The following is a 54830-nucleotide window of genomic DNA, read 5'->3' on the forward strand; positions in this document are numbered from 1 at the left end:
CTGGGAGGACGTCCACGACGAGGTGTGCGACGTCATCATCACCGGCATGGTCGCCCTGGCCCGCATGCGCCCCGACGCGGCGTCGTACTTCACCGGTCAACTGGCCCTCAAATCGGCCAAGTTCCTGCCCGCCCCGGAACGGGATGCGGTCGCGGAGGGGAACTGACGGAGCCGCGGGGCTACGGGGCCGAGGGCCCCGCTGCGCCGGCTTCCGCCCGCAGCGTGCGGGCCCGCTCGGCCGGGTCGTAGTCCGGCCCGACGCCCTCGATCAGCAGCAGGTCGCCCTCGATGTGCTCGGTCCGCAGGCGCAGGATGGCCCGGTAGGCCGGAGAGCCGTACCAGGCACGGGCCTCGGCCAGACCGGGGAACTCGATCAGCACCATGCTCCCGGGCCACTCGCCCTCCACGACCTCGGCCGGCGGACCGTGGATGACGAAGCGGCCGGCGAAGGGGTCGAGGGTCGCCTGGATGCTCTCCAGGTACTCGATGACCTCCAAGTGGTTCCGTCGGCTGCGGAGATGGGCGAATCCGTAGGCGGGCATCACGGGGCTCCTTCGTTCCGGGGGCGGGTGACGACCGCGAAGGTAGCCGGGGGAGCCGGGCCGGTGCGATGACCCCGGAGGTAATTGCCGCACCCTCGGGTACCGTGCCGCGAACCCTAGAGGGAGCGGGCGGCGCCGCCGTCGATGCGGACGGACTCGCCGTTGATGTACGCGGCGTCCGGCGAGACGAGGAAGCGGGCGAGACGGCCGATCTCCGCGGTGGTGGCGTAGCGCCCGGCGGGGATCTTCGCCAGGAAGGCGGGGTCCTCGGGCCAGCTGTCGACGTAGCCCGGCATCAGGTTGTTCATGCGGATGCCGCGGGCCGCGTGCTGGTCGGCGTACAGCTTGGTGAACGAGGTCAGGGCCGCGCGCAGGGCGGAGTTGACGGGTATCAGGCCCATCGGCTCGAAGGCCGTGTAGGAGGAGAGGTTCACGAAGGCCCCACCGCCGGCCGCTTCCATGTGCGGGGTCACCAGCCGCACCATCCGGACCACGCTGAGCAGCAGCATGTCCAGGCCGTCGTGCCAGTCCTGGTCGCTGACCTTGAGCAGGTCGTCGTTGCGGGCGTGCCCCGCGCCGTTGACCACCGCGTCGATGCGCCCGTACCGCGCCAAGGTGTCGTCGACGAGGCGGGCCAGGTCGTCCGGGGCGGTGAGGGAACCCACGGTGGCCGTCCCGCCGAGCTCCGCGGCGAGCCCCCCGATGCCGGGGTCGATGTCGAGCAGCGACACGCGGTGTCCCGCGGCGGCGAGCTCGGTGGCGATGCCGCGGCCGATACCGGATCCGGCGGCGGTGACGATGGCGACGGGCCCCTCGGCGGGGAGGGCCGGGGCGCTGGTGGGGGTGTTCACGGTGACGCCTGTGCTTTCGTTCGCCAGTCAGTACGACATTTACCGTACAGTCGTACCGGCATCCGAGCAAACCACCTGCAGCCTGCACGGGCGATGACGGAAAGCCCGGGACGGGCGAGGGGGGCGGGGACACGGCGGGGTGTCCCCGCAGGACGAGCGCGCAACCGCGCCCGGGGTGCGTGACCCCGCTCCGTGCGCGAGCCGAGGAGGCACCCCGGCGGGTCCCCGCGGACCGCCCCCGGCCCTCGCCCACCCCAGGCCTCCGCACACCGCCCCGCCAGGCCTCCGCACACCGCGGACCCCTCGGGCGACCAGCCCGCCCGGCCTACGCGCCCGTGTAGAAGGCGATCGTGGCCGCCGTCGTGGCCGCCGCCACTTCCGGGGCCGCGCCCGACGCCGCGTACGCCGCCCCCCACGCCTCGCCCGACCGGGTGATGAACTGCCTGGCCTCGGGCGTGACCTGCCACGCCTCGGCCTCCTCCCTGCTCATCCCGCCCCCCGCCAGATGCATGCCGAGTCCCAGCAGCCCCAAGTCCCAGCCGATCCCGACCGCACCCGGCCCGAACTTCGCCCGGAACTCCTCCGGGACCACGGCCGCGTGCTCCAGCTCCAGCACCGTCCGCCCCGGCCCCTCCGGCGTCACCCGCACCTCGACCTCGCCGAACCCGGGATCCGGGCCGAACAGCCAGGACACCCGCAGTCGCTCCGGCGCGACGCATTCGAGGATCTCGCCCCCGGCGTTGCCCTCCAGCTGGTAGTGGCCGCCGACCTTGAAGTCGCCGGTCACCGGCATGAACCAGCGCCCGATCCGCTCGGGCGAGGTGACCGCGTCCCACACGTCGGCGGCCTCCGCTTCGAACGTGCGCCGCAGCACCACCGTGCCGGCCTCGCCCGCCGGGACCCGGCGCAGGCCCACCTCCCGGTGCACCCGGTTGATCTCGTCCACGATCTCACTCATCGCCGCTCGCTTCCTCTCTCCGTCTGCGCTCCCGCTTTCCCCGCGCGAGCTCCGTCCCGAGCGCGTCCAGCCGCTGCTCCCAGAACCCCCGGAACCTCTCCAGCCATGCGTCCACCTCGCGCAGCGGGCCTGACTCGACGGCGTACAGCCGCCGGGTGCCCTCCGCCCGTACGGACGTGAACCCGCTCTCCCGCAGCACCCGCAGATGCTGCGACACGGCCGGCTGGGAGATCCCGAATTCCTCCCGGATCACGGCACTGACCTCGCCCGATGCCTGCTCGCCCGGGGCGAGCAGCTCCAATATCCGGCGTCTGACCGGGTCCCCGAGGACATCGAAGGCGTGCACGCGGCCGAGTATGCCACCACCCACTTATATAAGCCAAGGCTTATATAAGTGGGTGGCGCGTGTCCCGCGCGGAGTGCTGCACAATCGGCGCATGAACGACGTGGACGCCCACCTGTGGCTGGAAGACGTGTCGGGCGAGGAGTCCCTCGCCTGGGTGCGGGAGCGCAATGCGGAGACCGTGGACGAACTGGGCGCGGCGCCCGAATTCGAGGCCATCGAGCACGAGGTGCGCGAGGTGCTGGACGACGACGGCCGGATCCCGTACGTCACCCGCCGCGGCCGGCACCTCTACAACTTCTGGCAGGACGCCGAGCGGGTGCGCGGGGTGTGGCGGCGCACCACCCTGGAGGAGTTCCGCACGGACCGGCCGGCCTGGGAGACGGTCCTCGACCTCGACGCGCTGTCCGAGGCGGAGGGCGAGGAGTGGGCGTGGGCGGGCAGTGACGTCCTCGCCGCCCACGACCACCGGCACGCCCTGGTGATGCTCTCGCGCGGCGGTGCGGACGCCTGCGTCGTGCGCGAGTTCGACCTCTCGGCGCTGCGGTTCGTCGAGGACGGGTACGGCGTTCCCGAGGCGAAGACCCGGATCGGCTGGATCGACCGCGACCACGTGTGGATCGGCACCGACTCCGGCCCCGGTTCCCTGTCCGCGTCCGGATACCCGCTCCAGGTGCGGCGCTGGCGTCGCGGCACACCGCTGGAGCAGGCCGAGCTCGTCTACCAGGGCGAACCGGCGGACCTGTCCGCCGACGGCTGGCGCGACCACACCCCGGGCTTCGCCAGGGACTTCGTCTCCCGCCAGCTGGACTTCTGGAACAGCCGCCTCTTCCTCCTGCCCGCAGCCGGCGACGCCGATGCGGCAGAAGCCGAGGCAGAGGCAGAGCCCGCGTCCGCGGCCCCCGGAGCGCAGGCCCCCGGAGCGCAGCCCGCCGGAGCGTCGTCCGCCCGGCCGCGGATGGTGCCGATCGACGTCCCGGACGACGCCGTCAAGTACGTGCACCGCCAGTGGCTGATCGTCACCACCAAATCGAACTGGCTCGGTCACGCCCCCGGCACCCTCCTCGCCTTCGACTTCGCGGCGTACCAGGCCGGCGCGCGCGAGCCGGAGGTCCTCTTCGCACCCGACGGGCGCACCGCGCTCGCCGGCCACCAGTGGACCCGCCACCACCTGATCCTCGCCACCCGCGCCGACGTCTCCTCCCGACTGGAGATCCTCACCCCCGGCCCCGAGGGGGCGGGGTGGAGCCGGGCGCCGCTGGCCGACGTGCCGCCGCTGTCCACGGCCTCCGTGGTGGGTACCGACCCGGACGACAGCGACGAGTACTTCCTGAACGTCTCCGGGTTCCTCCAGCCCGCCACCCTGTACCGGGGCGTGGCCGGTGGCCCGCCCGGCGACGGCGAGGCCCTCAAGCGGGCGCCCGCCCTCTTCGACACGGCCGGCCTCACCGTCCGGCAGCACTTCGCCACCTCCGCCGACGGCACGCGCGTCCCGTACTTCGTGATCGGCCCCGAGGACCGTCCCGGTCCCGGCCCCGCGCTGCTCTACGGCTACGGGGGCTTCGAGGTCTCCCAGGTCCCGCAGTACAGCCCGGTCGTCGGGCGGGCCTGGCTCGCGCGCGGCGGGACGTACGCGGTGGCCGGCATCCGCGGCGGGCGCGAGTACGGACCGTCCTGGCACCAGGCCGCCCTCGGAGCCAACCGGGTGCGCGCCTTCGAGGACTTCGCCGCCGTCGCCCGGGACCTCGTCGACCGCGGCATCACCACCGTGGCCCGGCTCGGCATCGAGGGCGGCAGCAACGGCGGCCTGCTGATGGGCGCCATGCTCACCCGCTACCCGGAGCTCTTCGGGGCTGTCGTCGCGCACGTCCCGCTCCTGGACATGCTGCGCTTCCACCGACTGCTCGCCGGAGCCAGCTGGATCGCCGAGTACGGGGACCCCGACGCCCCCGCCGACCGCACGCACCTCGCGGACATCTCCCCGTACCACCGGGCCCGGGGCGACGTCCCGTACCCGCCGCTGCTGCTGCTGACCTCGACGCGCGACGACCGGGTGCACCCCGGGCACGCCCGCAAGATGGCCGCCCGGCTCAGGGAGCTCGGCCAGCACGTGCTGTTCCACGAGCACCTGGGCGGCGGCCATGCCGGTGCCACCGACCACCGGCAGACCGCCTTCAACAAGGCGCTCGTGCACTCCTTCCTGTGGGGGAGGCTCGCCGAAGGGGCCGCCGAGCGCGGCTGACGGACGGGCGCGGCCGACGGGCGGTCGGGGCGGGTGGGTGGACGCGGGCGGGCCTTGCGCCCGCCCCGACCGGGGACCGGGGACCGGCGCCGGGGAGCGGGCTCAGCCGGCCGCGTGCGCCGAGTCCAGCGAGGCCAGCTCCGCAGGGGAGAGGCGCAGCGCGCCCGCGGCCACGTTGGCGACCAGGTGGTCCGGGTCGCCCGTGCCGGGGATCGCCAGGACGTGCGGCCCGCGCGCCAGGGTCCACGCCAGCCTGATCTGGGCGGGGGAGGCCCCGCGGGCCCGGGCGACGGCCCGTACCTCCGCGCTCTCGCCGCCGGTCAGCCCGGCCTGGCCCCCCGCGCCGGCGATGGCGTAGAACGGGACGAAGGCGATGCCCTGGTCCCCGCAGGCGCGCAGGAGGGTGTCCTGTTCGGGGTCGGCTCCGATGCCGTACCGGTTCTGCACGCAGACCACGGGCGCGATGGCCTGCGCCTCGGCCAGGTGTCCGGGCCGTACGTTGGAGAGGCCCAGGTGGCGGATGAGGCCGGCCGTGCGCAGGTCCGCCAGTGCGCCGAACCGCTCCGCGATCGAATCCTCGCCGACGACGCGCAGGTTCACCACGTCGAGGTGGTCGCGTCCCAACTGGCGGAGGTTCTCCTCGACCTGGCCGCGCAACCGGTCGGGAGAGGCGTGCGGGATCCAGTCTCCGGCCGGGCCCCGGCCGGGGCCGACCTTGGTGGTGATGACCAGGTCGTCCGGGTAGGGGGCCAGCGCGCTGTTGATCAACTCGTTGGCGGAGCGCAGCGGGGAGAAGTAGAAGGCGGCGGTGTCGATGTGGTTCACGCCGAGTTCCAGCGCCCGGCGCAGGACGCCGATCGCCTGCTCCCGGTCGCGCGGCACGGCGTCGGTCGCGAACGCCTCACCGGTCTGGGGCAGGCGCATCGCGCCGAACCCGAGCCGGTTGACCGTCAGATCGCCGAGCGTCCAGGTGCCGGAGGCGGCTGCTGTGATGGTGTGCGGGGTCATGTGCGAATGATCGCCGCCCGGTGCGCGGACGGCCAGGGACCAGCTCCGTGCGCCGTCGCGGCGTCCCGCTCACGCGTCGCGCGCACGGCCGGGTGCGGTGGCCGGGACCAGGAACAGCTCGTCCTCGTAGCACCATGCCCACTCCTCGCCCGCCTCGGCCGAGCGGGCCAGGGGATGGCCGGTGCGCACGGCGTGGGACCAGGCGTGCTGACCGCGCGAGCTGTCGCAGCAGCCCACGCTGCCGCAGGTCAGGCAGATCCGCAGGTGGACCCAGGACTGGCCGGCGGCGAGGCACCGGTCGCAGCCGGCGGCGGGTGCGGGCCCGCCGTCCGACGGCCCGCGTGCCGGGCTCGCCGCCGTCGCGCGGGCCTCGGCCGGCGGCTCACCGGCCGTGGCCTCCGCCTGGTCGGCATGGCCGCACGACCGGCCCTCGGGGCGTCCGGCGTCGTACGCGACCGTCCAGCGCGGCATCGGTTCTCCTCCGGGGTTGGGTCGCTCTCGCGGCGGGTGCCCGTACAGTGTGCGCCCCGCAAGCCCGTGCCGCGCGGGCCGAGGGCGGGGGCGGTGCGCAGGACGGGTGCATCCGGGGCGGGTCCCGCTCCGGAAGAGAGGGTGTGCCCCGCCCCGGGGCGGTCCGTTTTCCGTGAAGGGAGCCCAGCGTGGTGTCCGTCGAGCGTTCGTTCACCGTCGACCGGCCGCTGCCGGTGCTGGTCGACTACCTGAAGGACTTCGCCCGGGCGGAGGACTGGGACCCCGGCACGACGTCGTGCGTCCGGCTCGACGACGGGCCCGTACGGGTCGGCTCCTCGTGGCGCAACGTGTCGGTGTTCCGCGGCCGGGAGACGAGCCTGGTCTACCGGCTCGTCCGCTGGGACGCGGACCACCTGACCTTCGTGGGCGAGAACTCCAGCGTCACGACGACCGACGACCTGTCCCTGCGGTCCACCGGAACCGGGGTTACGGAGGTCGTCTACCGGGCCAGGCTCGATTTCAAAGGTCTGATCAAGCTGGCGGAACCCTTCCTGAGGAAGGACGTCGAGCGGCTGGCCGACGGGGTCGAAGCGGTGATGCCCGGGGTGCTCGCGCGGGCCTGACTCCCCGGGACGTGGGCCGTCGGCGCCATCGGTCGGGCGCCCGCGGTGCGTGAACCCCCGGCCGCGGGCGGCCGCCCGCATGCCGCACGGATGGCGCGAGCGCGGCCCTGATGCGGACCGGGAGCCCGCCCAACGGGCTTGCCCGCCCAGCCGATTGTCACGATGTGGCCGAAACCCATCCCGCGCGGGCTGGTATTCATATGATGTGCCTCCTTTCGGACCGTCCCGGGTGGGGGTACCCATGAACAGCGCCATCGGCAACGTCACGACCGGCAAGAGAACGCGCGGCCCCGTACGGCGGGCCCTGGTGGCCCTGTTGGTCGCGGGGGTGGCCGTCGCCTGCGGGCCCGCGGGAGGCGGCGGCCCCGCCGTCTCGGCGCCGCCCGCCCCCACCGCGTCGGCGGCCCCCTCGGCCACGACCGCCCCGCCCGAGCAGTCCCCGACGCCCACCCCCACGGCATCGCCCACGGCCGTCCCGACCCTCGCACCCACCCCCACCGCGGCGCGCAGTGCCGCACCGGTCGCCGCCGACCCGAAGCCGGCCGCCACGGCCGAGGCGCCCCGGCCGACGCCGAAGCCCGCGACCGAGCCGGCGCCGCGCCCCAGCACGAAGGCGCCCGCGGAACCGGCCGACACCGCGTGCGAGATCGTCTCCAACGCCGGCAACTGCTACAACGCGGGGCAGTTCTGCCGCCAAGCGGACCTCGGCCGCTCCACCCGCGCCGGCAACGGCCGCACGATCCACTGCCGCCCGGACGGCTCCCGTCCCCGCTGGCAGTACTGACGCGGGGCCGCCCCCTTCGCGACGTGCCGGGTCCGCGGCGCCGCGCCGCGCGACCCGGCCGTCAGCGGTGACCCAGCACATTGACCACCCGGCCGTTGGGATCGCGGACGAAGAACCGCCGCACGCCCCACTCCTCGTCCTGCAACGGGTACACGATCTCCGCCCCGCTCTCCCGCATGACCGCGTGGGCCGCATCCACGTCGTCCACCTCGACGCTCATGTCGGGGGTGACGGGCGCGGTCTCGTCGCGGGTCATGACACTGATCTGTGCGGCCGGGACGGACGAGGAGGCGAGCGTCATGATCCACCCGTGGTTCATGACCTCCTCGAAGCCCAGCAGCCCGTAGAAGTCCCGGCTCTCCTGCGTCGCCTGCGACTGGATGTTGGGCACCACACGACGAACGGCCATCGACGCCTCCATGTGAGAACAAGCGTGTCCCTGTGACCCTCCAGGAGTACTACGCCGCGTCCACCGCCGCACGGACCACGGCAAGGCGGCCGGTGGCGGGGGGCCGGTGGCCGGTGGCCGGTGGCGTCCGTCCTGCTAGAATTGGGTGTTTCTGTACAAAACGGATGATCGGGCCCGGTAGTCGAGCTGCAACGGTCGTGATGCGTGCATGAATGCCTCCCGTGCGGTCGACCGCACCCTCCGCACGAGCCGCCGCCGCGCGCGGCTCGCGGCGCCCTGTGCCCTCCTCCTCGCCCTCGGCTGCCTCCCCCTCGCCCCCACCGCCGTGGCCGCCGCCGCCCCCTCGCCCACCCCGTCGGCCTCCGCGCCCCTCTCCCCGACCCTGAAGCGGATCGATCCGGCCGTCTTCCGGGCCGCCGTGGAGCGGGCGGCCAAGGCGCTGGGGGTGCCCGGCGCCGTCGTCCTGCTCCAGACCCCGCAGGGCACGTACCGGGCGCTGGTCGGCACGAGCGACCTGGGGAGGGCCGAACCGCCCGACCCCGGTGACCACTTCCGTATCGCCTCCAACACCAAGACGATGACCTCGGCCCTGATCATGCTCCTCGTCCAGGACGGATCGGTCCGCCTGACCGACCCGGTGTCCCGGTACGTCGCCGGGGTGCCGAACGGTGGGAAGATCACCATCGCCGACCTGCTGACGATGCGCAGCGGCCTCTACAACTACACCGACGCACCCGAACTCGCCGCGACGCTGGACGCAGACCCGGGCAGGGCCTGGACCCCGCAGGACGTGCTGGACATCGCCTACCGGCGGCCGCCCGACGCGGCCCCCGGCACGTCCTACGCGTACGACAACACCAACTACGTCCTGCTCGGGCTGGTCGCCGAGAAGGCCGGCGGCCGGCCCCTGGCCGAGCAGTTCCGGGACCGGCTGTTCGCCCCGCTCGGCATCGACGACACGTTCCTGCCCGACATCCACGACCGGTCGCTGCCGGCGCCCTTCGCCCACGGCTACATGTACGGCGGATCGTCCTACGCCCTGGTCGACAAGCCCTACCCGCCCGCGATCGTCGAAGGGGCGCGGACGGGCACGCTCCGGCCCGTCGACTACACCCGGCAGAACCCCTCCTACGCCACCGCCGCCGGCGGAGTCGTCTCCACCGCCCGGTCCATGACCACCTGGATCGAGGCGCTGGTCACGGGCAAGGTGCTGAACGCGGCGACCCAGCAGCAGTGGCTCCACAGCCCGCGCCCGGAGGACCCGGCCGCGCCCGACGGGCAGAAGTACGGGTACGGCATCGCCTACCAGCGCTTCGCGCCGAACGCCGCCATGTACTACCACGGCGGCGAACTCCCGGGCTTCAACTCCTTCATCGGCCACGACCCGGACAGCGACGTCACCCTCGTCGTCTGGACGAACCTGACCGTGTCGCCCGACGGCCGGGCCACCGCCATCGCCCTGCTGCCCACCGTCCTCAACCAGGTCTACACCGGTCTCGCCCTGCCCACCGGGCACTCCGGCTAGGATGATCACCGGGTCCGGACACCGCTTCCCCCGTCGGTGTCCGGGCCCTTCCACGTCTCCACGTCCTCGCACCACATCGTGCTGCACGGCGCGGAGGGGCCCCGGGATCGCCCCGGGGCCCCTCCGCCGTACGGGCCCGCCCCGCCCCACCCCCGTGGAGGCAGAACGGGCCCGGTTCACGGGCGCCCGCTCACTCGGCGGACGCGGGCGGTCGCACGGGCTCGGGGAGCCGTTGTGCGAGGTGTTCGGCCACGGCGACGACCGTGCGGTCGTCCAGGTACGGGCCGATGATCTGGACGGCCAGCGGCAGGCCCCCGGCGGTCCTGCCGGCCGGCATGACGACGGCGGGGAGCCGGACGTGACCGGCCAGGTTCAGCCACGCCGTCTGGTCGAAGTACGGGCGCCGCTCGCCGTCCACCGTGATGTACCGCTCGGGCACCGGGACCGCGGTCTGGTCCGCGACGGCCGCCGTCGGGGTGGCCGGCGTGACGAGGACGTCATGGGTGGCGAAGTAGGCGGCCCAGCGGCCGCGCAGCTCCTCGCGCTCCTCGTTCGCGCGCAGCCAGTCCCGGTGCCGCATGGTCCGCGCGTGCAGGAAGAGGCCGCCCGGGGCATCCGCCGGGACCTTCTCGGCCGCCGCGACGTCCTCGGCGAATCCCGCGTCCGTGGCCGTGGCGCTGGCCGTGGCGTACATGAGGCGCTGGAACAGCCGGTCGCTGCCGGCCAGGTCCACGGGCCGGGCGGTCTCGTCCACGCCCGCTCCGGCGGACCGCAGCAGCCGGACGACCTCGTCCAGCACCCGCCGGGTGTCCCCGTCGACGTGGCAGTAGGGGTCGTCGCGCCAGACGCCGACCCGGAAGTCGGCCAGCCGCTTGCGGCGCGGTGCGGGCAGCTCGACGCGCCAGGCGGCGGCGTCCGCCGGGGCCGGCGCGGCCAGGACGTCGAGGAGCAGGCCGAGGTCGTCGGCGGTACGGGCGAGGGGGCCCAGCGTGAGCATGTCGGAGCTGGTGAGCCAGCCGGGCGGCCGGGGGATGTGTCCGCGGGTCGGGACGATCCCGCCGCTGGGCCGCAGGGCGTACACCCCGCAGTAGGCGGCGGGGAGGCGCAGCGAGCCCGCGAGGTCGGAGCCGACGTCGAGACTGGTGAGCCCCGCGGCGACGGCGGCGGCCGGGCCGCCCGAGGAACCGCCCGCGGTCCGGGTGGCGTCGTACGGGTTCTTCGTCGTGCCGAAGAGCGGGTTCGAGGTCTGGAGGTCCTGGCACATGACCGGGACGTTCGTCTTGCCGACGATGACGGCTCCGGCGGCGCGCAGCCGCGCCACCGCGTCCGCGTCCCGTTCGGGCACGTGCGCCGTGAGGTCGGGGGAGCCGCAGGTGGTGCGCAGCCCCTTCGTCTCCAGGGCGTCCTTCACGGTGAGGGGCAGGCCGTGGAGCGCGCCCAGCGGCTTGCCGGTGGCGGCGAGGTGGCGGTCCGCGGCGTCGGCGGCCGCGCGGGCGCCGGCCGCGTCGAGGGTGACGACGGCGTTGAGGGCGGGGTTGGCCTTGGCGATGTGCAGCAGGTACTGCTCCAGCAGCTCGCGGCTGGTGATCGTACGGCGGCGCAGGGCGGCGAGCTGCTCGCGGGCCGGCGCCAGGTGCAGGTCGGCGCGCGCGCCCCGGCCGCCGGCCCGCGAGTGGGCCGCCGCGGGTGTGGCGGCCATGGCGGCGGCCGCGGCGACGGCGGTACAGGCGACGAGCAGGGTGCGGCGGAGGATCACGAGCGGGCTCCTGAGGTGGCGCCGAGGGAGTCGGAGGCGTCGCGGCTCTCGGGCGTGGGCACGGGCGGGGTGAAGTAGGAGGCGACGCGCTGGAGGTGGACCAGCTCGTCGTCGGTGGTGGCGAGGGACAGGTCGGCGTCGGCGTACTCGGCGGGCGCGTCGACGGGCTCGTCCGCGGTGTGGCGGGCGAGGGCGGCCCGGAGCTGGTCGGCGGTGACGGCCGCGGCCAGTTCGGCGCCGGTGAGCCCTTCGGCCCGGCGGGCCGCCTCGGCGCGCTCTCGGGCGACGGGGTCGAGGTAGCGGCGCATGAGCTTCTGGCCCTGGCGGATCTCGACGCGGCGGCGCAACAGCGGGAAGTGGGCGCTGCGGCCCCGCAGGACGTCGGGGAGCTGGCGGGCCGGTCGGCGCAGCGTGATGCCGGGGTCGGCCCGGTCGAGCGCGAACCACAGCGGACCGAGGCGCCGCAGGGCCAGGTGCGCGGCGGCCCAGTCGCGGCCGCTCGCCGCCCGCCGGGCGACGGTCGGGATGAGGTAGCCGATCTGGGTGAGGGTGGCGCCGATGTCGCCGCAGGCCCAGGCGAAGCCGTTGAGGTGGTCGACGCCGAAGCCGACCTCGGCTCCGACGACGGCGCCGATCCGGATGCCGCTGTAGCCGAGGGTGATGACGGCGCCGACGGTGACCAGGCGCAGGCTGAAGGCGATGGACCGGTTGCTGGCGGTGCGGGCGTACTTCCAGCAGGACCGGGCCAGGTAGACCTCGGCGACGGTGTACGTGCCGAAGTACAGCAGTACGTACGCCTGGAAGACCGGGTCGTGGGCGTAGTACAGCGAGAAGTCGGTCGGTCTGGTCGTGGCCGGGGTCAGCAGGGCGAAGAGCAGTGCCATCGCGGCGATGACCACGGCGGCCGCGACCAGCAGGTGCCGGCTGCGCCGGCGCGCCTCGGCCGGCGGCTTCGACCAGTGCGCGAGGACGGTGGCCTGCAGGGCGAAGACCACGATCACGCAGCCCTGGGCGATCGGCACGACGATGTTGGGCACGCCGAGCACGCCGTCCACGCGCACCCACACCCAGGTCAGGGAGACGGCGTAGCTGAGCGCGGAGAAGCCGTATGTGAAGGCGAGGGCGACCAGCGCGGGATCGCGGCGGCTGCGCCCGAGGTCGCGGACCAGGACGAGGAAGCCGGTGCCGGCGATGGCCAGGCACAGGGGGTGAAGGATGTCTTTCACGGGTCCCTATCCGGTCAGCGCAGCAGGGTGCGGGTGATGGGGTCGGCCTCCGCGGACACCTGGGCGCGCGACGCGCCCAGGTGTTCCTGGAGGAGCGAGCCGACGAGTTCGGCCTCGAACTCCTCGGGCTCGTTGTACCGGGTCCGGCCGAGGACGAGTTGCACCGTCGCGGGATCGATGTCGGTGATGAGGCCGCCCAGGTCGCCGGTGGTCTGCGGGGTGCTGCCGCGGTGCCGCTTGAGCATGTGGCCGAACTCGTGGCCGACGATGATCTCGGCGTGCGCGCGGCTGATGGCGGTGTCGTAGAAGACGTAGTCCGTGTCGCCGGTGGCGAGCCACAGCCCGCAGGGGGCGGACGCGTCGAGCGAGTCGGGATCGGACGGGTCCGAGGCGAACGGCATGAGCCGGATGGTGCGGTCGAAACGTTCCTCCATGAACGGCACCAGGTCCAGGACGCTGTCGACCCCGGGCAGGTCGAGCCCTTCCACGAACTCGCGGTTCCGGCGCTCGACCTCGTCGGCCTCGCGGTCGCTGCCGCGGCTACGACGGCTGAGCCACATGGAGCTTCCTCTCGTCGGCGGGACGCCGGACTCCGGTCACGGCCCGTCCCTCTCGGGCTCGTCGGACAGGCCTTCCTCTCTGCGGACGGCTTCGAGCGCGGCCAGCACCTTGCGCTGGCCGGCCGCGGACACCCCCATCGCCCGCAGGGCGATCTGCTCGACCCCGTTCTCCTTCAGCTTGCGCAGGATCTCGAACTGGGTCGCGATCTTGCGCGTGACCTCGTCCTCGATGAAGTACGCGGCCTCGACGCCGAAGAACCGGGCGAGCAGCGGCACCATGGTGATGGTCGGGGTCCGCTTGCCGGCGCGGAGGTAGCTGATGTGGGAGCGCGTGTAGCTGTCCCCTCCGTACGAGGAGATGGTGCGGGCCACGTGAGCGTTGGAGTACTCCTCCGCGCCCGGCGGACGCACCCGGTCGAAGAGGAAGTTGAGGCGGTCACTGAAGGGAGCACCGGGTCCGGGGACCGGAACCGGGGACGGCGCCGGCCGGGGTGCGTCCGGTCCGTCGGTCCGGTCTGCTGAATCCGTCACGCGCGCTGCTCCCTCTCTTCGGCCGTAACTATAGTTGACGCCCGTGCTGCGTAACTATAGTTGACGAAATCCGGGTGGGAAGGCCGCGGCAACCCGTCCTGTATACGCGGAGGATGGCCGCCGCAGCCAGGTGCGTGCGGGCAGCGGAGCGGGACGGCGCGGGCAGCGTCCGCCCGCGCCGGGGGAGGGGAGCGCGCCGCGCTACAGCCAGCCGTTGCGTCGGAAGGCGCGGTACAGGGCGCCCGAGGCGGCCAGCATCAGGCCGACGGCGAAGGGGTAGCCGTAGCTCCAGCCCAGCTCGGGCATGTGCTCGAAGTTCATGCCGTAGACGCCCGCGACCATGGTGGGGATGGCGAAGATCGCGGCCCAGGCCGAGATGCGGCGCATGTCGTCGTTCTGCCAGGTGCCCACCCGGGCCTGCTGGGCGTCGAGCACCGCGTTCAGCAGCTCGTCCAGGGTCCGCACCTCGATGTCCGTGCGGTGCAGGTGGTCCGTCACGTCGCGGAAGTACGGCAGGAGCCCGGGCGAGTCCGTCACGGGACCGCCCAGCAGCCCCTGGGCCACCGGGGCGAGCGGCTGCACCGCGTCGCGGAACTCGCGCACCTCCCGCTTGAGCGAGTAGATGCGTTCGGTGACGTCCACCCGGTCCGACGAGAAGACGAGGTCCTCCAGCCGGGTGAGCGCGGCCCTGACCATCGCGGCGGCGTCGCTGTACGCGTCGACGACCACGTCGAGCACGGCGTGCAGGACCGACCAGGGGCCGAAGCGCAGCATGTCCGGGTCGGCGTCGAGCCGGCGCGCGGCCTCCGCGCAGGGGTCGACCGTCCCGTGCCGGACGGTGAGCACGTACCGGGGCCCGACGAAGAGCATCATCTCGCCGGTCTCGACGGCCGCTTCCTCCTCCACGTACCAGAGCGTCTTCAGCGCGACCGCCAACACGTCCCCGAACCGTTCGGACTTCGGGCGCTGCCGCGCCTGGACAGCGTCCTCCACCGCGAGCGGGTGCAGGCCCAGTTCGTCGGCCAGCTGCACCAGCTCGTCCTCCGAGGGGTCGACCAGGCGCACCCAGCCGAACTCGCCCTCGCCCAGGCCCCGGAGCCGCTTGAGCACCGACTGGCAGGCCGCGTCCTCCAGGTCGCACTCCACCGTCTCCGGCCGTCCGGGCCCGTCTCCGTACACCACGCATTCCATCCCCCGCACTTGCTTCAACCCGCGCGATTCATGCACCCCGCCGGCGCCCGGACCGGGCGCGGCAGCCGCCCGGACCGGGGGGAATGAAGCGCCGGCGGCAGGGCAGGCGGAGTCCGGGCGGCACACGAACACCGCCCGGCACGACGTACGGAACAGGAGGGCGGGACGGAATCCCGCGCCGCCCTCTGCCCACCGGAGGAGTTGTTTTCGCGTGACTGAGCATGTGTGGAGCTACAAGTCGACCGCCGGCCACCTGGCCGGTACCGATCTGACCGGCTACAAGGTCGAGGCGACCGACGGCGGCATCGGCAAGGTGGACAAGCACTCCGACGAGGTCGGTGACGCCTACCTGGTCGTGGACACCGGGGTCTGGATCTTCGGCAAGGAGGTCCTGCTCCCGGCGAGCACCGTGACCCTGGTCGACCCGGCCGAGCGGAAGGTCTACGTCGACCGCACCAAGGACGAGATCAAGGACGCGCCCGAGTTCCACCAGAACAAGCACCTCGGTGACGCCGGCTACCGCGAGGAGCTGGGCACCTACTACGGCACCGGCGCCCCCTTCGGCGGCCGCCCGGCCTGACCCGTCCGCGCGAAGGGGCCCGCACTCGCCGAGTGCGGGCCCCTTCGCGCGTCCGTGACCGCGCGTGCCGTCAGGCCGGGCCGCCGGCGACCCTGAGCAGCATCAGGGCGGTGTCGTCCACGGCGTGGCCCCCGGAGTGCTCCCGGACCGCCCGCCGCAGGTGGTCCACCGTGCGCGCCGCGTCCCAGCCGCGGGTGGCCGCCAGGGTCCGGGCCAGTCGCGCGTCGCCGAAGAGCGGGCCCCGCTCACGGTCGCGGGCCTCCGTGATGCCGTCCGTGTACAGCAGCAGGGCGTCCCCGGGGAACAGGCGGAAGGTCGTGTCCTTCAGCGCGTCCTGGGCCGGCGGCAGGTCGGGGTGCAGGAGCGTCCCCGGTGCGTCCAGCTCCTCCACGGAGCCGTCGGCGCGCCGGATCAGGGCGGGCGGGTGGCCGGCGCTCGCGTAGCGGCCGACGACCCCGACGCCGTCGGCGGCCGGGCGGAAGGAGGCCAGGGCCGCGGTCAGGTACCGGTCGCTGACCCTCTGGGCGGCCAGGGCTTGGTGCAGGCGGTGCAGGACGACGCTGGGGTGGGTGTGCTGGCCGGCCTCGGCGCGCACGGTGTAGCGGGCCAGGGCGGTCACCTTGGCCGCGTCGACGCCCTTGCCGCACACGTCGCCCATCACCGCCGCCCAGTTCTTGCCGCGGGTGTGGAACAGGTCGTAGAAGTCCCCCACCACGTTCGAGCCCGCCTCGCCGGTCGCGTCGGCGGCCAGGTGCGCGGCCGCCGCGTCCATCCCGGGGGCCTCGGCGAGCCGGGGCGGGAGCAGGCTGTCCTGCAACGTACGGGCCAGCGCGGCGGAGGCGTCGCCGGCCGCGCGGGCCTGGCGCAGGGCCTGGCGCAGGGCGATCTCCGAGGACACCGAACGGGCCAGCGTCTGCAGTGCCCGGGTCTGCCCGGGCGTGAAGGGGCGGGCGTCCTGGTCGACCACGCAGAACCCGCCCAGCACGTGGCCCTCGGGCGAGACCACCGGATAGCCGGCCCACGCCCCGATGCCCAGGGCGCCGACGGCGGCCAGGTCCCGGATCCGGGGGTCGTTCACGGCGTCCTCGGCGATCAGCGGCAGCCCGGTGCCGATCAGGATGTGGCACGGACTGTCCCGTATGTCGTTCTCCCGCACCGCCCCCGCGTCGAGGCCGATCGCCGCCTTCCAGAACGAGCGCCGGCCGTCCGCGACCGTGAAGAACGCCTTCTGCGCACCGGTGATCGCGAGCGCCAGCTCCGCGAGGTCGTCGAAGGTGCCCTCCGCCGGGGTGTCGAGCAGCCCGCTCGCGGCGACCGCCGCCAGCCGCTCCGGATCGAACACCGCTTCCGGCAGGCCCCCGGCCGGCGCCGTGGCCGTCTCCGTCATCATCACGCTGTCTCCTGACCGTCCCGCCGGCCTGGCCGGCCGTCGGCATCCGGCGGGTCCGGAGCATTGCGCGACCCGCCCACCATAGGGCCCCTGCCGTGCCCCGCCGCCCGGTGGCCCCCGTCGGACGCGCGGGCGCGTGGCCCGGGGGCCTGCGCCGTCCGGATGCGCCGGGATGCGTCCGCGACGAGGTCGCGGCAGCCTGGCTGCATGCCCGACCGCACGCACGTCACCGTCCACCCGCCGCTGTCCAAGGGCGGCCGGCCCGTCACCGCGCACGCGCACGGCGTCGACGAGCGCCTCGGCGTGGCCACCGGGGTCGGCGACGTGGTCGAGTTCCTCCGCCGCATCGGCCTGGAGGACGGCGCCGAGCTCATCGACCGCGAGGACTCCCGCATCACCTGGATCGGCGGCGGACCCGCAGACTGGGCGTGACGGCGCCGGTGCGGTCCGTGTCCGGGAGGGCGCGCCCGACGGGCTGACCGGCCGGTCGGTCGTACCGTCCCGGCCCCGGCGCAAACCGCCGGAGTCTTCGCTGGTCGAAGCGGTTTCCGCTGGCGCCTTCCGGGGCTCTGCGCACCGCCCGCACGGCTGTGCGGCCCGTTCCGGGGGACGATGGGAACGGCCGCTCGTCGCGGCCCGCACCGGGCCGGGCCGGCCGGCCCCGGAGCGGCGGCCGGAAGGGAGATCCCGTGATGGCTGACACCGACGCCTTCGAGGCCGGCGGAAGCGGGGCCGTCGCGGACGCCGACACCACCCGGCCCGCCCCCGACGCTCCCGGAGCCGCCGCCCGTACCGACGAGGACGCGGGGGCGGCGGGCATCCGGGTCTCGCCGCCGAGCGGGCTGCTCGACGTACTGAACGTGGCCGCGATCGTCCTGGACGCGCAGGGACGGATCGCGTTGTGGAGCCCCCAGGCCGAACAGCTCTTCGGCTGGACGGCGGGCGAGGCCCTCGGCCGCCCCGCCGCCCGGCTGCTCGCCGCCCCCGAGCACCTGGACCTGGTCCTGGAGCTCTTCGCCCGGGTCATGGGCGGCGCGGGGGACTGGGCGGGCGCCTTCCCGGTGCTGCACAAGGACGGCACCAACCACCTGGTGGAGTTCCGCAACATGCGGCTCCTGGACGAGCACGGCGACCTCTACGCCCTCGGGATCGCCACCGACCGCGCCCGGCTCCGGCACCTGGAGCGCGACCTCGCCCTCTGCGCCCGGCTGGTCGCCCAGTCGCCCATCGGCCTCGCCGTCCTGGACACCGACCTGCGCTACGTCCTGGTCAACCCCATGCTGGAGCGGATCAACGGCCTCCCCGCCGCCCAGCACATCGGCCGCCACGTCGGCGACGCCCTCTCCTTCCTCGACGACGCCGGAGCCGTCGAGTCGGCCATGCGCCAGGTCCTGGCCACCGGCACGCCCCTGGTCGAGCAGTTCACGGCGGGCAGCACCCACGGGGACCGGCACCACGAGCACGCCTGGTCCGTGTCGTACTACCGGCTGGAGGACACGGGCGGGCGGGTCCTCGGCCTCGCCACCTCGATCGTCGACGTCACCCAGAGCCACCTGGCGGCCAAGGAGATCGCCCGCAGCCGCCGCCGGCTCGCCCAGATAGCCGACGCCACCGTCCGCATCGGCACCACCCTCGACCTCGACCAGACCGCCCGCGAACTCGCCGACGTCGTGGTGCCCGAGCTCGCCGACATCGCCGCGGTCGACATCCTCGACTCCGTCCTCGACGGCCGCCCCAGCCCGACCTCCTCCGCCCACGAGCCCGCCGTGTTCCGCGCCCTGGCCGTCGCGGCCGCCTACCCCAGCGAGGCGGTGCGCGCCGCCGACCCTCCCGGCGACATCGCGCGGTACGCCGCGGACCGGCTCGTCACCCGGTCCGTCACCACCGGCCACCCCGTCCTCGTCGCCCACGTCCACGCCCGCGACATCTCCCGCATCGCCCGCGACGACGACGCCGCCGCGCTGCTGGCCCGCGCCGGACTGCGCTCCTACCTGGCCGTACCGCTCATCGCCCGCGGCGAGGTCCTCGGCGCCCTCGACCTCAAGCGCACCCGCAACCCGCTGCCCTTCGACGACGACGACATCGTGCTGGCCGGCGAGCTCGCCGCCCGGGCCGCCGTGTGCATCGACAACGCCCGCTGGTACCGCAACGCCCACCACACCGCGCTGGCCCTCCAGCGCCACCTGCTCCCGCACCACCCGCCGCAGACCGCGGGCCTGGAGGTCGCCTACCGCTACCAGCCCGCCGCGGCCACCAGCGAGATCGGCGGCGACTGGTTCGACGCCATCCCGCAGCCCGGCGGCACCACCGCGCTCGTCGTCGGCGACGTGATGGGCAGCGGCATCAACGCCGCCGCCAGCATGGGCCAACTGCGCACCGTCACCCGCACCCTCGCCGAGCTGGGGCTGGACCCCACCCAGGTGCTGCGGCAGCTCGACCGGACCACCGCCGCGCTGGAGGAGACCATCGCCACCTGCGTGTACGCCGTCTACGACCCGTACCGCGCCGAGTGCCGCATCTCCGTCGCCGGCCACCTCCCCCCGGTGTTCATCCGCCCCGGCGAGCGGCCCCGGCTGCTCGAACTGCCCACCGGCGCACCCCTGGGCGTGGGCGGCATCCCCTTCGAGGCGACCACCGTGAGCATGCGCGCCCAGGACCAGCTCGTGCTCTACACCGACGGACTCGTCGAAACGCGCGACCAGCCGATCGACCAGCGGCTCGGGCTGATGCTGGACCTGCTCACCGACACGGACCTCCCGCTGGAGGAGACCTGCGACCTGCTGCTGAAGTCGCTGCGCCGCCCGGGCGACCACGACGACGTCGCGCTGGTCATCGCCCGCGCGAAGCGCCGCCCGACCCCCGCGCCCTGACGGGACGGCCGCAACGAGCCCCCGCCCGTGTGCGATTCTCGGCGCATGCCATACGAGACCGGGCCCGACCGGGCCGAGGGAATCGAACTCAACCGCGCGCTGTGGGACGTGCGCGCCCGGGTCCACGGGTCGACGCCCACCGACCGCTTCTACGACGTCGCGTCCTTCCTCGCGGGCCGGCAGACGCTGCACGCGCTCGAACGCGAGCTGGCCGGCGACGTCGGCGGGAGGGACCTCCTGCACCTCCAGTGCCACTTCGGCATGGACACGTTGAACTGGGCCCGTCTCGGCGCCCGCGTCACCGGCGTCGACTTCTCCGCCGTGGCCGTGGAACGGGCGCGCCTGCTGGCGGCCAGGGCCGGCCTCGACGCCGCCTTCGTCGAGGCCGACGCCCAGCGGCTGCCCGACCGGCTGGCGGGAGGTTTCGACCTCGTCGTCGCGACCTACGGCGTACTGTGCTGGATCGCCGACGTGGACGCCTGGATGCACGGCGCGGCGAGGGCCCTGAGGCCCGGGGGCAGCCTGGTCCTGGTGGACCTGCACCCGGCGTACCAGACCGTCGCCACCCTCGACCCCTTCGTGGCCGACTGGCCGTACGGGGGCGGCGCGCCGCACCGCGAGACCACGACGGGCACGTACGCCGAGCCCGGACTGCCGCTGCCCGCCCTCGACACCCTCCAGTACCCGCACTCGCTCGGCGAGATCGTCACCGCGGCCGCCGGCGCCGGACTGGTGCTGCGGCACCTGGGGGAGCACACCGCCGTCGAAGTGGACCCCCGTGGCCTGCTGCCGCAGGGTCCGGACGGCCTCCACCGGCTGCCCTTCGGGGACTCCCACCTGCCCGTCCTGTACTCCCTGCGCGCGGTCGCACCCGGGCGCGAGCGCTCGGACTGACTCCGAATGGTCACGGCGCGGATGCGGTACGTGACACATGGGGGATATTTTGGTATGTATGCCGATCATTTCGGCACGTCCGCTCCCCACCCGCTCCGCCCCGTTGAGGAAGGTCCCCATGAATCGTTTCCCGGTGATCGGCGTGCTCTGCGCCGCCGCGGTGTTCGGTCTCAGCGCGTGCTCCGACGACAGCACGCCGGCCGAGGACGCGACCAAGGCGGCCGCCGACGCCTGCACCGACCTGTCGTCCCTCAAGGGCGACACCGCCAAGCTGAAGGCCCTCAGCCCGGCCAACGCGACCAAGGACCAGGTGAAGGACGCCTACGACGCCGTCCAGCAGGACTGGCAGAACCTCAAGGGCAACCTGCAGAAGCTGAAGTCCTCGGAGCAGGACGCGGTGAAGTCCGCCGCGGACGACCTGAAGAAGGCCTACGAGAGCCTGCCGGGCGACACGACCGGCAAGGACGCCCTCACCTCGGTGCAGCCCCAGGTCCAGAAGCTGGACGAGTCGGTCGCCGCAGCATCCACCAGCCTGAAGTGCTGACCGGCTGACCCGCCGGCCCTCACGAAGGACCGCCCCCGGCCGCCTCCGCCACGGACGCGTCCCGGGGCGGTCGTGCGCCGTGCCCGGGAGGCAGCAGTTCGGTGACGACGAAGGACACCACGGCCGCCAGGATCACCACGGGCATCATGGCGGAGCTGCCCAGCAGCAGGACCACCAGCAGCACGCTGCTCACCGGGAGGCGCAGCGCGGCCGCCGTGGCGGCCGCCATGCCCGCGGCCATCGCCGGCACGACGCCCAGGCCCGGCAGCGGCGCGAGCAGGACCCCCGCGGCGGCGCCGAGGAACAGCGCCGGGAACACCGCGCCACCGCGCAGCGAGCCCAGGGACAGGGTGTACGCGGCGCCCTTCAGCAGCAGGACCGCCAGCAGGGCCCCGACGCCCCACGCGTGCGGATCCGCGGCCAGCCCCGCGAGGGCGGCCTGCCCCGACAGGGCTACCTCGGCGGGAGAGCGCCCGGTGGCCAGCGCGTAGCCGGCCGCGCAGGCGGCGGCGCCCAGCGCGCACAGCACCGTACGGACGGCGGGCCGCCCGGCGACGTACGCCGAGGTCGCCCGGGCCCCGGCCATCACCGGATGCAGGACCAGGGCGAGGACGGCGGCGATCAGCACCGACCACAGCACGTCCGGCACGTCCAGCCGGGGCGGCGGGACGGCCAGGTGCAGCCCGAGGTCCCCGGTCGTCAGCCCCGTCCACCGGCCGAGGCCGGTGAAGACCAGGGCCCCGATCCCGCTGGACAGGAGCGCGGGCAGCATCACCGCGAACAGCTGCGGCCCGCCCACGCCGGCCACCTCGATCAGCAGGACCGCGGCGACGAGCGGGTTGCCGAAGATCGCGGCGATGGCGGCGGCGGCTCCGGCGGCGCCGACCAGCGCGGTGCCCCGCGGGGTCGCGGGTGCCTGGGCGAGGTCCCGGAAGAGCAGGGCCAGCCCGCCGCCGAGGGCGATGAGCGGTGCCTCCGGACCCAGCACGGCACCGAACGGCAGACTGGCCGCGGCGGCCAGCAGCACGCCGGGCAGCGCGGCCGAGGCGGTGCCTCCCGTGTGCAGGCCGGAGGACGGGTCGTGGCCGCCCCGGCCCGGAAGGCGCGCGACGATCAGCCCGACGGCCGTACCGCCGACGAGCAGCAGGGGCACCGGCCACCACCAGGGTGGGGCGTCCCGTCCCAGCGCGTGCGGGAGGTCGGCCCAGAGCCCGTGCTCCAGCTCGTGCAGGACGACGAGGAACCAGAAGGCGGCGAGGGACACCGGGATGCCGATGAGGCCGCAGAAGACGAGCGCCTTGAGGTATCCGGGGCTGCGGAGGATGTGCCGCAGTACGTCCGCTTCCTGTGGCTGGGTCGAACCGGCGTCCGGATCGGCCGGATCGGCCGGTCGCCCGGCCGGGCCGCCCGGCGGCGGTGGCGGCCCGGTGGGCGGTTCGGATCCGGGACGGGGCTCCGGCTCCGGCATGGCTCACTTCCTTTCCGATCCCACCCCCGATGGTCCCCCCGCGTGCGGCCGGCCGCCGGTCACGGATCGCCGTCACCGGGCGGGTGGGCTTCGGGGGGAGGAAGGGCGGCCCTCCTGCGCCGCATCCCGGCCTCCGCCGCGCCGAAGAGGGCCTTGGCGACCACGCCCACCACGATCAGGTTCCCGGCCATCTGCCCGGTGGTCAGGGCTCGGGCGTCGCCGGTGAGGGGCACGATGTCGCCGAAGCCCACGGTCGCGAAGACCGTCATCGTGAAGTACAGCGCGTCGGTCCGGCTCAGCGGCTCCGAGAACGACTGCGGTAGCGCCTTCGCGTAGAGGTAGTACGTCGTCGAGAACAGCAGCAGGTAGAGCGGCACGGCCGTCGCGACCGCCTGCAGTGCGCGCAACCGGGGGTGTTCGGCCCGGGTGATGGCCGTGACCTGCCGCACCACCAGCAAGCCGAAGACGGCCAGGCCGAGCGCCAGCAGCGCGATGTCGCGCAGGCCGAATCCGCCGTCCAGGGGCGCCACGTAGTAGAGCGCGGTCAGCAGGGCGGCCACGATGGCGGAACGCAGCAGGTACCCGGCCAGCAGGCGCCGGTCCTGCCGGGTCACCCTGCCGGCCCGGTCCCACGGTCCGGATGCCCCGGGCGGTTCGCGATCCATGGGTTCAGGAGAACGGGCCGGGGCGGATCCCGCGACCGGAGCGGGCCGGGCGGCCCGCTCCGGTCGCGGAGCGAAGGGGGTACTCGGGCCGGGGACCCTTCGCGCTCTTGAGGTGCGTCGGCGGCAGCCGCGGGAGCCGTCAGGCCCCTTCTCCCGGCGGCCGGGAGAAGGAGAAGGGGCCGTCCGCGACGAAGCGCCGGAGGTGGTGCGCGAAGGCCGCGGCCTCGCCGGGGGCCCAGGAGGCGAGGCTCGTCTCGATGTGGGCGGACAGGCGCGCGCGCAGCTCGGCCACCGCGCGTTCGCCGTCGGGGGTGAGGGCCAGCAGCGTGGCGCGCCGGTCCGCGGGGTCCGGTGCGCGCCGGACGAGGCCCGCCTCCTCCAGGCGGGAGGCGCGGCGGGTGACGCCGGAGCGGTCGAGCCCGATCTCGGGGGCCAGGTCGGCCGCGCTGCGGGGCCCCGACCTGGCCAGGCCGCTGAGGACGGGGTAGGTCAACTCGTCGACGGCCTCGCCCATGCCGGCCGTCAGGGCCCGGTGCAGGTCGACGCGCGTGCCGCGTCTGAGCAGTATCCCCAGGGCGTCGGCGATCAGATCTCCCGGGCCGGGTCCGGAGCTCGGGTGCGGGCCGGGGCCCGGGCGGCGCTGCGCGTCATGGTCCATGCCTCCACATTAGCGTGCGCGCCGCACGCATATGGGTTAGGGTTCCGTTGGAAGCGTGCGCAGCGCACGCACTTCTCCGTGGGCACCCCTGGACAGAGGACATCGCCGTGACCATCCGCACCGGTATCGCCGCCGCACTCACCGACCTGCTCTTCGATCCGTCCCTCGACCTCCACGCGGCGGCCGACCGGCACTTCGCACCGGACTACCGCCAGCGCACCGACGGCCGCTGGGACGACCGCGGCGCGTTCCTCGCCCACATCGCCCACCTCCGCACCGTCGTGGCCGGCGGCTCGGTCGAGGTGCACGACGAGCTGTACGACGGCCCGCGCTACGCCGACCGGCACACGGTCCGCGTCACCAAGGCGGACGGCTCCACCGTGCGCACGGAGGTCTACCTGTTCGGCGAGTTCGCGGCCGACGGCCGCTTCCGCCGCATCGAGGAGGTGACCCTCATGCTCGAAGGCTCCCCCGCCGACCGCACCCTCGGCAGCGCCCGCTGACCAGCGTCCCCACCGGGGCCCGCGTCGGCGGGAGGCCGCGGGGGGAGGTGACGGCAGGCGCGGGGCGGTGCGGCGTCAGGTCGTGCGGCGTCAGGTCGTGGGGCGGTCGCCGGCGGGAGCGGCGAGGCGGTCGGCCACGGCGGTCAGGGTCGTACCGAGGGGGAGCGCGATCCGGGCGGCGGCGAGGGCGTCGCCCCGGGTCGGGTCCCGGTTGACGATCAGCACGGGCTTCCCCGCCCGGGCGGCCTGGCGGACGAACCGGAGCCCGGACATCACGGTCAGGGAGGAGCCCAGGACCAGCAGCGAGGTGGCCGCGCCGACGAGTTCGCGGCAGTGCTCGACGCGCTGCGGTGGTACGGCCTCGCCGAAGAACACCACGTCGGGCTTGAGCACGCCCCCGCACTGCGAGCAGGGCATCACGCGGAAGTCGCCGACCTGTTCGTCGGTGAGGTCGGCGTCGCCGTCCGGGTTGAGTCCGGCGGCCACCGGCTCGAAGTCCGCGTTGGCCTCCTCCAGTCGCCGGGCGAGCGCGTGCCGCGCGGTGCGGTCACCGCAGGAGAGGCAGACGACCCGGTCCAGGCTCCCGTGGAGTTCCACGACGGCCTCGCTGCCGGCCGCCTGGTGCAGGCCGTCGACGTTCTGGGTAATCACGCCCGCGAGCAGGCCGCGCCGCTCGAACGCCGCCACGGCCCGGTGGCCGGCGTTGGGCCGGGCGCGACCGAAGGTGCGCCAGCCGAGGTGGCTGCGCGCCCAGTACCGGCGCCGGGCCTGCGGGCCGGCGGTGAACTGCTGGTAGGTCATCGGGGTGTGCCGGCGCAGGCTCCCGCCCTCACCCCGGTAGTCGGGGATGCCCGACTCCGTGGACAGGCCCGCCCCGCTGAGCACGAGCACGCCGCCCGCCCGCAGCGCCTCGGCGACCGGCTCCGGATCGGTGGTGCCGGGCCGGAGGTCCTCCGTGGGCGTCCAGCTCAGTGTGGGGCGCATGCGCATGCCACCAGCGTACGGAACCGCCTGCCCTGTCGGCAGGGTTGCCGAACCGCCACCGCCACCGCCACCGTCGCGACCTTCGGCTATGCCTTGGAGCAGACCCGCCCGAAGGCGTCGGGGCCGGTGGTCAGCGCGTCCTGCGCCGTCCGCCACGAGGGGTCGCCGGGGTGGAAGGCGGTGCGGAGGTGGGCCGCGGTGAGCTCGGCGTGCCAGTCCGGTCCCGTGGTCGTCCAGTGCCGGGAGTCGTCCTTGTCACCGGCGACGACCAGGGCGGGGGTGGCCATCGCGGTGAGGTCGGTGGTCCGGAAGAGCGGCACGTCGGCGGACCGGAACCCGTCGAAGGGGTCGCCGCCCCGGCCGATGGCGCCGAGCAGCACGCCCTGGGTGGTCCGGGGGTCGAGGGCGTCCACCTCTTCGCCGGTGTCGGGGTCGGTGACCCGTATCGCAAGCGGACCGTGCCGGTGCGCCCGGCCGAAGCGGCGCGCACCGGCGGGAGATCACCGCGTGCGCGCCGCCGCCAAGGCGTCCGCCAGTGCCTGCGGGGTGCGGGTCGACAGGTAGACGTAGGGGGTGGGGTCGGCGGGGTCGGTGTTCTCGATGCGCACCGCTCCGGTGACGAATCCGCGCATCATCATGTGGGCCCGCAGGTCCGCCTTGTACGTCCGCCAGGCACGGGCCTCCTCGCCCTCCAGGACGTGCACCTCGCCCAGCGCGCCGAGCGGGATCCTTGCGTCGTCGGCGACCAGCAGGCCGCTGGTGACGCGGATGCGCGACGAGCCCTGGGCGCTGACCCACAGGCAGGTGACCAGGGTGCCGGCGGCGAAACCGCCGAGGGCGGCGAGAGCGCCGTACGGCATGACGATGAGCGCCATGGAGAAGCCGACCGCCACGGCGATCAGCCACCAGGTGCGGGGCGCGGTGAGCCGCTCGTCGTAGGTGGGCGGTGCGGGCGGGGTCATGGCGGCGGGTCCTCGTTCGTGCGGGTCGGGTGCGACGGTGCGGGCGTCCGGTCGGGCGTCCTCCCTCATCGGGCGAGCTCCCCGTCGATCAGCGCCTTGAACGCCTCGTAGGTGGGGGGCGTCCGGATCGGCCGGCCGTCGAGGAAGAAGGTGGGGGTGCCCTGCACGTTCAGGCCCATGCCGTCCCGCTGGTCGGCCTTGACCCGCTCCTCCGTGGCCGGGTCCGCGACGGAGGCGTCGTACGCGGCCATGTCGAGGCCCAGCTGCTCGGCGTGGGCCCGGAACACGTCCGCCTTCGAGTCCTGCGACTCGCCCCACTCCTTCTGGGTGGCGAACAACTTCTTGTACATGTCCTCGAACCTGCCCTGCCGGGCGGCGGCCTCGACGGCGACGGCCGCCGTGCGGCTGTTGCGGTGACCGGGCAGGGGGAAGTAGCGGACGACGAAGGTGACCCGGTCGCCGTACTCCTGGCGGAGCTTCTCGACCGTCGGGTGGACCGCTCCGCAGGACTCGCACTCGAAGTCGAGGAACTCGACGAGGGTCAGCTCGCTGCGCTGCGGGTCGGTCAGCCGGTGGCTGTCCTCCCGTACGGCCCGGGCCTCGCCCGCCGCGGGCGGGCTCGGAGCGGCCGCGGCCGGGTCCTCCGGCTTGACGAGCAGGAACGTGGCGAAGGCGGCTCCCAGTACGGCCAGGACGGCGGCGAGCGCCAACAGGTTCTTCCGGAGTGTGGTCATGATTCCTCGGGGTGGTGTGGTCTTCGTTCGGGCCGCCCCCGCCCTCGGGCGCGCCGACCCGTGGAGGGGCGGCGGCGGGCGGCCCGCCGGGTGCGGTGCGAGGTCGGCCGGTGCGCCGCGCCGTGCGGTGGCGCACGGCGCACCCGACCGTCCGGTCACGGTCACGGCCGCGGCCCGACCGGTGCCGGCCGGCACGGGCCGACGCCGCTCAGGAGGGGGGCAGGGCTGGACGCGGGCGTGCGCCGCCGTGCGGGCGGCCCGCCCGGGAAGAGCGGTGCACCGGATCGGAGCGGGGAGACGGCGAAGCCCGCCGCCGGACCCCTCGCCCGGCCGTCAGGCCAGGCGGAGGGCGCCGCCGGGCGACAGCCCGGTCGTCGAGCGGGGGCCGCGCGGCATCGGGCCGCGCCCGGGCCGGGGCGGCGCCCGCCCGGGGTGCAGCCGGACGACGAGGGCGGACGGCCGCATCGCGTCGGCCGCGAGGTCGCGCAGGGCCGCCTTCGGCCCGTTGCCGGCGTGCAGGTGCGGCCAGACGAACACGAGCAGGGCGCGCAGCGCCTCCAGGACGGGCCTGCCGTGCCACAGCAGCCGTTCGGTCAGCCCGAACAGCCGCGCACCGACCACCAGCATGACCAGGTGCCCGGCGACGAACACTTCCGGCGGCACGCCGGCCGCCGAGGCGTGCTCGACCAGGCCCGCAGGTGCGCGCGCGCCCGTCACGGCGGCGCAGGCGCCCGGCAGCGCGTACGCCGCGTGGTAGGCCAGTTGGGCACCGGCCAGCGCCGCCACGAGCTGGCCGTCGGAGAGCCTGCGCCGCGTCAGCAGCACCGCACCGGGCGCCGCGACCGCGGCCATCCCCAGCAGTACGGCCCAGCGCGGCAGGTGGCCCCGCGCGAGCAGGTGGCCCAGCAGGGGCACCAGCACGCACAGGGCGGCCAGTACTCCGGCGCGCAGGCCGCGCACCACTCCGCGGGCCGGCGAGGGCGGCCGCGACGAGAGGATGGCGGGCATGGGCTGCTGCGCTTTCGGGGAGACCGGTCGGGGTCGGCCCTGGGACCCGTACCGGGCCCCATCGGCACCCGCAGGGTATCCCGGCACCCCCGGGGGGCTCGCACCCGGACCCCCTGTCGCGGCCGCCGGGCCGGGCGCGGGCCCACGGCGCGCGGCAGGGGTCCACCGGCCCGCGCCGGTGGACCCCCGCTTTCCGTTCCGCTCGGGCTCAGTGGCCGCGAGCGATCCATTCGTCCAGGTGCGGTGCCTCGTCGCCGATGGTGCTGCTGTCGCCGTGCCCGGTACGGACCACGGTCCGCGGCGGCAGGGCGAGCAGCTTGTCCCGGATCGAGTCCACGATCGTCGGGAAGTCGGAGAACGACCGCCCCGTGGCCCCGGGGCCGCCCTGGAAGAGGGTGTCCCCGGTGAAGACCACGCCCAGGTCCGGTGCGTGGAGGCAGACCGCGCCCGGTGCGTGGCCGGGCGTGTGGAGCACGGTCAGGGCGGTGCCCGCGACGGTCAGGACCTGACCGTCGGCGAGGTCGCCGTCGGGCTTCCGGTCCGGGTGGGTCCGGTCCCACAGCACCCGGTCGTCCGGGTGCAGCAGGATCGGGGCGCCGGTCCGGTCGGCCAGCGCGGGCGCGGCGTTGACGTGGTCGTCGTGGGCGTGGGTGCACACCACGGCGAGCACCGTGCGGTCGCCCACGGCCGCGGCGATCGCGTCGGCGTCGTGGGCCGCGTCGATGACGAGGACCTCGCGGTCGTCGCCGACGATCCACACGTTGTTGTCGACGTCCCAGGTGCCGCCGTCCAGCGAGAAGGTCCCGGAGGTGACCAGGTGTTCGACGCGCACACCGCTCACAGCAGCACCACCGAACGGAGCACGTCGCCCTCGTGCATGCGGGCGAAGGCCTCCTCGACACCGTCCAGCTCGATGGTCTCGGTGACGAAGGCGTCCAGGTCCAGTCGCCCCTGGAGGTACAGGTCGATCAGCATCGGGAAGTCCCGGGACGGCAGGCAGTCGCCGTACCAGGAGGACTTCAGGGCGCCGCCCCGGCCGAACACGTCCAGGAGCGGCAGGTCGATGCGCATCTCGGGAGTCGGCACGCCGACCAGGACGACGGTGCCGGCCAGGTCGCGCGCGTAGAAGGCCTGCTCGTACGTCTCCGGGCGGCCCACCGCCTCGATGACGACGTCGGCGCCGTGTCCGCCGGTGAGGGCGCGGATCGCCTCCACCGCCTCCTGCGAACGGGAGTTGACGGTGTGCGTGGCACCCAGCCTGCGCGCGGTCTCCAGCTTGCGGTCGTCGATGTCGACGGCGATGACGCGCGACGCACCGGCGAGCGCCGAGCCCGCCACCGCCGCCGCGCCGACGCCGCCGCAGCCGATCACGGCGACCGAGTCGCCGCGGCCGACACCGCCGGTGTTGATCGCGGCGCCGATGCCGGCCATCACGCCGCAGCCGAGCAGGCCGGCCGCGGCCGGCGACGCGGCCGGGTCGACCTTGGTGCACTGGCCGGCCGCTACCAGGGTCTTCTCGGCGAAGGCGCCGATGCCGAGGGCCGGGGACAGCTCGGTGCCGTCCGTCAGGGTCATCCGCTGCTTCGCGTTGTGGGTGTTGAAGCAGTACCAGGGGCGGCCGCGGCGACACGCACGGCAATCACCGCACACCGCGCGCCAGTTGAGCACCACGTAGTCGCCGGGTGCCACCTCGGTCACGCCCTCGCCCACGGACTCGACCGTGCCGGCCGCCTCGTGACCGAGGAGGAAGGGGAACTCGTCGTTGATTCCGCCCTCCCGGTAGTGCAGGTCGGTGTGGCACACGCCGCACGACTTGATCTTCACCACGGCCTCGCCCGGACCGGGGTCCGGCACCACGATGGTCTCCAACCGGACGGGTTCGCCCTTCGCCCGGGCGACCACGCCTCGTACCTGCTGTGCCATGTGCACGGCCTTTCTCGTTGTCGGTTCGGTGTCAGGGCAGGTGACGCGAGATCACGATGCGCATGATGTCCGAGGTGCCTTCTTCTCTCTCTTCGAGTTTGGCATCCCGCATCCACTGTTCCACCGGGTACTCGCGCGAGTAGCCCCATCCGTCGAGCCGAGCGTGCCGAGGCCCGTCGGTAGAGGCAACGAGCGAGCACCCGGGCGAGGGCCCCGGTGAGACCGAGGTGGTGAGCTCCCTCGGCGCGTGCCTGGGCGGCGAACGCGGTACGGGCGGCGGCGTCGGCGACGGCGACGTACGCCCCCGCGACGGCCATCCGGGGGCCCCGAGCACGGAGCCGTTGTCGATGGCGTCGCGCAGGGCCGTGCCGGTGCGCCACGGGTACCCCGTCCCCGGGCGGTGGCCGCGCCGGGGACGGGAGGGGAGGACGCCGGCCCACCTCGGGGGCGGTGGGCCGGCGTCCTCGGCTCGTGGCCTCCCGCGGGACGCGGGCGGGCTACCGCTCCAGTACGGCCATGGCCGCGTTGTGGCCGGGGATGCCGCTGACTCCGCCGCCGCGGACCGCGCCCGCCCCGCAGAGCAGCACGTTCTCGTGCGCCGTCTCGACGCCCCAGCGGCCGGTCGGCCTGGACTCGTCGGCGAACGGCAGGGCCAGCGACCGGTGGAAGATGTTGCCCCCGGGCAGCCGGAGGTCGTGCTCCAGGTCGACGGGGGTCTTGGCCTCGACGCACGGCCTGCCGTCCCGGTCGACCGCCAGGCAGTCCGCGATGGGCTCGGCCAGGACGGAGTCGAGCTCGGCGAGGGCCGACTTGAGCAGGGCCTCGCGCTTCGCCTCGTTGTCGGCGGCGAACAGCCGGGCGGGCGCGTGGAGTCCGAACATCGTCAGCGTCTGGTAGCCGCGCCCGGCCAGTTCGGGGGAAAGGACGGTGGGGTCGGTGATCGAGTGGCAGTAGATCTCGGAGGGCGGCGCCGACGGCAGCGAACCCGCCGCGGCCTCCCGGTAGGCCGTCTCCAGCTGACCGTAGCCCTCGGAGATGTGGAAGGTGCCGGCGAACGCCTCGCGCGGGTCGACGGAGGTGTCGCGCAGGCGCGGCAGCCGGCGCAGCAGCATGTTGACCTTGAGCTGGGCGCCCTCGGCCCGTTCGGCCGGCGCCCCGTCGCCGATGAGCTCGGCGAGGGCCTCGGGGGAGGCGTTGACCAGGACCTTGCGGGCGGCGACGCTGCCCTCGCCCGATCCGGTGCGGTAGGTGACCACGGAGTGCGGATGGCCGGGCTCGATGCCGAGCACCTCGTGCCCGGTGACGATCTCGCTCCCGGCCCCCCGGGCCGCCCCGAGGAGGGCGTCGGTGAAGGCGCCCATGCCGCCGACGGGCACGTCCCAGTCTCCCGTGCCCCCGCCGATGATGTGGTAGAGGAAGCAGATGTTCTGGGCGAGGGACGCGTCGTGTGCGTTGCTGAAGGTGCCGATGAGGGCGTCGGTGAGCACGACGCCGCGCACCAGGTCGTCCCGGAAGCGCTCTTCGAGCGTGATGCCCAGCGGCTGCTCGAAGAGCATGTGCCACGCGGCGTCGTCGCCGATCCGGGCCCGCAGCGCCTCCCGGGTGGGCAGCGGCTCGGTCAGCGTGGGGAAGACGCTGCGGGCGACGTTGCCGGTGGTCGCGTAGAAGTCCCGCCACGCCGCGTACTCGGTGTCGGAACCGGTGAGGGCACGGAAGGAGGCGCGGGTCCGCTCCTCGCCGCCCCCGACGAACAGGCCGGTGGCGCGGCCGCCGCGGACCGTGGGCGTGTAGGAGGAGACCGAGCGCTTGCGCACGGCGAACTCCAGCCCGAGGTCGTCGACGATCTTCGACGGCAGGAGGGAGACGAGGTAGGAGTAGCGGGACAGGCGCGCGTCCACGCCCGCGAACGCCCGGGTCGAGACGGCGGCGCCGCCCGTGACGTCGAGCCGTTCGAGGACGAGCACGGAGCGACCGGCCCGAGCGAGGTAGGTGGCGGCGACGAGCCCGTTGTGGCCACCACCGACGATGACGACGTCGTAGACGTCCCTGGAGACTTCGGCTTGTGCAGGCATGGCTCTTGGTAGCACGCTCCCGTCCCACTCGGCGTGGTCGCCGTCGCCGAGCGGTCCTGACCCCGTGTCATTCATCGGAGCTTGCTGACTGACGCACCAGTCGGTGAGAGGGTTCGCGAGCGCGGGACGCACCCCCGCACGCACCGCTTCGTGCGGGAGCCCGCTCCTCGCCCGCCGGACCGGCCGGGTCGGTGGCCGCCGGCGGAGCGCCGACGCGCTGCTCCCGGGGCGAGGCGGCCGGTACGCGCGGAGCAGCCGACGGGTACGTCGAGGCGTCCGAGGCCGCCGCGGGGGTCATCCCGTAGCGGACGCGCCCGGGGCGTCGTCCGGGCCGACCGGGGGGCCGGGGGAGGGGTGGGCGTGGGTGGGCGGGTAGCAGGCGTCGCGGACGGAGGCGAACAGGTCGGTCACCTCGTGCGCCGTCAGGCCCTGGTCCCGTACGTCGGCCATCCACTCCGCGAGGCGGCGGCGGACGGGCGATTCCGGCGCGGTCTGCGGGGCGGCCAGGGAGCGGGTGATGTAGGTGCCCGAACCCTGCCGCACCTCCACCAGGCCTTCCCGTTCCAGCTCCCGGTAGGCCTTCAGGGTGGTGTTGGGGTTGACTTTGGTGGTCGCGGCGACCTGCGCCGCGGTGGGCAGCTTGTCGCCCTCGGTCAGGGCCCCCATGCGCAGCGCCTGCTCCACCTGCCGGACGATCTGGAGGTAGGCCGGCATGCCGCCGCGCCGTTCAATGCGGAACAGGACCACGGTGCACGCCTCCTCGCTGCTCGCTGGTGTCCTTCACCTCATTGTCCCGCCGAATCCCGCTAGAGCGCACCGCGCCGGGTGCGCAGCAGGAACGCGGTCACGAAGACGGCGGCTAGGGCCAGGAACACCCCCGCGGTGGCCCACTGCATGCCCGCCATCTGATCGTGACCGAAATAGTCCTGCACGGAGTTGACGATGCCGAGCCGGGCGCGGCAGCCCTCGGGCTCGGCGTCGTGGACGCAGGTGCTCCAGCCGTAGAGCTCTCCGGACGCGGTGGAGATCCACCGGTCGACCTCGACGGACCCGTCGTACCCGCCCGGACGGTCGGCGCCGAAGGGGTAGACGAGCCGGCGCGGGGTGGCCAGGCCGGGCCTCAGGTAGGCGATGGCCGTCATCAGGGCGCCGGAGGCCACGAAGGTCAGCATCGTGGCGATCACGGCCCTGCGGGCCAGCGCTCCGACGGCGATGCCGAGGGCGGTCGTGCACAGCGCCGAGGCCACCAGCATCGGACCGGTGACGTCGAAGACCGGGCTGTCCAGCCAGTTGTCGAGGGCGGCCGGGCCGGCGGCCCGCGACCACCGGGCGTAGAGCAGGCTCAGGGGCAGTGTCGTGGCGACGACCACGACCACGGCGAAGCCGAGCTTCCAGAGCAGCCAGCGGGTCCGGGTGAACGACTGGGTGGTGACCAGCCGGGCCGTTCCCTGCTCCCGGTCGGAGGCGATGAGCGGCGCGCCGAGGAACGCGCCGAGCAGGACCGGCAGGCCGCCCAGCATCCCGCCGGCGGAGTTCAGTTGCTCGCCGATCCGGTGGAAGAGGTTCGGGTCGGCCTCGAAGACGGGACGGCCGTCCCGGCCCGCGGCGCGCAGGTCGTCGAGCATCGCGGACCGCTGGTAGACCAGCCAGGCGGCCGCGGCCACCGTGGCCGCCGTCCAGAAGAGGAGCGTGAAGCGGTGCTGGCGCACCATGAGCCAGGCCATGCCGCGCGGTCCGCCGGGGCGGGCGGCCGGGGCGGGGCGGGTGGCGGTCTCCCGGGTCGGGGCGCTCACGCGGCGGACTCCTCTTGGTGGCCGGGGACCGCGGTGGGGGAGAGCAGGGCGGGCGCCCGCGGGGAGCGGAGGTAGGCGAGCAGCACCTCTTCCAGGCTCGGTTCGGACAGCTGCCACTGCAGCTCCAGCGGTCCTTGGCGCCGGACCATGGCGCTGAACTGGCGGCCGAGGGTGCGGGCCTCGACGACGATGTGGGTGCCGAGCGCGGCGGGCAGCTCGCCCCGCTCCGTCAGCATCCCGGTGACGAGGGTGTGCATGGGCACCAGCTCTTCGGTGTCACCGGCCATCCGAACCAGGCCCCCGTCCAGCACGAGCACGAAGTCGCACATCTGCTCCATGTCGGCGAGGAGGTGGGAGGACATGAGCACGGTGGTCCCGTGCTCGGCGGCCTCGGCCAGCAGCAGCGCTCCCATCTCGTCCCGCGCGACCGGGTCGAGGTCGGCCATCGGCTCGTCCAGGAGGAGGAGTTCGGGCCGCGCGGCGAAGGCGAGCGCGAAGGCGACGCGGGTCCGCTGGCCGGCCGACAGCTCCCGGATCCGGGCGCCCGGCGCGAGCCGGCCGCCTTCGACGATCCGCAGGGCCGTCGCCTGGTCCCAGGACGGGTTGAGTTCGCGCCCCATCCGGAGCGTGTCCGCCACCGTGAAGTACGTGAACATCGGCTTGTCCTGGGCGATGTAGGCCCAGCGCGCCATCGATCCCGGGCGGCCCACGGGCACGCCCAGGATCCGCAGCTCGCCCGTCGTCGGCTCGACGAGTTGCGTGGCGAGGCCCAGCAGGGTGCTCTTGCCGGCGCCGTTGGGTCCGACGAGGGCGGCGACGCGGCCGACCGGCACCCGGAAGGTGCAGTCCCACAGGGCCCAGCCCCGCCGGTACTTCTTGCCCAGCCCCTCGGCCTCCAGGGCCCACCGGGCGGTGGCCGCGTCGGAAGTGGTCACTGGCACGGCTCCCCCTTCTCATAAATCCACTAGACAACTAATGGAATCATGGACTCGCGGCGAAACCCTGTCAATCGACGCGTGGCGCCCGCCGGAGCCGAGAGGGGGGGGTGGGGCACCCCGGTCCGCTGCGTGTGCGGAGTCCGGGGCGGCCCCTGGGGGTCACCTGAACATGCGGTCCCCGCTGGTGGCCATGCGGTGGGTGGAGCCGTGCCGGTTCACCCAGTCGCGGATCATGGTGATGGAGTTGGCGCACTGCCAGCTGTCGTCGTACTCGCGCACGCCGGTGAAGGCTCCGTATCCGGCGATGATGCCGTCCACGCGCGCGTCGCCCAGCAGCTTGTCGACGTACCAGGGGTCGTTGTACGTGGTCGTCCACGACAGCGTGGCCGCGAGCCGTCCGGCGGCGCGGTCCCCGGCGCCCTTCTTCAACTCCGCGCACGTGTTCCAGGTGGCTTCGGTGCAGTTGCCGAATCCCCTGGTGATGTCGGAGTCGCCGTAGTCCATGACCCGGCGGCCGTTCGGGATTCCGGAACCGGAGCGGTTGAAGGCGCCCACGACCTGGTCGCGGGTCCCCGTGGTGGTCATGCCCTCCAGAGCGCCGAGCCTGCCCTCCAGGCTCTTCCAGCCCCGGCCGCCGACGTCGGGGGTGCTGCCGCCGTGGTACTCGTAGAAGCCGTACAGCACCTGGATCCCGGCACCCGTCAGCCGCTGCGCCTTGTCGCGCAGCCCGGCGACGCTGCACGTGCGGTTCGGCTCCTCGCCGCAGTAGTTGGGGTCCTTGATGTCCAGCCAGACCAGTGCCAGCCGGCGCCCGGCGTTGGCGTGGGAGAGGATGCGGTCGATCATGCTGTCGAAGCTGGGGCCCAGCCGGTTCTCACCGGCCGAGGAACAGTCGTGGTAGGCGCGCCATTCGTTCGGGTTCCACCAGGCGCACACGTCGATCTCGATGCTGTTGGCGCCGTGCTTGAGCGCGGCGTCCACGCCGGCCAGGGTGTCGACCCGGTGCGCGATGGCGTAGACCGCCTGGCGCTGATCGGCCGCGGCCGCCGGGGTCGTGCCGAACGCGGTGGCGCCGATGAAGCCCAGCAGCGCCGTGACCAGGGCCATGACCATCCGGGGCCGGGTGTTTCGGCGTAAGTGTGCGGTCAAGGGACGACTCCTTCGTCTCGTGTACCGGGGCCGCGTCCCGGAGTGGACGTGCTCCGCGCGGCGGGCCCGGCGGTGATCAGTTTCACCGACGCACCCCGCAGCGGGGCAAGCGCCCCCTGCGGGATCGCGCCACGGGCAGCGCCCGGAGCGGTCGGCCTCCGGAGCGGGCCCGGTGCGACCGCCGCGGCCCCGTGCCTCGTCTCTCGGCGGCCCCGCTGCGGCACGTGCGGCGGGCTCTTCGGGGTGCGGCTCGGCCGGCAGCGCCACCGCGGTGGCGCTGCCGCGGGCGCGCGCGGCGGATGCCGGGCGCCCGGTGCGTCAGCGGACGTGCACGGCCACCGGGTCGGAGGTCCTCTCGCGCACGGGGTGGCGGTCGTGCGGGCCGGTCAGGCCGTACACCACCGCCCGGTACTCCGGCACGCCGGCGTGCGTGGCCCTGACGCGTACGTGGACCCGTGCGTCGGCGCCCGTCTCGGTCACGGCGCCGCAGTTCAGTCCGTGCCACGCGGCGCCGTCTTCGCGGCCCTCCAGACACACCCGCAGGTAGCGGGCCGCGTCGTCGCCGCCGTGCGCCGCGACGGTGAAGGCCGTGCCGACGTGCGCCGTCCGGGGCGCCGTGATGTCGACGTTGCCCTTGGCGGACGCCGGTACGGCCGCGAGCGCCACCGAGGCCAGACCCGTCGCACCGATCACGGCCGCCCGGCCCACCCGTGCCACGGCGGTCTTCTTCGTCCTGCTCATGAACTCTCCTCCCGTGGATCCCCCGTACGGCGAGATCCGCGCCTGCGCGCAGGCGCCGGGTGCGCCTCGCTGACCCGGCAGACGGGCCGGCCGCTCCGCCCGTTGCCCGGCTCCCCTCACCGTTACAGTTCCACGACAAAAAGGGCGTATCGAAGGGGAGTTCGACGATGTCGGTGGAGTCGCGGGCCCGCGGCCGCTCAGGCCGGCGTGCACAGGCGCGTGCCGCCGCGGGCGCGCAGGCGGCGGACGAAGGACAGGACGCCCGCGCCGCCGGTGGCCCAGGCGACCCCGGTGCCCGCGAGGGTGTGATCGGGGAACAGCGGACGGCGCGCCGTGCCGCCGCTCCGGGCGAGTATCAGCCCGGCAACCTCCTCGGCCGCGTCCCACAGGCGGTCGTCGCCGGTGGCGTACGCGGCGTCGACCAGCAGTTCACCGACGCCGGACAGGCCGCAGCACTGGGACACCAGGCTCATCCCCGGCGCGAGCCGGTGGCAGGCGCGGGCGCACCGTACGCCCAGGGCGAGCAGGTCCGCGTCCTCCTCCCGGACCCCCGTCTCGACCAGGACCGTCCCGACCCCCGCCAGGCCGCGGCACCACGAGCCGTAGCGCCGGCTGGCCTCGGGCCGGCCCGCCGCGGCCAACAGCCCCGGGGTGCGGGCCGCGAGGCGGGCGAGGGCGCCGCGGGCGGCGGCGCCGACCGCGGGATCGCCCGAGAGGCGGTGGTGGGCGTGCAGGAAGTGGACGATGCCCGCGGCGCCGTGGGCGAAGCCGTCCTCGTACGCCGCGTCCGAGGAGGACGCGGGCCGGCCGGACCGCGGATCCGCCGCGTCGGCGGGGGCGGGGGCGGGCAGGGCGTCGGCGCAGGCGCCCGCCACGCTCAGATGGTGCCGGGCCTCCTCCGTCCGCCCGGCCTCGTACGCCTGCCGGGCCATCACCAGGTGGCCCGTGCCGACGCCGGCCGCTCCGCCGATCTGATCGCCCGTGGTGTCGTACGCCGGGGGAGCGCAGGGCCGGGGCGCGGGCGCCCCGAGCAGTGCGGCGGCGGAACGCAGGAACACGTCGACACCGGTGCGGCCGGTGTACAAACCCGCGCCCAGGATCGGCAGTTCGGGATGGTCCAGGGTGCGCCGGGCCAGCTCCGTGACGGCCCGTGGCACACCCGGCCGGTCCAGGTGCCGGAGCAGTTCCAGGCCGACGCCGGCCGCGCCCGCGTACAGGGTCAACGACGAACCGGGAGGGTGGGGGCCCGGTGCGGCGAGGAGGCCGGGGACGGCGCGGACGCAGGTGGCGACCGTGTGGGCGATCACCTCGTCCAGCAGGCCGGCGGAGATCCGCGGCGGCGACGGGACGCGGCCCCCGCCGGACCGCGCCGCCGGGCCGGGCAGCGCGGGGCCGCCGGACCGGAACCGGTGCGCGGCCGCGGTCCGCTCGCCGGGGTCGGGGAGCAGGAGCGCGGCGACCAGCCGGCGCAACGGGCGACGGGCGGCGCCGGGCAGGGCCGCGGCCAGGCAGGCGAGCGTGCGGGCGCGGTTGACGGCGGGATCCGGGTCGACGACGACCGGGTCCATGCCCGTCAGCGCGTAGTGCAGGGTCGCGCCCAGCGCGTAGAGGTCGTCGGCGGGCTCGGGCGCGCGGCCCGCGCGGTACACGGGCAGCGAGTAGCCGCGCGTCGCACCGGCCGGCCGGGAGCCGCCGAGGGCGCTGATCCCGAAGTCGACCACGTGGCCGGCGCCGTCGGCGTCGAGGACCACGTTGCCGGGCTTGAGGTCGCACACCACGACCCCGCGCGCGTGCACCGCGTCGAGGACGGTCAGCAGCCGGTGGGCGAGCGCGGTGACGTCGCGGCCGCTCCGCCACCGGTAGGGACCGCGCTCCAGCACCTCGCGGCGCAGGTCGGCGGGGCCGCAGTCGGTCATGACCAGGAACTCGTCCTCGCCGTGGCGCAGGTGGTCCAAGAGCCGGGGCACGCCGTGCACCCCGTCCAGGGCCGCCAGCACGCCGTGCTCGTGGCGCAGCCTGCCGCACGCGTCCACGCCGTCGTCGTCCGCACCGGTGTGCGCCCTGGCCTGTTTGACCACCACGCGGTCGCCGGTCGTCTCGTCGACGCCGCGGTAGACGTCTCCGTGCGGGGAACGGGCGATGCCCGCGGTGAGCCGGAACCGGCCGCCGACCTGGTGCGAGGCCCGGCCGGCGCCGGGGGCGGGCCGTCCGAAGGGATCCGCCGCCCAGGGCGGCTGGCGGTAGCGGGCGCTCGCGCGGCCGGCGAAGCCCTGGCCGTCCGGACCGGTCATGACGAGGGCGGCCGCGCCGGGGCCCGAGACCCGGAAGGGGCCGTACCGGTAGTAGACGGGGGAGTCCTGCCGCACCCGGCGGTCGCTGAGCACCCGCGGGCCGGGGCGGCCGGCCAGAACCTCCGCCAGTTCGCCCGCGAGCGCCACGAGGTCCCGGGCGCGCGGGTAGACCGTGACGGCCTTGCCCACGACGTGGGGATCGCCCGCCCCGCTGTTCACCTCCCGCAGCACCGCGGCGCTCACGGCGAACTTGGCGTCGCAGGTGTACCGCAGCAGGACCGGCACGACCAGCTCCACCGTCGCCGCGAGGTCCTCGGGCCTGGCCGAGAGGTGAAGTTTCCAGCCGTGCTCGTACGCGGGCATCGCGGCGTCGAACAGGTAGAGCCAGACCCCGTCCGCACGGCAGCGCCTGCCGTGGCCGCCGACGAGCGCGCCGAGCCGTTCCCGCAGGTCCCGCGCGGACACGTCGTCGCGGCCGTCGCGGTTGTCGCGGTTGTCGTCGCGCCCGGCGCGTCCGCCGTGCGCGCGTCCCGCCCCGACCGGCTCCACCACTCCCCGACCGCCCCTCCTCGTTCCCGCCGCTCACCGATGCCGGGTACGCCGCGAGAGGGGCCGGTCGTACCCGTGGACCGCGGACGGCTCCGTGCGCGGGCCCTTGCCCGCGCACGGAGCCGCCCGTCCGCGGTCAGTCGCAGGCGAACCGGGTCGTCGCCGTGACCCACGGGTCGGCCAGACACGCCTCGACGCGGCGGCCCGGGTCCACATCGTCCTCGAACGCGATCGGCTCGTCCTCCAGGTCGAGCGGACCCGCGTCACGGATCTGAAGTTCCAGGGAGCTCATAGCCATCCTTCCTCAGCAGAGCGGACAGACAGTCGGCACGGACCACTAGAACGGAAATGTCACCGAAGAGGAAGACCGGTGAAAGGGGGAAGCGGAGGAAACGGGCGGAGGAGGGAAGTCGGCCGCGCGGAGCGTGGTGCGCGGCGCGGGCCGGGCGGAGGGCAGGGCCGGTACGGCCGCCCGCGGGCCGCAGTTCACCGGTCGCGGGGGTCTCGGGCACCGCTGCCGTCCGGAACCGACGGCGGGGCCGCCGGCGCCCCTCGGCATGCGGACCGAGCCTTGACAGAGCAATTGGTTAGCTGCCATATTAATTGCATGACGAGGGACGGCATCGACGGCGAGGCGCCCACGCTGGACCAGGCCAGGCGGCAGGTCGAGCACTACGGGCTGGAGGTCGATCCGCAGGCGGTTCTGGTCGCCGTGCGGCTGATTTCGGCGGGGGCGAGGGTCGGCCGGGCGGCCGAGGCGCACTTCGCCCGGTTCGGTCTGTCGACGGGGCGCTACCGGCTGCTCGCCGACCTCGAAGACCACGGCGGGGAGAAGTCCCCGTCGCGCCTGGCGCTCGACCTCGACGTCTCCCGGGCCACGGTCACCGGCCTGCTGGACGGTCTTGAGCGGGACGGCCTGATCGCCCGCCGCCCGTCCGCGGAGGACGGCCGGGGGACGGTGGCCGTCCTCACCGCGCGCGGTGCGCAGCGCCTCCGGGACATGGCGTCCGATCATTTCGGGCGGCTGGAGGCGATGGTGGGAGGCCTTTCCGCCGACGAACGGGCGGTGTTCCTGGACCTGCTCGCCCGCGTCGTGCGCGGCAGTGCGGCCCTGACCGCCGACTGACCCGGCTGCCGGCCGCCCGCTGGTCCCATCCGGCCCCGTCGCCAGGCGGGGTCCTTTTCACGGGCCAATGGTTAGCTCCCTAATTATATTGTCCTTCGCTTCCCCTTCCCCTTTCCCCCACCCTCACCTGAACGAGAAGGAAGTCGGCATGCCCGCAACGAGGCGCAGACCCCACCGGAACCGGGCGGCCCCCCGGCCCGCACGACCGTTCGTCCTCTGGCGCGAGGTGCTCACCGCCTACGCCGCCCCCGCCCTGACGGCCGGCACCGCCGGGGTCGTCACCGGCCGGCACGACCTCGCCGTCGCCGCCTGCACCACCATCGCCGGCACCTCCGCCGTCGTGGCCCTCCTGGTCGGCGCCTGGCTGCGGCACGGCGGGCGGCCGCGACGCTGGACCGCCGTCACACCGCGCGCCGTGCTGACCGCCGCACTCGTCGTCGCCACCGCCGGCGCGGCAGCCCTGCTGGGGTGGTTCGCCGTCCCGTGGCTGCCCGTCCACACCCCGCTGCCCGCGACGCCGTGGCTGGAGCGCCTGCGCGTCGACCTGCCCGTCTCCGCGGCCCTCGCGACCACCATCGTCACCCTGCGCTGGCGCGGCACCGTCACCGCGCCACTGGCGTAGCTCGCCGGCGCGGGGCCACCCGGCCCGAAATCCCGGCCTCCACCCCGACCACGTCCACCCCGGCGGCGCCCGCCGTCGGGACGCCGCCCAGGAATGAGCACCCGATGATCGTTGTCATGGGAGCGACCGGAGCAACCGGAAACGCCCTGCTCCACAGCCTCCTCGCCCTCGGCACACCCGTCCGCGCGCTGACCCGTACCCCGCACAGGCCCATCCCCGGCATCGCCGCCGCACACCGGCCGCTCGTCGAGGTCCGGTACGCCGACGCCACCGAACCCCAGACGCTGCACACCGCCTTCCGGGGCGCCGGCCGGCTCTTCCTGGCCCTGGCCAACAGCCCCGCGCAGGTCCGACTCGAAACCCGCGTCATCGACATCGCAGCCCGCAGCGGCATCGGCCACATCGTGAAGATATCCGCGCCCGCCGCCGAACCCGACTCCCCGGTCGCCGTCTCCCGCGGACACCACGCCGTCGAGGAACACCTGCGCGCCAGCGGACTCACCCACACCGTCCTGCGCCCCTACGCGTTCATGCAGAACCTCCTGCGCCTGGCCCCCACCGTCGCCCGAGGCGTCATCCTCGGCGCGATGGGCGCCGCGCCCTGCAACCACATCGACTCCCGCGACATCGGCGACTTCGCCGCGGCCGCCCTCACCCGGCCCGACGTCGCGGGCGGCACCTACACCCTGACCGGACCGGAAGCCGTCTCGTACCCCGAACTCGCCGCACGTCTGACCATCCTGACGGGCCGCCAGGTCCGCTACGTCGACCTCACCCCGGACGACCTGCGCGAGCACCTCGTCCGCCGCGCCCACATGCCCACCTGGCTCGCCGACCACGTGACGGAGATCCAGCAACTCGCGCTCGCCCGGCCCGAGACCCCCACCACCACGGTCACGGACGTCCTCGGCCGCCCACCCCGCACCCTCGACGCCTTCCTGCACGAACACCGGGCCCACTTCAGCGGATAGCCCGCCCGCCGCACATCGCGGACGCGATCCCTCGCGCGGCTCTTCGGTGCCGGGATGCGCGGGGGGTGCCCAACGAGACGGAGCGGGGGGCGGAGGTGTGCGTGGTCCCAAGCGGGCGGAACCGGCCGGATTCGAACCGGCGTCCTCGCGGTTTTGGAGACCGCGCGCGTCGACCTCTGCGCTACGGTCCCGCCCCGCCCATCCTAGCCCGGTCCCGGTCCCGGCCCCCGTCCCGTCACGGGCGGCCAGGCTTGAACACCGGCATCCCGGCGGCGCGGCCCATCGGCTACGGTCCTTGGCTGTGAACCGTACCGAGCGTCTGTACGCCCTCGTGGAGGAGTTGCGCGCGGTCTCGCCCCGGCCGCGCAGCGCCCGGTGGCTCGCCGAGCGCTTCGGCGTCAGCACCCGCACGATCGAGCGGGACCTCGGCGCCCTGCAGCAGTCCGGCGTCCCGCTCTACGCCGAACCGGGGCGCAGCGGCGGGTACGTGGTGGACAAGGACCACACCCTGCCGCCCCTGACCATCACCCCGGCCGAGGCCGCGGCCCTGGCCGTCGCCCTGCACGCACTGGCCGGGACGCCGTTCGCCGCGGACGCCCGCTCGGCGCTGTACAAGGTGTTCGCCGTCATGCCGCAGCGCGACCGTCAGGCCGCGCGCGAACTCGCCTCCCTGGTACGGCTCCCCGCGGACCCCGTTCGGCCGACCCCGCTCCCGCCCACCCTGCGCGAGGCCCTCTCGGGCCACCGGCTGCTGCACCTGCGCTACGCCGACGCGCGGGGTGAGACCAGCGACCTCACCGTCGAACCCCTGGGCTTCCTCGGCGGCGACCCCTGGTGCCTCGTCGGCTGGTGCCGGCTGTGCTCCGCCGCGCACGGTTTCCGCCTCGACCGCATCCGCGAGGCGCGGGCACTGGAGGAGACGGTGGAGCCGCGGCCGGTGGACCTGTCCCGACTGGGCGGCCTCGGGGAGGATTTCGTCACGCTCGACACGCTCTACAGTTTCGCTTGAGCCGCCGTCCGGAGGGCCAAACACCGACAGGACGTTGTCGCGTCCGGCGCGGAGGCTGGGTGACCACGAACCGACCCCGGAAGGCACCCATGTCTGTGACGACGACCACCACGACCGACTGCGCACCGCTCACCCGGGAGGCCGGCTCCCGGCTGGTGGAGGGGTGGACGGCGCTCTGGAACGGAGACGTCACCCTCGCCGAGCGGATCCTCGCCCCCGGCTTCCGGCTGTACTTCGCGGACGACTTCGACGGCACCGGCTCCGCCAAGGCGTTCGGCCAGGCCGAGTTGACGTCGTTCATCACGGCCAACAGCCAGGCCCTCACCAGCCTGACGTTCGCCGCCGACGCCGCACCGCTGGTCGACTCCGAGCGCGGCGAGATGGCCTGCCGCTGGATCGAGAGCCTCGCCGACGGCGCCGGAGACGTCGTCGTCAAGAGCGGGATCGACATGTTCGCGGTCACGGACGGCCGGATCTCCGCGGTGTGGTCGCTCACCGGCAACCACCGCTTCGCCGCCTGACGGCACGGCCCCGTCCCGGCACCGGGGTCGGGGCTCGGGCCGGCATCGGAGTCAGCGGCGCAGGGCCGTACGGAGCGTCAGCCCGTGGTGGCGCCGCAGCCGGTGCAGCTCCCAGCAGGACAGGGCCGTCACCGTGACGGGGGCGCCGAGCACGAAGACCGCCCGGGCGCCCGCCGGGACCTGGCCGTAGGCTCCGGTGACCACGTCCAGCAGGGCCATCTCCCACACCAGGACGCCGGCGAGGATCGGCGGCAGCACTTCGTGGATGTCGGCGGTGCGGAAGACGTGCACCAGCGACAGCCCGATGCCGTAGAGCGCGAAGACGACCGACCACAGGCACATCACGACGATGACGATCCTCCCCGGCAGCCCCACGGCGTCCCGCAGACCCGCCAGTTCCGGTGCCATGGCGAGTGCGGCCGTGCCCATCGACACCATGATGGCCACCACCGAGCCGAACGGGCGCAGTGCCCGGCGCAGGTACACCCGGCGCAGCCCGTCCCGAGCCGCTGCCACGAAGGCGCCGACGACCACGGGAAAGGTGCAGACGAGCACCAGGACGCTGGACCAGCTCTGGTCGAGGCGTTCGCTCGCCACGCCCTGGACGTCGGCGGCGCTCGCGACGGCGTCGTAGGTGACCATCAGGCCCACCCAGGCGACGAGTCCCAGCCCGGTGCGCCACAGCTGGAGCTTGCGGACCTCCCGGTCGTCGACGATCCCGGGGCGCGCGGGACGGAAGGTCCGCCGGGCGGCGTACAGGGGGTTGTAGAGGCCCCGCAGGATCATCCGGGCCCGGGACGGTTCCCGGCGTGGAGGCGTGAACGGCGGACGGGCCGGCGGGTAGGGGTGTCCCTGCGGCGGCCCGGGCGGGGCGTACGGCCCGGGCGGGGCGTACGGGTATCCCTGTGGAGGCACCGGGGGCGCGTAGGGGCGCCGCGAGGGAGGGTTGCCCGCCCCGCCCGCCGGATCGCCGTAACCGCCGCCGCCGTACCCGCTCATGCCCTGCCCCCGAATTGCCGCCGGTCGAACCCGGGCATCCTAGGCCCTGCCCGCCGCGGGGCGGGTCCGCCGCCGGGCGGAGGGGCTCCCGCCCGGTACGGACGGCCGGGCGGGAGCGGCACGTACCCTCCGGTGGTTCTTCAGCACGAGGGGACGGTGCGGCCTTCCAGACGGGAAGGTTGCGACGCCAGTGGTGGGCGCCGGGCCCATGGTGCGGGGTGGCGGCGGCGGCACGAAGCCGGTGAAGGCCTTTGTCGCCCGTACGGCTCGTTGTTCGCCGAATCGGCCGCCGGTGCGGCGTGTCTGGCGTATGGGGCGCGGGATGCGGCCGTCGCGCAGGAACGCATTGTTCCGCAAACCCATGATCGCTTTTGGTCGGCCGGGGGAGACGCACCATGCTGTCGCTCACCCTTTCGTGGCGCTTCAGCACCGCCGTGCAAGGGCCTTCCAGACACTGCGAGTTCAGGGAACTGGTGCGATGCCCAGAATGCAGGGATGGATCGTCGCCTTACTGGCGGTGGTCCTCGCGTGGAGCACGGTGATGACCGTGCTGGGACAGCTCACGGCGGCGGCCGCGCTGCTGCCCTCGCTCGGACTGCTCGTGCAGCAGGTAGCCGCCGCCACCGGCGGTCCGCGGACGCGGCGGCCCCCGGGCGCCGAGGGTGCGCCGAAGCCGGCCGGGACCGAGGGGCCGCTGCGATGACGCCGCTGGATGTGCCGCAGCCCGAGGACGACCCGCCGGGCCTTCCCGGCGCCGAGCCGGAGCAGGCCGTCCTGCCGCCACCGGTCCCCGTCCGGCCCGGGGGAGGGGAGCCCGCCCGGCGCGGCCGCAAGGCCGACCCCGTCTCGGAGCAGGCCGGCCCCTGCCACCAGGCCTGGCTGGGACCGCTGCGCGGCGGGGTCAGCGCGGCCGGCTACACCCTCGATCAGCTGGCCAGCCTCACCGGCTTCTCCAAGACCCGCCTCTCCACCCTCCTGCGCGGAGCTGAGAACTACCCGGGCTGGGAGATCACCTACAGCGTCGTCCACGTGCTCGGCCTGCCCGCGTGGCCGCTGCGCCGGTTGTGGACCGCCGGCGCCCGCGAAGCGGACAAGAACCAGACGTGGATCGCGAAGCACATAGGCGAGGTCCCGTTCCTGAAACCCGAACAGCCCCCGCTCGCCTACGAGGTCCTCACCGCGACCATGCGCGAGCCCTACACCGACTACGCGGGCGCCCTGCTGCAGAGCGAGCGCGCCGGCTGGATCGTCGCGGAGACCTTCGACCTCCTGTGGTTCGGCTGGGACGCCGCCCTCCGCAGCCCCGACGTACGCCGCCACGCCTGGCTCCTGCTGCGCGACCGCGTCCTGCGGCGCGCGCACCGCCACCGCGACGGCCGCCCGGACCTGCGCCCGGCGGCGTTCCACACCGTCGCCCAGAGCCTCATCGAGGATCCCGAGGCCCGCTTCGCGGAGATCAGCGCACTCGCCGGCTTCTTCGACCTGCTCGGTCAACTGCCCCTGGACCAGTTGGACATCGTCGTGCTGCGCTACCTGTGCGGCCTGGGCACCGCCGCCCTCCCCGAGGTCGTCGGCCTGCCCCCGGCCCGCGTCCGCACCCTCGACCACCACGCCCGAGGGGCACTGGAGCACCTCCACCCCCGCCATGACGACCCGGGAGTGATCACCCCGTGACCACGATCGACACCTTCCTCGCCCGTTCCCTCCTGCTCAAGAACCCGCAGATCCCGCCGGACGTCGTCGCCTACGACGACACCGCCCGGCCCGCCCCCACGTGGCAGGACGCCCTGCCGGGGGCGACCCGGGGCCACGGGACGGCCGACCACACCGCGGCGTCGCACCTGCGCTCCCTGTGCGACGTGGTCGTCGCCCGGTCCACTCCCGAACAGATCACCGACTTCATCACCGAGCAGCTCCCCGCCCCCCACGGAGCCTGGATCCTGGGCTGCCTGCTCCACCTCGCCGACGCCGAGGACGGCGCGCGCTTCTGGTGGCAGTACGCGGCCGGGGCCGGAGTCGCCGCGGCCTCCTACTGCCTCGCCCTGCACCACCGGGCCGGGGGCGACCGCCACGCGGCCGCCTTCTGGCACGACCAGGCCGACGCCGACCGCTCGGGCATCGGCACCTGCCTGCGCATCCTCGACCGCCTCGCGGCCGGCGGCAGATCGCGTCGCACCGAGGCCGCCATCGCCGTCATGAGCTACATCGCCGAGGCCGTCACCGACGGCTACCTCCGGTACCCGGAGTACGAGATCCCGCTGCCGGGGCCGTACTTCGCCGAATGCATCCAGATCATCCTCAACGTGAAGACGACCGGGCACCGCACCGCGCACCCGGCGGAACCGGCCATCGGCCTGCCGGCCCGCCCGCCGTCCGACGCGGGCGCCCCGGCCGCCACCGGATCCGGGCGGCCGTGCGGCGAGGGGGCGGAACGCCCGAACCGCGTCCTGGTCGAGCTCGCGGCCACCGACGAGGAAGCGGCCCTGGCGTTCCCGGAGGCGGTCGCCGCCTGCTGGCAGAGCGTCACCGTCGACCGCGCCACCGCGAACCGCGGGGAGGAGCAGTCGGAGGGGCGGTGGCTCTACTACCTCGACCGGGTACCCGCGGCCTGACGCCCCACCGCCGGGTCGGGACGCCGGCCGCATCCGACAGCCGCATCCGGCAGCCGCGTCCCGACCCGCTCCGACCACGGGGCCCGGCCGACCGCGGCCCGGCGGCCGGGGCCCGCGGGTGCGCGCGGAGGCACGGTCAGGAGTCGCGATCGGGGTCGGCCCGGTCGGCGAAGTGCTCCCGGAACACCTGCGCGGAGCGCGGGTTGCGGCCGCACTGCCACACGCCGTGCGGGCAGTAGTCGGTGATGCTGTGGTAGAGCGGCGCGTGGGCCGAGATCCAGGCCAGCATCCGGCGCATGTACTCCGGGTTGTCGCCGTTGCGGAACAGCCCCCATTCGGGGTACGAGATCCGCTTGCCGTGCGCCTTCGCGAAGTCGACCTGCTGCTGGAGACCGTAGGGCTGGGTGACCTGTTCGTCGAAGTCACGGCCGGGTGGCTGGTCGTAGGTGTCCATGCCGATGAGGTCGACCACGTCGTCGCCGGGATAGCACGCGGGCCAGGCGACCGCGTCACGGCCGCGGTTGGGGGCGAAGTCGAACCGGAACCGCTGGCCCTCCACGGAGCGCATGGCGGCCACGATGCGCCGCCAGTACCGCTTCCAGTTCGCGGGGTCCGGCCGGCAGCGGTGGGAGTAGTTGAAGCCGTTCATCTCCCAGCCGAGGACGATCACCGTGTCCGGCAGCCCGAGCGCGACCAGGCGGCCGGCCAGCCTTCGGTAGTGGTGGTCGTGCCCACCGCGCGCGCCGGAGCGGATCAGCTCGGCGACCGGGCCGTCGGCGAGGCCCGCCTCGTTGCGCTCCTGCATGGGCACGTTCAGGACGAACAGCCGGTCGGCCTTCGCCCTGCGCCACCGCGCCCAACTGCGCAGCGAATCGGGTGCTCCCTCGATGTTGGCCCAGGTGTCACCGGGCAGATAGGTGTGCCCGGCCCGCAGCTCGGTGCCCCCGAGCCAGCGCGAGAGCTCCTCCATCCTCGTGACGCCGGGCGAGCCGTAGTGCAGGTAGGCGCCGACGGCGACCTCGGTCCCGGCGGCGCTGCCGGGACCGCTCGAACCCCCGGGCGGTGCGCCGAGACCGCATCCGGCGAGCAGGCAGACGGCGACCGCACCCGCGCACGCGCTCACCAGCCGGCGGCTCCATCGGGACATGACGCCTCCATACGCTGTGCGAACTGACGGGTCGTGGCACCGACGCTAGCCATCCCGGTGGTCCGGGGCCTCTCCGGTGCGCCGGCACTGCGCCGTACGAGGCCCAGGCTGCCTCGTACGGCCCCGCATCAGGCCCCGATCCCGCCCCGGAGGCTTCCCGTGCACCCGTGCGCCCGTGTCCCCACCGCCCCTGCGGCGCTCCCCGGCCGCCACCGCCGTCGGGCTCCTCCTCCCGGCCCGAGGCGTTCGGCCGCCGTGCCGCGCAGCCCGCGTCGACCGTGCGCGCATGGAACGGGCCGAGCCGGATACACGTACGTCAACTGGCCCGCACACAGGCGCAGTCGGGTCGTCCGTCCCTACGCGCACCGAGGAAGTGAGACGTCATGCCGCTGACATTCCGCAAGAGCTTCAGGATCCTGCCCGGCGTCCGGCTCAACATCAACCGCAAGTCGTGGTCGATCACCACCGGCGGCGGCAAGCACGGCCCCCGCCACACCCACAGCAGCACCGGCCGCCGCACCACCTCGGTGGACCTGCCCGGGCCCTTCGGCTGGCGCAAGACCACCCGCGGCTGACGCACGAGGTGCGCGCCACGCCACGAACCCCCGGCCGAACGGGCCGGGGGTTCGTCGTGCCGCACCTGGTCCGCTGCACGCGTCTGCACACGTCGTCCGCCGCGCACCTCCGCGGGTGCGGGGGGTTCGGGTTCCGGCATCGCCCTGTCGGTAGCCGCGTGTTCCTGACAGCATCGGCACGACCGAACACAGGGGGGTTCCATGCGTTCTCCGGTCCGCTCACTCGCCGTCCCCACCGCTGCCGTCGCCGCAGCGGTGCTGCTCGCCGGGTGCGCTTCGACCCCGGCCGAGGAACTGGAGGACTGGTGGTCCTCGGGCGGCTCGACCAGTATGAAGGCGCTCTCGGACACCTCGGGCCGCGTGAGCGAGGTGTCCGGCCGCCCGGCGGACATCTGGGGCCCCGCCTGCCAGGAGCTGCTCACGGCGGTGGCGAAGGCCAAGAAGCTCGACACCATCCCGAGCGAGAACGCCCGCGGGTTCTGGACGGAAGCCCTGACCGCCTTCGAGGACGGGGGCAAAGAGTGCGTCGCCGGAACCGGCACGAAGGACGAGGCGCGGGCCGGGGCGGGCATCCGCGAGGTACAGACCGGGCTCAGCCGACTGGCCGCCGCGATGAGCCTGATCAGGAAGGATCTGGAGGCCAAGTGACCCGGCCGGACGCCTGACCGCGGGCCGCGACGCACGGCCCGCGGCCGGAACTGGCCCGGGGCCCCGGCCGCGGTGTCGCGGTGCGCACGACCGCGCGGTGCGCACGACCGCGTGCGCCGGTCGTGGTCGGGGACGGGCCGTCATCCGACGGAGGCGTCCTCCGTGGAGCACGGGTCGCAGCAGGCGGGGGCGCGTTCGACGCACACGGTGACCGCGTCCGCGTTGTTCGCGGGGTCGGGGTCCTTCTCGGCGCCGGTGGCGGTCGCGGTGTTGGTGATCCGGCCGGGCGCGGTCGCCTTGGCCCGCAGGACGAGGGTGGCGTCGGCCCCGTCGGCCAGGTCGCCGACGGTCCACCGTCCGGTCGCCGGATCGTAGGCGCCGGGGGAGGCCACCGCGGACAGGAAGGCCAGGCCGTCGGGGAGCGGGTCGCCGACGGTGACCCCGGTCGCCCGGTTCGGACCGGAGTTGTGCACGGTGATCCGGTAGGTGACGGTCTGGCCGACCGTGACCGTCGTCGCGTCCGCCGCCTTCACCACGGCCAGGTCGGCGGCCGGACGCACCTCCGTGGCCGTCTCGTCGGACGTGGCGGTCAGCGCCTCGGGGGTCGGCCCGAGCCGGTTCTCGTAGGTCGCGGTGGCGCGGTTGGTGATCCTCCGGCCCCCGGCGGCCCGATCGATGGTGACCCGGTACTCGACCGTGGTCCCGCCCGGGAGGTCCGCGGTGTTGGCCAGGCTGCCTCCCCGGTCGGCGGAAGCGCCGTCGCCCAGGTGGAAGACCACCGTGTCGCCCTGGGCGTCGAAGTACGCCTGGTCGTCGCCGGGCCGGTCCGTCTTCGGCCCGGTCTGGGGGCCGTCGATGATGCGCAGCGACCCGGGCAGGTAGGTCGTGCCCGCCGGGATCGCATCGGTCAGGGTCAGGGCTTCGGCCGCGCCCCCGCCCTCGTTGGCGGCCCGGATGCGGTAGGTGATGACGTCCCCCACCTCCAGCGGTCCCGTGGGGGCGGCCGTCTTGGTGAGCACGACGAGGGGGGCGGTGCCGAAGAAGATGCCGTCCAGGAAGTTGCCCACCGCCTGGCTTCCTCCGGCGGCCGAGACGGAACGGAAGGCGAAGCGGGTCACCGTCTGGCCCGCCGGGACGGTGTAGGTGCCCGTGTAGGCGCCCCATGCGGTGTTGCCGTCCGTGAAGCGCCGCTGCTCGACCACGGCGCCCGGTGCACCGATGTCCAGGGCCATGGTGTCCTGGCCGGCCCTGCCCCGGTGGTCCAGCCGCCAGTACAGCTTGGAGCCGGGCGTCGTCGGCACGTCCTGGTAGAGCGTGGCGACCTGATTGGCGTTCAGCTCGGCGAACTGGGAGCCGTGTGCGGCCGGGACGCCGTTGAAGCCGGAGCGCCACAGCTCGATCATGTGGTCGGTGGCGGTGGTGCGCCAGCCCGGGACCCGCTTGGCCGCCTGCGTCTGGGACGCGTCCGGCAGGACCTCGTAGGCGGTGACGACGGGCTCTTCGAAACTTCCGTTGGCCAGGGCGACCCTGAGCGGGGCAGGAGATGGGGTGGTCACTGGTGTCCCCTTCGTTCGGCGCGGCTGAGCGGGATCCCCGCCGACCGGACGGCGACTGCGGGCCGCGGTGGCGCTGGATCCGCCGAAAGCACAACGCAGAACGGGAAGGACGGACAGCGCACGGGCACCGGACTTGGCCAATCCGGGGCGGCGGGTTTGCGGGGAGCGGCTACGGAAAGTGACGGCGGCCGCGCCCGACCCCGCATCCGCGCCCAGATGCCTTCCGGCGCACAGACCACACCGCGTCCCGCCTTCATCCCCACGAACGGCCGAAAAGCCCAGGTCGTCAACCGTGTTCGGCCCACGTGAGAGTGAGTCGCCGGGCGCCCGGTTGACGTGTGGCGACTGCCCGTGCTGCGCGGGCGCACCAGCGCACCGGGTGCGGGGGGTACGGGGCTGCTCTAGCGTCGAAGGAGGGAGGGAGACCCTGCCGAGCGGGTCCGGTACGGGGGCCGGGCCCCGTGGCCGTACGGCGGCCCCGTGCGCTCGGTGCCGTTCCGCACGGTTTTCGGCACGTCCAGATACCGGGCCGGGCCGCGCGGCGATCCCGGAGAGCAGGTGGGCATCCCCATGCGCACATCGAGACGTATCGCAAGTGTCCTCACCGGCCTGACCCTCGCGCTCGGAGGGGCGGCCTTCGCGGCCCCCGCCGCCCACGCGGACGTCACGGCCTGCATCAACCAGGTCGAGCGGGAGGTGAAGGGCGGCGAGGCCCCGGACAGCGTCCGGATGGCGTGCTACGTCGGCCTGACCGGCGACCACGCGCGCTGCCTGACCGGCCTCGTCGACAGCGGGGTGACCAACGGGACCGCGGTGACCGCCTGCCGCGTGGCCGCCGACTAGCTCCTACCGTGCGCCTTGCGTCTCGCACCGTGCGAACGGGGCACCCGGCGTCAGCAGACTCCTGACGCCGGGTACCCCGTACTCGGGGCCGGCCCCCACGGGCGCGGCCCCCACGGGCGCCGGTCAGTTGGTGAAGACCTGGACGATCCTGTCCCCTGCCACCGCGACGCCCGTCTTCGAGAAGCCGCAGTTCTTGATGTTGCCCGCATGGCCGGAACTCTTGAGCCAGCCGTCCACGTGCGTCTTCGCGTCACCCGAGCCCCAGGCGATGTTCTCCGCGGAGGCGCTGAAGGTGGCCCCGGCCTTCTTCAGCCGGTCGGGCACGGTGGAGCCGTCCGATCCCACGTGGTTGGTGGTCGTGTCGTTCGCGTACTCCTGCGCCGCCTTGGTGACGGCCGGGTCCACCGCGAGGGGCTGACAACCGGCCTCCGTGCGGGCCTGGTTGACCAGGCTGACGATCTGGCCGGGGTCGACCTGCGCGGGGAGCACGGCACGCGCGCCCACACCCGACGGGGAGGTCGCCGTCGTCGCCGCGGCGCCGCCGACGGATCCCGCGAGCACCAGCAGTGAGGACGCGCAGGCGAAGGTGCACCTGCGCCGCATTCGGGCTGATCGGAGGGACATGGGGTTACCTTCCTTCTGTCGCCGAGGTGCGGCGGACACGGCCGCGCCGCCGCTCTGCCCCCATCACCCCGATTCTGCGCCGCACCTTCCCCCACCGCATCTCCCGGCATCGAACCCGCAGGTGAACGCGGTCGCGGAACGCCCGACCTGGAGGTCCACGCGCCCCCGGCTTGACAGGTCCGTCACCAAGGTGAGTTGCCCCGGCGTCGACGGCGCGGGGATCGGGCCGGCCGCGCCCCTGTGCGCTCCCCGGCGGCGGACCGCGCCCGTGCGAGGTTCGCGCCCGCGGCGGGTTTGTACAGGTGGAGCCGTGGCAGAAGCGCCGAACGACGCTCCCGTGCAACGGAGTTGTCCCCTGGCCGCTCGATGAAGGGACCCGCACATGTCTGACCCGTACCGCTCCCCGGAGGGCTCCGGCACCCACACCGCCCCCGCTCCCGCGCGTCCCGGCCGCCGCAACGGCCTCGCCGTGGCCGCGCTCGTCACCGGCGTCGCGTCCTTGCTGCTGCTGTGGCTGTGGTTCGTGGGCATTCCGTTGGCCTTGGTGGCCATCGGACTGGGCATAGCCGCCCTGCGCCGCGCCCGCGGTGGCGCCGGTGGCCGCGGCATGGCCATCAGCGGTCTGGTCCTGGGCTCCGTCACCGTGGTCATCGCCGGGATCCTCGTCGCGGTCGGCGTCTCCATCCTGAACTCGGACGAGGGCAAGGACCTGCGGTCCTGCGTGAACAACGCGCGGACGGAGCAGGACCGGCAGGACTGTTCGAACCGCTTCAACCAGGACGTCGGCAACTGACTTGCGTCCCGGGGCGGTTGCGCTGTGCGGGTCGGGGTCCGGCGCCGACGGCGCCGGACCACCTCACGCGCCGGGATCGGCCGCTCCGGTCGCCGTGACCATGCGGACGAGGGTGGCGACGAGCCCGTCGGAGGCGGCGTGCAGCCGGGTCGGTCCGCAGCGCGTGGACCCGGTCGGCGATCCGTTCCCAGCCCTCGGTCGCCCGGCCGTGCCGGGTGGCTCCGAGCGGCGGTCGGCCGGGTCAGGGCAGGATCTCGACGTAGCCGTCGCTTCCGTGGACGCGGATCCGCTGGCCGTCCCGGATCCGCCCGGTGGCCCGCTCCACGCCCACGACGGCCGGCAGGCCGTACTCCCGGGCGATCACCGCGCCGTGGGTCATCAGCCCGCCGACCTCCGTCACCAGGCCCGCGACGGCCACGAACAGCGGCGACCAGCTGGGGTCCGTGAAGGCCGTGACCAGGATGTCGCCCGCTTCGAGATCGGCGTCCGCGATGTCGAGGACGACGCGGGCCCTCCCCTCGACGGTCCCGGCGGAGACGGCGAGGCCGACCAGGGCGCCGGCCGGCACGTCCTCGCGCCGCCAGGCGCCGCTGAGGGCCTCCCCGTCCGAGGTGAGCACCCGGGGCGGCGTGAGCGCGTGGTACCACCGGAACGCCTCCCTGCGCTGCCGGACCAGCCGGTCGTCCACCCGGTTCGCGCGCACGGCCTCGCGGAGCTCCTGGAACGTGAGGTAGAAGACGTCCTCCGCCTCGGCGAGCACACCCGCCCGCACCAGGCGCTCGGCCTCCTTCGTCAGCGCCCGCTTGTAGACGAAATAGCGGCTGATGATGCCGTACTTCGGGTACTCCCGGTACCCGATGAAGGTGCGCACCCGGTCGATCATCCGCTGGGTCTCCTCGGCCTTGCGGTCCCCGTCCGGCAGCCCCCGCAAGCGGGACAGCACGTCCTGTTCCTTCTGCCGAGCCTTCTGCCGGCCCTCCTCGAAGCGCCGCGCCGCGGCGCCCGGCCCGAAGTTGCGGACGTTGTCGAGGATCAGGGGCACGAGCGT

At 74.3% G+C, this 54830-nt stretch carries 60 protein-coding genes and 1 tRNA gene (2 of these 61 running past the window's edge); 23 read left to right on the plus strand and 38 right to left on the minus strand.

Annotated features, from left to right (window positions below; genetic code table 11):
• On the plus strand, positions 1–166 hold the end of the coding sequence (locus CP968_RS32320) for a MazG-like family protein (RefSeq protein WP_150521354.1). Its footprint begins 194 nt before the window's first position; 166 of the gene's 360 nt are visible here — the last part of the coding sequence; its start codon lies beyond the left edge, outside the window; its stop codon occupies positions 164–166.
• 13 nt (positions 167–179) lie between these two features.
• Here the strand turns inward: CP968_RS32320 and CP968_RS32325 are convergent, their stop codons facing one another.
• The 4 genes from CP968_RS32325 to CP968_RS32340 all read right to left on the minus strand — a co-directional run bounded on the left by CP968_RS32325 (position 180) and on the right by CP968_RS32340 (position 2697).
• Entirely contained in the window at positions 180–542 is a 363-nt protein-coding gene (locus CP968_RS32325) for a DUF1330 domain-containing protein (RefSeq protein WP_150521355.1), read from the minus strand.
• A 116-nt stretch (positions 543–658) separates the two neighbouring features.
• Entirely contained in the window at positions 659–1393 is a 735-nt protein-coding gene (locus CP968_RS32330) for an SDR family oxidoreductase (protein WP_150521356.1), read from the minus strand.
• Between the two features lie 325 nt (positions 1394–1718).
• Positions 1719–2351 (minus strand): SRPBCC domain-containing protein, encoded by a 633-nt coding sequence (locus CP968_RS35445; RefSeq protein ID WP_150521357.1) that lies wholly within the window; start codon positions 2349–2351, stop codon positions 1719–1721.
• Positions 2344–2697 (minus strand): ArsR/SmtB family transcription factor, encoded by a 354-nt coding sequence (locus CP968_RS32340; protein WP_189828920.1) that lies wholly within the window; start codon positions 2695–2697, stop codon positions 2344–2346. The genes CP968_RS35445 and CP968_RS32340 overlap by 8 nt, the downstream gene beginning before the upstream one ends.
• A gap of 91 nt (positions 2698–2788) precedes the next feature.
• On the opposite strand from CP968_RS32340, the gene CP968_RS32345 reads away from it, so the two are divergent.
• Positions 2789–4936: a prolyl oligopeptidase family serine peptidase gene (locus CP968_RS32345; protein ID WP_150521358.1), complete on the plus strand. Its 2148-nt coding sequence runs from the start codon at positions 2789–2791 to the stop codon at positions 4934–4936.
• A gap of 102 nt (positions 4937–5038) precedes the next feature.
• On the opposite strand, the gene CP968_RS32350 is transcribed toward CP968_RS32345, so the two are convergent.
• Together CP968_RS32350 and CP968_RS35595 are read right to left on the minus strand one after the other, a co-directional pair.
• Positions 5039–5944, minus strand: a complete 906-nt coding sequence (locus CP968_RS32350) for an oxidoreductase (protein ID WP_150521359.1) — start codon at positions 5942–5944, stop codon at positions 5039–5041.
• 69 nt (positions 5945–6013) lie between these two features.
• Positions 6014–6415, minus strand: a complete 402-nt coding sequence (locus CP968_RS35595; protein ID WP_150521360.1) for a UBP-type zinc finger domain-containing protein — start codon at positions 6413–6415, stop codon at positions 6014–6016.
• 188 nt (positions 6416–6603) lie between these two features.
• Here CP968_RS35595 and CP968_RS32360 point away from each other — a divergent pair, with 188 nt between their 5' ends.
• Positions 6604–7038: an SRPBCC family protein gene (locus CP968_RS32360; protein WP_150521361.1), complete on the plus strand. Its 435-nt coding sequence runs from the start codon at positions 6604–6606 to the stop codon at positions 7036–7038.
• Between the two features lie 241 nt (positions 7039–7279).
• Complete coding sequence (locus CP968_RS34285; RefSeq protein WP_167536895.1) at positions 7280–7822, plus strand: hypothetical protein; 543 nt, start codon at positions 7280–7282, stop codon at positions 7820–7822.
• Between the two features lie 61 nt (positions 7823–7883).
• Here the strand turns inward: CP968_RS34285 and CP968_RS32370 are convergent, their stop codons facing one another.
• Positions 7884–8231: a VOC family protein gene (locus tag CP968_RS32370; protein ID WP_150521362.1), complete on the minus strand. Its 348-nt coding sequence runs from the start codon at positions 8229–8231 to the stop codon at positions 7884–7886.
• Between the two features lie 208 nt (positions 8232–8439).
• Between CP968_RS32370 and CP968_RS32375 the strand changes: the two genes are divergently transcribed.
• The gene (locus tag CP968_RS32375; RefSeq protein WP_150521363.1) at positions 8440–9756 is read left to right on the plus strand and encodes a serine hydrolase domain-containing protein; all 1317 of its coding nucleotides are present in this window, start codon (positions 8440–8442) and stop codon (positions 9754–9756) included.
• A gap of 190 nt (positions 9757–9946) precedes the next feature.
• On the opposite strand, the gene CP968_RS32380 is transcribed toward CP968_RS32375, so the two are convergent.
• From CP968_RS32380 to CP968_RS32400, 5 genes are all read right to left on the minus strand, one after another.
• On the minus strand, positions 9947–11512 hold the full coding sequence (locus CP968_RS32380) for an amidase (RefSeq protein ID WP_150521364.1): 1566 nt from the start codon (positions 11510–11512) through the stop codon (positions 9947–9949).
• On the minus strand, positions 11509–12738 hold the full coding sequence (locus CP968_RS32385) for an MAB_1171c family putative transporter (protein WP_150521365.1): 1230 nt from the start codon (positions 12736–12738) through the stop codon (positions 11509–11511). The genes CP968_RS32380 and CP968_RS32385 overlap by 4 nt, the downstream gene beginning before the upstream one ends.
• A 14-nt stretch (positions 12739–12752) precedes the next feature.
• Positions 12753–13298, minus strand: coding sequence for a hypothetical protein (locus tag CP968_RS32390; protein WP_229886439.1), 546 nt, complete (start codon positions 13296–13298; stop codon positions 12753–12755).
• A 36-nt stretch (positions 13299–13334) separates the two neighbouring features.
• Complete coding sequence (locus tag CP968_RS32395; protein ID WP_189828921.1) at positions 13335–13829, minus strand: helix-turn-helix domain-containing protein; 495 nt, start codon at positions 13827–13829, stop codon at positions 13335–13337.
• A gap of 201 nt (positions 13830–14030) precedes the next feature.
• Positions 14031–15020: a magnesium and cobalt transport protein CorA gene (locus CP968_RS32400; RefSeq protein ID WP_167536896.1), complete on the minus strand. Its 990-nt coding sequence runs from the start codon at positions 15018–15020 to the stop codon at positions 14031–14033.
• Between the two features lie 211 nt (positions 15021–15231).
• On the opposite strand from CP968_RS32400, the gene CP968_RS32405 reads away from it, so the two are divergent.
• Positions 15232–15600, plus strand: a complete 369-nt coding sequence (locus CP968_RS32405) for a PRC-barrel domain-containing protein (protein WP_150521367.1) — start codon at positions 15232–15234, stop codon at positions 15598–15600.
• A gap of 70 nt (positions 15601–15670) precedes the next feature.
• Here CP968_RS32405 and CP968_RS32410 read toward each other — a convergent pair whose 3' ends face one another.
• Positions 15671–16990 (minus strand): PP2C family protein-serine/threonine phosphatase, encoded by a 1320-nt coding sequence (locus CP968_RS32410; protein ID WP_229886441.1) that lies wholly within the window; start codon positions 16988–16990, stop codon positions 15671–15673.
• Between the two features lie 207 nt (positions 16991–17197).
• Between CP968_RS32410 and CP968_RS32415 the strand changes: the two genes are divergently transcribed.
• The 4 genes from CP968_RS32415 to CP968_RS32430 all read left to right on the plus strand — a co-directional run bounded on the left by CP968_RS32415 (position 17198) and on the right by CP968_RS32430 (position 21298).
• A complete protein-coding gene (locus tag CP968_RS32415) occupies positions 17198–17422 on the plus strand; it encodes a hypothetical protein (RefSeq protein WP_150521368.1) in 225 nt (74 codons plus the stop codon).
• Between the two features lie 260 nt (positions 17423–17682).
• Positions 17683–19860 carry a SpoIIE family protein phosphatase gene (locus tag CP968_RS32420; protein WP_150521369.1) on the plus strand — a complete coding sequence of 726 codons (2178 nt, stop codon included), beginning with the start codon at positions 17683–17685 and terminating at the stop codon, positions 19858–19860.
• Positions 19861–19905: 45 nt separating this feature from the next.
• Positions 19906–20754, plus strand: coding sequence for a class I SAM-dependent methyltransferase (locus CP968_RS32425; protein WP_150521370.1), 849 nt, complete (start codon positions 19906–19908; stop codon positions 20752–20754).
• A gap of 118 nt (positions 20755–20872) precedes the next feature.
• Positions 20873–21298, plus strand: a complete 426-nt coding sequence (locus CP968_RS32430; protein ID WP_229886443.1) for a hypothetical protein — start codon at positions 20873–20875, stop codon at positions 21296–21298.
• Positions 21299–21317: 19 nt separating this feature from the next.
• On the opposite strand, the gene CP968_RS32435 is transcribed toward CP968_RS32430, so the two are convergent.
• The 3 genes from CP968_RS32435 to CP968_RS32445 form a co-directional block, all read right to left on the minus strand.
• On the minus strand, positions 21318–22766 hold the full coding sequence (locus tag CP968_RS32435; RefSeq protein WP_150521372.1) for a chloride channel protein: 1449 nt from the start codon (positions 22764–22766) through the stop codon (positions 21318–21320).
• 59 nt (positions 22767–22825) lie between these two features.
• Positions 22826–23431: a potassium channel family protein gene (locus CP968_RS32440; RefSeq protein ID WP_150521373.1), complete on the minus strand. Its 606-nt coding sequence runs from the start codon at positions 23429–23431 to the stop codon at positions 22826–22828.
• A gap of 139 nt (positions 23432–23570) precedes the next feature.
• Positions 23571–24089 carry a MarR family winged helix-turn-helix transcriptional regulator gene (locus CP968_RS32445; protein ID WP_150521374.1) on the minus strand — a complete coding sequence of 173 codons (519 nt, stop codon included), beginning with the start codon at positions 24087–24089 and terminating at the stop codon, positions 23571–23573.
• A 107-nt stretch (positions 24090–24196) separates the two neighbouring features.
• Between CP968_RS32445 and CP968_RS32450 the strand changes: the two genes are divergently transcribed.
• On the plus strand, positions 24197–24592 hold the full coding sequence (locus tag CP968_RS32450; RefSeq protein WP_229886445.1) for a nuclear transport factor 2 family protein: 396 nt from the start codon (positions 24197–24199) through the stop codon (positions 24590–24592).
• A 90-nt stretch (positions 24593–24682) separates the two neighbouring features.
• Here CP968_RS32450 and CP968_RS32455 read toward each other — a convergent pair whose 3' ends face one another.
• The 16 genes from CP968_RS32455 to CP968_RS34290 form a co-directional block, all read right to left on the minus strand.
• Complete coding sequence (locus CP968_RS32455; RefSeq protein ID WP_150521375.1) at positions 24683–25582, minus strand: NAD-dependent protein deacetylase; 900 nt, start codon at positions 25580–25582, stop codon at positions 24683–24685.
• An 80-nt stretch (positions 25583–25662) separates the two neighbouring features.
• Positions 25663–25989 (minus strand): hypothetical protein, encoded by a 327-nt coding sequence (locus tag CP968_RS32460; protein ID WP_150521376.1) that lies wholly within the window; start codon positions 25987–25989, stop codon positions 25663–25665.
• An 87-nt stretch (positions 25990–26076) separates the two neighbouring features.
• Complete coding sequence (locus tag CP968_RS32465; protein ID WP_150522267.1) at positions 26077–26538, minus strand: DUF3093 domain-containing protein; 462 nt, start codon at positions 26536–26538, stop codon at positions 26077–26079.
• 65 nt (positions 26539–26603) lie between these two features.
• On the minus strand, positions 26604–27272 hold the full coding sequence (locus CP968_RS32470; protein WP_150521377.1) for a DsbA family protein: 669 nt from the start codon (positions 27270–27272) through the stop codon (positions 26604–26606).
• A gap of 333 nt (positions 27273–27605) precedes the next feature.
• Positions 27606–28280: a hypothetical protein gene (locus CP968_RS32475; RefSeq protein WP_189828922.1), complete on the minus strand. Its 675-nt coding sequence runs from the start codon at positions 28278–28280 to the stop codon at positions 27606–27608.
• A 208-nt stretch (positions 28281–28488) separates the two neighbouring features.
• Positions 28489–29121 carry an MBL fold metallo-hydrolase gene (locus CP968_RS32480; RefSeq protein ID WP_189828923.1) on the minus strand — a complete coding sequence of 211 codons (633 nt, stop codon included), beginning with the start codon at positions 29119–29121 and terminating at the stop codon, positions 28489–28491.
• Positions 29118–30203 (minus strand): S-(hydroxymethyl)mycothiol dehydrogenase, encoded by a 1086-nt coding sequence (locus tag CP968_RS32485; RefSeq protein ID WP_150521378.1) that lies wholly within the window; start codon positions 30201–30203, stop codon positions 29118–29120. The genes CP968_RS32480 and CP968_RS32485 overlap by 4 nt, the downstream gene beginning before the upstream one ends.
• Before the next feature lie 31 nt (positions 30204–30234).
• Positions 30235–30537, minus strand: coding sequence for an acyl-CoA dehydrogenase family protein (locus tag CP968_RS35450; RefSeq protein ID WP_280116707.1), 303 nt, complete (start codon positions 30535–30537; stop codon positions 30235–30237).
• Between the two features lie 163 nt (positions 30538–30700).
• Positions 30701–32275, minus strand: a complete 1575-nt coding sequence (locus CP968_RS32495; RefSeq protein ID WP_150521379.1) for a phytoene desaturase family protein — start codon at positions 32273–32275, stop codon at positions 30701–30703.
• Positions 32276–32569: 294 nt separating this feature from the next.
• The gene (locus CP968_RS32500) at positions 32570–32989 is read right to left on the minus strand and encodes a GntR family transcriptional regulator (RefSeq protein ID WP_150522269.1); all 420 of its coding nucleotides are present in this window, start codon (positions 32987–32989) and stop codon (positions 32570–32572) included.
• A gap of 92 nt (positions 32990–33081) precedes the next feature.
• Complete coding sequence (locus tag CP968_RS32505) at positions 33082–34068, minus strand: ABC transporter permease (RefSeq protein WP_150521380.1); 987 nt, start codon at positions 34066–34068, stop codon at positions 33082–33084.
• Positions 34065–35009 carry an ABC transporter ATP-binding protein gene (locus CP968_RS32510; RefSeq protein WP_150521381.1) on the minus strand — a complete coding sequence of 315 codons (945 nt, stop codon included), beginning with the start codon at positions 35007–35009 and terminating at the stop codon, positions 34065–34067. Before CP968_RS32510 ends, CP968_RS32505 begins: the two co-directional genes overlap by 4 nt.
• A 156-nt stretch (positions 35010–35165) precedes the next feature.
• Positions 35166–36155 (minus strand): PI-PLC domain-containing protein, encoded by a 990-nt coding sequence (locus CP968_RS32515; protein WP_229886449.1) that lies wholly within the window; start codon positions 36153–36155, stop codon positions 35166–35168.
• 318 nt (positions 36156–36473) lie between these two features.
• Positions 36474–36896, minus strand: a complete 423-nt coding sequence (locus CP968_RS32520; RefSeq protein ID WP_150521382.1) for a hypothetical protein — start codon at positions 36894–36896, stop codon at positions 36474–36476.
• A gap of 197 nt (positions 36897–37093) precedes the next feature.
• A complete protein-coding gene (gene lanL, locus CP968_RS32525) occupies positions 37094–39739 on the minus strand; it encodes a class IV lanthionine synthetase LanL (protein WP_229886451.1) in 2646 nt (881 codons plus the stop codon).
• 133 nt (positions 39740–39872) lie between these two features.
• Positions 39873–40028 (minus strand): SflA family class IV lanthipeptide, encoded by a 156-nt coding sequence (locus tag CP968_RS34290; RefSeq protein WP_167536721.1) that lies wholly within the window; start codon positions 40026–40028, stop codon positions 39873–39875.
• Between the two features lie 315 nt (positions 40029–40343).
• Between CP968_RS34290 and CP968_RS32530 the strand changes: the two genes are divergently transcribed.
• The 3 genes from CP968_RS32530 to CP968_RS32540 all read left to right on the plus strand — a co-directional run bounded on the left by CP968_RS32530 (position 40344) and on the right by CP968_RS32540 (position 42455).
• Positions 40344–40862 (plus strand): MarR family winged helix-turn-helix transcriptional regulator, encoded by a 519-nt coding sequence (locus CP968_RS32530; RefSeq protein ID WP_150521383.1) that lies wholly within the window; start codon positions 40344–40346, stop codon positions 40860–40862.
• Between the two features lie 148 nt (positions 40863–41010).
• Positions 41011–41484: a hypothetical protein gene (locus CP968_RS32535; protein WP_150521384.1), complete on the plus strand. Its 474-nt coding sequence runs from the start codon at positions 41011–41013 to the stop codon at positions 41482–41484.
• A 104-nt stretch (positions 41485–41588) separates the two neighbouring features.
• Entirely contained in the window at positions 41589–42455 is an 867-nt protein-coding gene (locus CP968_RS32540; RefSeq protein WP_150521385.1) for an NmrA family NAD(P)-binding protein, read from the plus strand.
• A 116-nt stretch (positions 42456–42571) separates the two neighbouring features.
• Here the strand turns inward: CP968_RS32540 and CP968_RS32545 are convergent.
• A tRNA-Trp gene (locus CP968_RS32545) sits at positions 42572–42646 on the minus strand.
• Positions 42647–42756: 110 nt separating this feature from the next.
• Between CP968_RS32545 and CP968_RS32550 the strand changes: the two genes are divergently transcribed.
• Entirely contained in the window at positions 42757–43464 is a 708-nt protein-coding gene (locus CP968_RS32550) for a helix-turn-helix transcriptional regulator (protein ID WP_150521386.1), read from the plus strand.
• A gap of 89 nt (positions 43465–43553) precedes the next feature.
• On the plus strand, positions 43554–43985 hold the full coding sequence (locus tag CP968_RS32555; protein ID WP_150521387.1) for a hypothetical protein: 432 nt from the start codon (positions 43554–43556) through the stop codon (positions 43983–43985).
• Between the two features lie 51 nt (positions 43986–44036).
• On the opposite strand, the gene CP968_RS32560 is transcribed toward CP968_RS32555, so the two are convergent.
• Positions 44037–44771, minus strand: coding sequence for a hypothetical protein (locus tag CP968_RS32560; RefSeq protein WP_150521388.1), 735 nt, complete (start codon positions 44769–44771; stop codon positions 44037–44039).
• A gap of 691 nt (positions 44772–45462) precedes the next feature.
• Here CP968_RS32560 and CP968_RS32565 point away from each other — a divergent pair.
• Genes CP968_RS32565 through CP968_RS32575 form a run of 3 tightly spaced genes read left to right on the plus strand, consistent with a single transcriptional unit; the run spans position 45463 to position 47596 of the window.
• Complete coding sequence (locus tag CP968_RS32565) at positions 45463–45687, plus strand: hypothetical protein (RefSeq protein ID WP_150521389.1); 225 nt, start codon at positions 45463–45465, stop codon at positions 45685–45687.
• Positions 45684–46658, plus strand: a complete 975-nt coding sequence (locus CP968_RS32570; protein WP_229886453.1) for an XRE family transcriptional regulator — start codon at positions 45684–45686, stop codon at positions 46656–46658. Before CP968_RS32565 ends, CP968_RS32570 begins: the two co-directional genes overlap by 4 nt.
• On the plus strand, positions 46655–47596 hold the full coding sequence (locus tag CP968_RS32575; RefSeq protein ID WP_150521390.1) for a DUF6207 family protein: 942 nt from the start codon (positions 46655–46657) through the stop codon (positions 47594–47596). Before CP968_RS32570 ends, CP968_RS32575 begins: the two co-directional genes overlap by 4 nt.
• A gap of 136 nt (positions 47597–47732) precedes the next feature.
• Here the strand turns inward: CP968_RS32575 and CP968_RS32580 are convergent, their stop codons facing one another.
• Positions 47733–48743 carry a glycoside hydrolase family 26 protein gene (locus CP968_RS32580; RefSeq protein ID WP_150521391.1) on the minus strand — a complete coding sequence of 337 codons (1011 nt, stop codon included), beginning with the start codon at positions 48741–48743 and terminating at the stop codon, positions 47733–47735.
• Between the two features lie 383 nt (positions 48744–49126).
• Here CP968_RS32580 and CP968_RS32585 point away from each other — a divergent pair, with 383 nt between their 5' ends.
• The gene (locus tag CP968_RS32585) at positions 49127–49318 is read left to right on the plus strand and encodes a DUF4236 domain-containing protein (protein ID WP_150521392.1); all 192 of its coding nucleotides are present in this window, start codon (positions 49127–49129) and stop codon (positions 49316–49318) included.
• Positions 49319–49519: 201 nt separating this feature from the next.
• A complete protein-coding gene (locus tag CP968_RS32590) occupies positions 49520–49966 on the plus strand; it encodes a hypothetical protein (protein ID WP_150521393.1) in 447 nt (148 codons plus the stop codon).
• Between the two features lie 140 nt (positions 49967–50106).
• Here CP968_RS32590 and CP968_RS32595 read toward each other — a convergent pair whose 3' ends face one another.
• Positions 50107–51522, minus strand: a complete 1416-nt coding sequence (locus CP968_RS32595) for a DUF7507 domain-containing protein (RefSeq protein WP_167536899.1) — start codon at positions 51520–51522, stop codon at positions 50107–50109.
• Between the two features lie 570 nt (positions 51523–52092).
• Here CP968_RS32595 and CP968_RS32600 point away from each other — a divergent pair.
• On the plus strand, positions 52093–52365 hold the full coding sequence (locus CP968_RS32600) for a hypothetical protein (RefSeq protein ID WP_150521394.1): 273 nt from the start codon (positions 52093–52095) through the stop codon (positions 52363–52365).
• A gap of 123 nt (positions 52366–52488) precedes the next feature.
• Here the strand turns inward: CP968_RS32600 and CP968_RS32605 are convergent, their stop codons facing one another.
• Entirely contained in the window at positions 52489–52989 is a 501-nt protein-coding gene (locus tag CP968_RS32605; protein ID WP_150521395.1) for a CAP domain-containing protein, read from the minus strand.
• 382 nt (positions 52990–53371) lie between these two features.
• Here CP968_RS32605 and CP968_RS32610 point away from each other — a divergent pair, with 382 nt between their 5' ends.
• Complete coding sequence (locus CP968_RS32610) at positions 53372–53782, plus strand: DUF4190 domain-containing protein (RefSeq protein WP_150521396.1); 411 nt, start codon at positions 53372–53374, stop codon at positions 53780–53782.
• A gap of 241 nt (positions 53783–54023) precedes the next feature.
• Here the strand turns inward: CP968_RS32610 and rph are convergent, their stop codons facing one another.
• Positions 54024–54830, minus strand: the final stretch of a protein-coding gene (gene rph / locus CP968_RS32615) for a rifamycin-inactivating phosphotransferase (protein WP_229886455.1). Its footprint extends 1815 nt past the window's final position; only the last 807 of its 2622 coding nucleotides appear in the window; the start codon falls outside the window, past its right edge — the gene reads right to left on this strand; it ends in the stop codon at positions 54024–54026.

The sequence above is a fragment of the Streptomyces subrutilus genome (assembly GCF_008704535.1).
Lineage (GTDB): Bacteria > Actinomycetota > Actinomycetes > Streptomycetales > Streptomycetaceae > Streptomyces > Streptomyces subrutilus.

Coding starts and splice junctions, on each gene's coding strand:
- CP968_RS34290 (WP_167536721.1), bottom strand. CDS start 40,028: ATGAGCTCCCTGGAACTTCAGATCCGTGACGCGGGTCCGCTCGACCTG.
- CP968_RS32475 (WP_189828922.1), bottom strand. CDS start 28,280: ATGCCCGCCATCCTCTCGTCGCGGCCGCCCTCGCCGGCCCGCGGAGTG.
- CP968_RS32535 (WP_150521384.1), top strand. CDS start 41,011: ATGCCCGCAACGAGGCGCAGACCCCACCGGAACCGGGCGGCCCCCCGG.
- CP968_RS32410 (WP_229886441.1), bottom strand. CDS start 16,990: ATGATGACGGAGACGGCCACGGCGCCGGCCGGGGGCCTGCCGGAAGCG.
- CP968_RS32600 (WP_150521394.1), top strand. CDS start 52,093: ATGCGCACATCGAGACGTATCGCAAGTGTCCTCACCGGCCTGACCCTC.
- CP968_RS32580 (WP_150521391.1), bottom strand. CDS start 48,743: ATGTCCCGATGGAGCCGCCGGCTGGTGAGCGCGTGCGCGGGTGCGGTC.
- CP968_RS32440 (WP_150521373.1), bottom strand. CDS start 23,431: ATGGATCGCGAACCGCCCGGGGCATCCGGACCGTGGGACCGGGCCGGC.
- CP968_RS32390 (WP_229886439.1), bottom strand. CDS start 13,298: ATGTGGCTCAGCCGTCGTAGCCGCGGCAGCGACCGCGAGGCCGACGAG.
- CP968_RS32325 (WP_150521355.1), bottom strand. CDS start 542: ATGCCCGCCTACGGATTCGCCCATCTCCGCAGCCGACGGAACCACTTG.
- CP968_RS32465 (WP_150522267.1), bottom strand. CDS start 26,538: ATGACCCCGCCCGCACCGCCCACCTACGACGAGCGGCTCACCGCGCCC.
- CP968_RS32590 (WP_150521393.1), top strand. CDS start 49,520: ATGCGTTCTCCGGTCCGCTCACTCGCCGTCCCCACCGCTGCCGTCGCC.
- CP968_RS32565 (WP_150521389.1), top strand. CDS start 45,463: ATGCCCAGAATGCAGGGATGGATCGTCGCCTTACTGGCGGTGGTCCTC.
- CP968_RS32400 (WP_167536896.1), bottom strand. CDS start 15,020: ATGGAATGCGTGGTGTACGGAGACGGGCCCGGACGGCCGGAGACGGTG.
- CP968_RS32570 (WP_229886453.1), top strand. CDS start 45,684: ATGACGCCGCTGGATGTGCCGCAGCCCGAGGACGACCCGCCGGGCCTT.
- CP968_RS32610 (WP_150521396.1), top strand. CDS start 53,372: ATGTCTGACCCGTACCGCTCCCCGGAGGGCTCCGGCACCCACACCGCC.
- CP968_RS32435 (WP_150521372.1), bottom strand. CDS start 22,766: ATGCCGGAGCCGGAGCCCCGTCCCGGATCCGAACCGCCCACCGGGCCG.
- CP968_RS32470 (WP_150521377.1), bottom strand. CDS start 27,272: ATGACCACACTCCGGAAGAACCTGTTGGCGCTCGCCGCCGTCCTGGCC.
- CP968_RS32445 (WP_150521374.1), bottom strand. CDS start 24,089: ATGGACCATGACGCGCAGCGCCGCCCGGGCCCCGGCCCGCACCCGAGC.
- CP968_RS32430 (WP_229886443.1), top strand. CDS start 20,873: ATGAATCGTTTCCCGGTGATCGGCGTGCTCTGCGCCGCCGCGGTGTTC.
- CP968_RS32345 (WP_150521358.1), top strand. CDS start 2,789: ATGAACGACGTGGACGCCCACCTGTGGCTGGAAGACGTGTCGGGCGAG.
- CP968_RS32350 (WP_150521359.1), bottom strand. CDS start 5,944: ATGACCCCGCACACCATCACAGCAGCCGCCTCCGGCACCTGGACGCTC.
- CP968_RS32555 (WP_150521387.1), top strand. CDS start 43,554: ATGTCTGTGACGACGACCACCACGACCGACTGCGCACCGCTCACCCGG.
- CP968_RS32560 (WP_150521388.1), bottom strand. CDS start 44,771: ATGATCCTGCGGGGCCTCTACAACCCCCTGTACGCCGCCCGGCGGACC.
- CP968_RS32495 (WP_150521379.1), bottom strand. CDS start 32,275: ATGCCTGCACAAGCCGAAGTCTCCAGGGACGTCTACGACGTCGTCATC.
- CP968_RS32415 (WP_150521368.1), top strand. CDS start 17,198: ATGCCCGACCGCACGCACGTCACCGTCCACCCGCCGCTGTCCAAGGGC.
- CP968_RS32375 (WP_150521363.1), top strand. CDS start 8,440: ATGAATGCCTCCCGTGCGGTCGACCGCACCCTCCGCACGAGCCGCCGC.
- CP968_RS32500 (WP_150522269.1), bottom strand. CDS start 32,989: ATGCCGGCCTACCTCCAGATCGTCCGGCAGGTGGAGCAGGCGCTGCGC.
- CP968_RS32455 (WP_150521375.1), bottom strand. CDS start 25,582: ATGCGCATGCGCCCCACACTGAGCTGGACGCCCACGGAGGACCTCCGG.
- CP968_RS35445 (WP_150521357.1), bottom strand. CDS start 2,351: ATGAGTGAGATCGTGGACGAGATCAACCGGGTGCACCGGGAGGTGGGC.
- CP968_RS32370 (WP_150521362.1), bottom strand. CDS start 8,231: ATGGCCGTTCGTCGTGTGGTGCCCAACATCCAGTCGCAGGCGACGCAG.
- CP968_RS32425 (WP_150521370.1), top strand. CDS start 19,906: ATGCCATACGAGACCGGGCCCGACCGGGCCGAGGGAATCGAACTCAAC.
- CP968_RS34285 (WP_167536895.1), top strand. CDS start 7,280: ATGAACAGCGCCATCGGCAACGTCACGACCGGCAAGAGAACGCGCGGC.
- CP968_RS32520 (WP_150521382.1), bottom strand. CDS start 36,896: ATGAGCAGGACGAAGAAGACCGCCGTGGCACGGGTGGGCCGGGCGGCC.
- CP968_RS35595 (WP_150521360.1), bottom strand. CDS start 6,415: ATGCCGCGCTGGACGGTCGCGTACGACGCCGGACGCCCCGAGGGCCGG.
- CP968_RS32540 (WP_150521385.1), top strand. CDS start 41,589: ATGATCGTTGTCATGGGAGCGACCGGAGCAACCGGAAACGCCCTGCTC.
- CP968_RS32420 (WP_150521369.1), top strand. CDS start 17,683: ATGGCTGACACCGACGCCTTCGAGGCCGGCGGAAGCGGGGCCGTCGCG.
- CP968_RS32530 (WP_150521383.1), top strand. CDS start 40,344: ATGACGAGGGACGGCATCGACGGCGAGGCGCCCACGCTGGACCAGGCC.
- CP968_RS32605 (WP_150521395.1), bottom strand. CDS start 52,989: ATGTCCCTCCGATCAGCCCGAATGCGGCGCAGGTGCACCTTCGCCTGC.
- CP968_RS32485 (WP_150521378.1), bottom strand. CDS start 30,203: ATGGCACAGCAGGTACGAGGCGTGGTCGCCCGGGCGAAGGGCGAACCC.
- CP968_RS32585 (WP_150521392.1), top strand. CDS start 49,127: ATGCCGCTGACATTCCGCAAGAGCTTCAGGATCCTGCCCGGCGTCCGG.